This window comes from Parasphingomonas halimpatiens, from assembly GCF_036663795.1.
Classification (GTDB): domain Bacteria; phylum Pseudomonadota; class Alphaproteobacteria; order Sphingomonadales; family Sphingomonadaceae; genus Sphingomonas.
The window spans coordinates 448,950-493,087 of sequence record NZ_JAXOJP010000001.1; the positions used below are offsets into that span (position 1 = coordinate 448,950).

The 44,138-nt window shown below is 65.9% G+C and carries 36 protein-coding genes, 1 tRNA gene and 2 pseudogenes (1 of these 39 only partly in view); 16 read left to right on the forward strand and 23 right to left on the reverse strand.

Annotated features, from left to right (window positions below; genetic code table 11):
• On the reverse strand, nt 1–345 hold the beginning of the coding sequence (locus U1839_RS02260) for an energy transducer TonB (RefSeq protein ID WP_332802047.1). The gene continues 420 nt to the left of window position 1, outside the view; 345 of the gene's 765 nt are visible here — the first part of the coding sequence; its start codon is at nt 343–345; the stop codon falls past the left edge of the window.
• A gap of 120 nt (nt 346–465) precedes the next feature.
• Here U1839_RS02260 and U1839_RS02265 point away from each other — a divergent pair, with 120 nt between their 5' ends.
• Nucleotides 466–1,128, forward strand: a complete 663-nt coding sequence (locus tag U1839_RS02265) for a class I SAM-dependent methyltransferase (protein ID WP_332802048.1) — start codon at nt 466–468, stop codon at nt 1,126–1,128.
• Between the two features lie 7 nt (nt 1,129–1,135).
• On the opposite strand, the gene U1839_RS02270 is transcribed toward U1839_RS02265, so the two are convergent.
• From U1839_RS02270 to U1839_RS02295, 6 genes are all read right to left on the reverse strand, one after another.
• A complete protein-coding gene (locus U1839_RS02270) occupies nt 1,136–2,179 on the reverse strand; it encodes a DUF2332 domain-containing protein (RefSeq protein WP_332802049.1) in 1,044 nt (347 codons plus the stop codon).
• A gap of 93 nt (nt 2,180–2,272) precedes the next feature.
• Nucleotides 2,273–4,129 carry a methyl-accepting chemotaxis protein gene (locus U1839_RS02275; protein ID WP_332802050.1) on the reverse strand — a complete coding sequence of 619 codons (1,857 nt, stop codon included), beginning with the start codon at nt 4,127–4,129 and terminating at the stop codon, nt 2,273–2,275.
• 70 nt (nt 4,130–4,199) lie between these two features.
• On the reverse strand, nt 4,200–6,650 hold the full coding sequence (locus tag U1839_RS02280) for a TonB-dependent receptor domain-containing protein (RefSeq protein ID WP_332802051.1): 2,451 nt from the start codon (nt 6,648–6,650) through the stop codon (nt 4,200–4,202).
• A 334-nt stretch (nt 6,651–6,984) separates the two neighbouring features.
• Nucleotides 6,985–8,418: a TonB-dependent receptor domain-containing protein gene (locus U1839_RS02285; protein WP_332802090.1), complete on the reverse strand. Its 1,434-nt coding sequence runs from the start codon at nt 8,416–8,418 to the stop codon at nt 6,985–6,987.
• 15 nt (nt 8,419–8,433) lie between these two features.
• A complete protein-coding gene (locus U1839_RS02290; protein ID WP_332802052.1) occupies nt 8,434–9,483 on the reverse strand; it encodes a TonB-dependent receptor plug domain-containing protein in 1,050 nt (349 codons plus the stop codon).
• Nucleotides 9,484–9,742: 259 nt separating this feature from the next.
• Nucleotides 9,743–12,202 (reverse strand): TonB-dependent receptor domain-containing protein, encoded by a 2,460-nt coding sequence (locus tag U1839_RS02295; protein WP_332802053.1) that lies wholly within the window; start codon nt 12,200–12,202, stop codon nt 9,743–9,745.
• 726 nt (nt 12,203–12,928) lie between these two features.
• Between U1839_RS02295 and U1839_RS02300 the strand changes: the two genes are divergently transcribed.
• The 3 genes from U1839_RS02300 to U1839_RS02310 are packed head-to-tail and all read left to right on the forward strand — an operon-like array spanning nt 12,929 to nt 18,437.
• Complete coding sequence (locus U1839_RS02300; protein WP_332802054.1) at nt 12,929–14,818, forward strand: putative bifunctional diguanylate cyclase/phosphodiesterase; 1,890 nt, start codon at nt 12,929–12,931, stop codon at nt 14,816–14,818.
• A complete protein-coding gene (locus U1839_RS02305; RefSeq protein ID WP_332802055.1) occupies nt 14,800–15,210 on the forward strand; it encodes a response regulator transcription factor in 411 nt (136 codons plus the stop codon). The genes U1839_RS02300 and U1839_RS02305 overlap by 19 nt, the downstream gene beginning before the upstream one ends.
• Before the next feature lie 8 nt (nt 15,211–15,218).
• A complete protein-coding gene (locus tag U1839_RS02310; RefSeq protein ID WP_332802056.1) occupies nt 15,219–18,437 on the forward strand; it encodes a PAS domain S-box protein in 3,219 nt (1,072 codons plus the stop codon).
• A gap of 25 nt (nt 18,438–18,462) precedes the next feature.
• Here the strand turns inward: U1839_RS02310 and U1839_RS02315 are convergent, their stop codons facing one another.
• The 4 genes from U1839_RS02315 to U1839_RS02330 all read right to left on the reverse strand — a co-directional run bounded on the left by U1839_RS02315 (nt 18,463) and on the right by U1839_RS02330 (nt 23,328).
• Entirely contained in the window at nt 18,463–19,413 is a 951-nt protein-coding gene (locus U1839_RS02315; RefSeq protein WP_332802057.1) for a response regulator, read from the reverse strand.
• 144 nt (nt 19,414–19,557) lie between these two features.
• The gene (locus U1839_RS02320; RefSeq protein ID WP_332802058.1) at nt 19,558–22,536 is read right to left on the reverse strand and encodes a bifunctional diguanylate cyclase/phosphodiesterase; all 2,979 of its coding nucleotides are present in this window, start codon (nt 22,534–22,536) and stop codon (nt 19,558–19,560) included.
• Between the two features lie 210 nt (nt 22,537–22,746).
• Nucleotides 22,747–23,040 (reverse strand): hypothetical protein, encoded by a 294-nt coding sequence (locus tag U1839_RS02325; protein ID WP_332802059.1) that lies wholly within the window; start codon nt 23,038–23,040, stop codon nt 22,747–22,749.
• A gap of 120 nt (nt 23,041–23,160) precedes the next feature.
• On the reverse strand, nt 23,161–23,328 hold the full coding sequence (locus tag U1839_RS02330; RefSeq protein WP_281128451.1) for a hypothetical protein: 168 nt from the start codon (nt 23,326–23,328) through the stop codon (nt 23,161–23,163).
• 164 nt (nt 23,329–23,492) lie between these two features.
• Between U1839_RS02330 and U1839_RS02335 the strand changes: the two genes are divergently transcribed.
• From U1839_RS02335 to U1839_RS02345, 3 genes are all read left to right on the forward strand, one after another.
• Nucleotides 23,493–24,020 carry a hypothetical protein gene (locus tag U1839_RS02335; RefSeq protein WP_332802060.1) on the forward strand — a complete coding sequence of 176 codons (528 nt, stop codon included), beginning with the start codon at nt 23,493–23,495 and terminating at the stop codon, nt 24,018–24,020.
• A 65-nt stretch (nt 24,021–24,085) separates the two neighbouring features.
• Complete coding sequence (locus U1839_RS02340; RefSeq protein ID WP_332802061.1) at nt 24,086–24,838, forward strand: class I SAM-dependent methyltransferase; 753 nt, start codon at nt 24,086–24,088, stop codon at nt 24,836–24,838.
• Nucleotides 24,839–24,874: 36 nt separating this feature from the next.
• Nucleotides 24,875–25,330, forward strand: coding sequence for a hypothetical protein (locus U1839_RS02345; protein ID WP_332802062.1), 456 nt, complete (start codon nt 24,875–24,877; stop codon nt 25,328–25,330).
• Between the two features lie 135 nt (nt 25,331–25,465).
• Here U1839_RS02345 and U1839_RS02350 read toward each other — a convergent pair whose 3' ends face one another.
• The 4 genes from U1839_RS02350 to U1839_RS02365 all read right to left on the reverse strand — a co-directional run bounded on the left by U1839_RS02350 (nt 25,466) and on the right by U1839_RS02365 (nt 29,754).
• On the reverse strand, nt 25,466–26,062 hold the full coding sequence (locus U1839_RS02350; RefSeq protein ID WP_332802063.1) for an Isoquinoline 1-oxidoreductase subunit: 597 nt from the start codon (nt 26,060–26,062) through the stop codon (nt 25,466–25,468).
• Nucleotides 26,059–28,209 carry a xanthine dehydrogenase family protein molybdopterin-binding subunit gene (locus U1839_RS02355; RefSeq protein WP_332802064.1) on the reverse strand — a complete coding sequence of 717 codons (2,151 nt, stop codon included), beginning with the start codon at nt 28,207–28,209 and terminating at the stop codon, nt 26,059–26,061. Before U1839_RS02355 ends, U1839_RS02350 begins: the two co-directional genes overlap by 4 nt.
• Complete coding sequence (locus U1839_RS02360; RefSeq protein WP_332802065.1) at nt 28,206–28,673, reverse strand: (2Fe-2S)-binding protein; 468 nt, start codon at nt 28,671–28,673, stop codon at nt 28,206–28,208. The genes U1839_RS02355 and U1839_RS02360 overlap by 4 nt, the downstream gene beginning before the upstream one ends.
• A 127-nt stretch (nt 28,674–28,800) precedes the next feature.
• On the reverse strand, nt 28,801–29,754 hold the full coding sequence (locus U1839_RS02365) for an XdhC family protein (protein WP_332802066.1): 954 nt from the start codon (nt 29,752–29,754) through the stop codon (nt 28,801–28,803).
• Between the two features lie 68 nt (nt 29,755–29,822).
• On the opposite strand from U1839_RS02365, the pseudogene U1839_RS02370 reads away from it, so the two are divergent.
• Nucleotides 29,823–30,248: pseudogene (locus U1839_RS02370) on the forward strand (NTP transferase domain-containing protein); the annotation flags it as partial.
• A 29-nt stretch (nt 30,249–30,277) separates the two neighbouring features.
• Here the strand turns inward: U1839_RS02370 and U1839_RS02375 are convergent.
• Entirely contained in the window at nt 30,278–31,612 is a 1,335-nt protein-coding gene (locus U1839_RS02375) for a chymotrypsin family serine protease (protein WP_332802067.1), read from the reverse strand.
• Nucleotides 31,613–31,827: 215 nt separating this feature from the next.
• On the opposite strand from U1839_RS02375, the gene U1839_RS02380 reads away from it, so the two are divergent.
• On the forward strand, nt 31,828–32,049 hold the full coding sequence (locus tag U1839_RS02380; protein WP_332802068.1) for a hypothetical protein: 222 nt from the start codon (nt 31,828–31,830) through the stop codon (nt 32,047–32,049).
• Nucleotides 32,050–32,205: 156 nt separating this feature from the next.
• Nucleotides 32,206–32,709: a GNAT family N-acetyltransferase gene (locus U1839_RS02385; protein ID WP_332802069.1), complete on the forward strand. Its 504-nt coding sequence runs from the start codon at nt 32,206–32,208 to the stop codon at nt 32,707–32,709.
• 31 nt (nt 32,710–32,740) lie between these two features.
• Here the strand turns inward: U1839_RS02385 and rtcA are convergent, their stop codons facing one another.
• The 5 genes from rtcA to U1839_RS02410 form a co-directional block, all read right to left on the reverse strand.
• Entirely contained in the window at nt 32,741–33,754 is a 1,014-nt protein-coding gene (gene rtcA, locus U1839_RS02390; protein ID WP_332802070.1) for an RNA 3'-terminal phosphate cyclase, read from the reverse strand.
• Nucleotides 33,751–34,176, reverse strand: coding sequence for a hypothetical protein (locus U1839_RS02395; protein WP_332802071.1), 426 nt, complete (start codon nt 34,174–34,176; stop codon nt 33,751–33,753). Before U1839_RS02395 ends, rtcA begins: the two co-directional genes overlap by 4 nt.
• 154 nt (nt 34,177–34,330) lie before the next feature.
• Entirely contained in the window at nt 34,331–35,557 is a 1,227-nt protein-coding gene (locus tag U1839_RS02400) for an RtcB family protein (protein WP_332802072.1), read from the reverse strand.
• A 628-nt stretch (nt 35,558–36,185) separates the two neighbouring features.
• Nucleotides 36,186–37,733, reverse strand: a complete 1,548-nt coding sequence (locus U1839_RS02405; protein WP_332802073.1) for an RNA-binding protein — start codon at nt 37,731–37,733, stop codon at nt 36,186–36,188.
• Between the two features lie 20 nt (nt 37,734–37,753).
• A tRNA-Pro gene (locus U1839_RS02410) sits at nt 37,754–37,831 on the reverse strand.
• A 623-nt stretch (nt 37,832–38,454) separates the two neighbouring features.
• Here U1839_RS02410 and U1839_RS02415 point away from each other — a divergent pair.
• The 4 genes from U1839_RS02415 to U1839_RS02430 all read left to right on the forward strand — a co-directional run bounded on the left by U1839_RS02415 (nt 38,455) and on the right by U1839_RS02430 (nt 42,036).
• Nucleotides 38,455–38,742 (forward strand): hypothetical protein, encoded by a 288-nt coding sequence (locus tag U1839_RS02415; protein ID WP_332802074.1) that lies wholly within the window; start codon nt 38,455–38,457, stop codon nt 38,740–38,742.
• Nucleotides 38,739–40,328: an RNA repair transcriptional activator RtcR gene (gene rtcR / locus U1839_RS02420; RefSeq protein WP_332802075.1), complete on the forward strand. Its 1,590-nt coding sequence runs from the start codon at nt 38,739–38,741 to the stop codon at nt 40,326–40,328. The genes U1839_RS02415 and rtcR overlap by 4 nt, the downstream gene beginning before the upstream one ends.
• Nucleotides 40,329–41,368: 1,040 nt before the next feature.
• On the forward strand, nt 41,369–41,494 hold the full coding sequence (locus tag U1839_RS02425; protein WP_332802076.1) for a hypothetical protein: 126 nt from the start codon (nt 41,369–41,371) through the stop codon (nt 41,492–41,494).
• Nucleotides 41,491–42,036: a hypothetical protein gene (locus tag U1839_RS02430; RefSeq protein ID WP_332802077.1), complete on the forward strand. Its 546-nt coding sequence runs from the start codon at nt 41,491–41,493 to the stop codon at nt 42,034–42,036. The genes U1839_RS02425 and U1839_RS02430 overlap by 4 nt, the downstream gene beginning before the upstream one ends.
• 75 nt (nt 42,037–42,111) lie before the next feature.
• Here the strand turns inward: U1839_RS02430 and U1839_RS02435 are convergent, their stop codons facing one another.
• Nucleotides 42,112–42,492, reverse strand: coding sequence for a VOC family protein (locus U1839_RS02435; RefSeq protein WP_332802078.1), 381 nt, complete (start codon nt 42,490–42,492; stop codon nt 42,112–42,114).
• A 112-nt stretch (nt 42,493–42,604) separates the two neighbouring features.
• Between U1839_RS02435 and soxR the strand changes: the two genes are divergently transcribed.
• On the forward strand, nt 42,605–43,042 hold the full coding sequence (gene soxR / locus U1839_RS02440) for a redox-sensitive transcriptional activator SoxR (protein ID WP_332802091.1): 438 nt from the start codon (nt 42,605–42,607) through the stop codon (nt 43,040–43,042).
• Between the two features lie 360 nt (nt 43,043–43,402).
• Nucleotides 43,403–43,990: a hypothetical protein gene (locus U1839_RS02445; RefSeq protein ID WP_332802079.1), complete on the forward strand. Its 588-nt coding sequence runs from the start codon at nt 43,403–43,405 to the stop codon at nt 43,988–43,990.
• 12 nt (nt 43,991–44,002) lie between these two features.
• On the opposite strand, the pseudogene U1839_RS02450 reads toward U1839_RS02445, so the two are convergent.
• Nucleotides 44,003–44,138 (reverse strand): annotated as a pseudogene (locus tag U1839_RS02450) (IS5/IS1182 family transposase); the annotation flags it as partial.

Genomic DNA, 44,138 nt, shown 5'->3' on the forward strand with positions numbered 1-44,138 from the left:
CGGTCCGGCCTTGGGCGCGGCGGCGAGCGGCGGCGGGGGCAGGGGAACGACGGGTTTAGGCGCGACGATCTCGGTCGGCTTGGCGCGCAGGTTGGCGGGGGAGGCCTTGCCCTTCTGCTTGTGCGAGGTCGCCCTGGGCTTCTCGGGCGCGGTGCGCGGCGGGGGCGGGGGCGGCGTGACCGCGAACAGCTTGAGCTCGTCGGCGATCTGCTTCGGCATGCCGACCGCCAGCCCGGCGATCAGCACCCAGGCGAGCAGCGCCTGCACGACCGCGGCGCCGGCCGCGCTGGCGATTCGCCCGCCCGTCCAGCGTCCTTGTCCTGCGCGGTAGCCATCATGGGTCATGCCTATTGTCGCCGCGCTCCCTTTCGCGATGGCGCGCCTGCACCACGGCGGATGAACCCGCGCTTGATGATACCTGTTCCGTTACCCCGCACGCCTTGCCGATATCGCGGCGGCGGTCCTATGATCACCACCGTGCCGCCTGCCGATCCCACCGCGTTCATCCGGGCGAGGCTGCCGGTCCTGCCGGTGCCCGCCATCCCCGAGATCCGCCTGCACAAGGCGATCCCGACGACGCGGCTGGCGTCGCTGGCGGCCGAAGACGAAGCCGGTTTCGGCACGCCTTACTGGGCCTATTACTGGGCCGGCGGGCTCGCGCTGGCGCGTCATGTGCTCGACCGGCCGGCGCTCGTCGCCGGGCGGCGCGTGCTCGATCTCGGCGCGGGCTCGGGGCTGGTGGCGATCGCCGCGGCGAGGGCCGGGGCCGCGTCGGTGATCGCCGCCGAGATCGATCGTTACGCCATTGCCGCGCTGCGCCTCAACATCGCGCACAACGATGCGGCGGTCGTCGTCGCGGATGCGGACCTGACGCCCGGCCCGCCGCCGCCGGTCGATGTCGTGCTGGTCGGCGACCTGTTCTACGATCAGGCGCTGGCCGAGCGCGTGACGGCATTCCTCGAACGCTGCCGCGCGGTCGGAATCGACGTGCTGATCGGCGATCCGTGGCGCGCCTCGCTGCCGGCAGCGCGGCTGCGGATGCTTGCCAGCTACGACGTGGCGGAGACCGACAGTGAGGTCACCAGGCCCAGCGCGGTGTTCGCCTTCGATGACGCCGCGCTGCCGTAGCGCCGTGTCAGCCGCGCCAGCCGCGCCAGTCGATCCAGTCGCCATAGGCATGGCAGGTCGCGAGCATGCGCTTCTCGCCGGTCGGCCAGAGGGTCAGCCACAGCTGCACCTCGTCGCGCGGCGGCGTCCATTCGAAGCTGATCCGCGCCAGCGGGCGCTCGCGCGTGGCGCGCGTGCCGGCGTGCGCGATGGTCTCCTCGACAACCTGGCGTTCGTCGTCGGTCAGATATTGCAGCACCATCGAGTGGAAGATCACCCGGCACAGCCCGGCCTGTTGCGGCGCCGCAAGGCGATCGCCGAGCCAGGCGACCGCGTCGGCCTGGTCGATGTGTGGCGGATAGCGCCGCGCCAGCGCCAGCGCCTGTTCGAGCCGCGCCGCGCGCCTGGGCTGGTCGGCCCAGACAAAGGCGAGCAGTCGGTCGCGCGTCGCCGCGTCGTCGGCATAGAGCGGGTTGAGGTCGCTGCCGCGTGCCCCGACCACCGCGATCGGGGCGAGGATCGGCGGGGGGCCGAGCCATTGCGGCGCGATCTGCACCGGCGAATCCGTCGCACCCGCCGCGACGCCGCCAAGGGTGTAGCCGTAGCGCGCGAGGTTGAGGTTGAGCCCGCAACTCGAGCCGAGCTCGAGCAGTTCGAACGGCAGGCCGAAATCGGCCCGCGCGACCATCAGCGCGGCGGCGATCGCGGCGGCGCGGCCGACCTCGTTGGTTTGCGGCGTGCCGCGCATGAACGCCGCGACGAAGCCGTCCTGCGCCGCCAGTGCCGCGCCGATCGCGCCATCATAGTCGTCATGTTGGCGAAGATAGAGCGCGCGCAGCGCTGGCAGCGTGCCCTGCCGGGCGAGCGCGTGGAGCGCGGCATTGAAACGCATCGCCAGCGCCGAGCTGGACGGGTCGCGTGGCCATTGCTCGATCAGCGCGGCAGTGTGCGGCGCGCGGTGGAGCTGGCGTTGCCCGGCCTCGAGCACCGCCGCGACGAACGGCGACCCGAGACCTTGGGCGACCCGCGCCTGACGCGAAAGCTCGCCGCGGTTCAGGATGGGCGAGACCATATTCATGCAAGGTTCCCCTGCCTCGATTGGCGGCCATAGTCGGCACGATAACGTCGCATGTGCGCGCGACCCGGCGTCGCGCGGGCAGGCTGGCTAGAAGGCCTGCCAGTCGTCGCTGGCGGAGCTCTGGCGTACCAGCGCGGACACCGCGGCGGCGGGCAACTGCCTGGTCGGCCCGGAGAAGCGCGACGATGGCTTGCGCCGGCCGCCGCCAGCCGATGCCCCGGCATTGCCGACGTTGAACTGACCGGCCTTGTCGGACAGGCCATTGACCTCGCTGGCGAGATTGCGGGCGGCGGCGGAGGTCTCCTCGACCATCGCCGCATTCTGCTGGGTGGCATGATCCATCGTGCTGATTGCGGCGCTGATCTGGCTGATCGCGGTCGATTGCGTCTGGTTGTCGGTGGCGATGTTGCCGAGCAGCGTGTTGACCTCGCCGACGCCGCTCATGATGTCGGCCAGCGCGACATCGACCTTCTGCACCGCGCCGACGGCAGTGACGATGTCGGTCTGCGTCGCGCTGAGCTGGTCGCGGGCGCGGCCGGCTTCCTCTTCGGCGCGCATCGCCAGGGCCGAGACGAGATCGGCGACGACCGCGAAGCCGCGGCCCGCCTCGCCGGCACGGCCGGCCTCGACGGCGGCGTTCATCGCCAGCACGCGGGTCTGGAAGGCGATCTTGTCGAGGCCTTCGATCACGCTGTCGATCCCCTTGGCGCTGTCGGCGACACGGCTCATCGCGCGCACCGCTTCGTCGGCCGTGGCGCGGCCGTCGGTGACGGTCGCCATGGTGCCGTTGGCGCGGACGGCGGTGCTGTTGGCGGCCTCGGCGGTCGCCTTGAGGCGGCCGTCCATCTGCAGCACCGCGGCCGAGGTTTCCTCGAGATTGGCGGCATTGGCCTCGGTACGGCGCGCCAGATCCTCCGACGCCTGGGCAATCTCGCCCGAGCCGGTGCCGATCGCGACGGTCGATTCCATCACCGAGGAAATCAGCTCGCGCAGTGCGATGACGGCGGCGTTGAAGTTGGTCTTGACGGCGCCATATTGGCCGGGGAAGTCGCGGTCGATCTCGGCAGTGAGATTACCGTCGGCCAATTCCGACAGATGTGCCGACACCGTGTCGACGACCATCTTCTGTTCGGCCTCGGCGCGGGCCGCGGTCTCGTCGGCGGCCTGCTTGGCGATCGCGGAGTCGCGGAACACCAGCACCGCGCGTGCCATGTCGCCCAGTTCGTCGGTGCGGTCGAGATCGGGAACGGTGATGTCGTTTCTGCCCGCGGCGAGGCTGGCCATGGTCGCGGTGAGTCGCGAGATCGGCTGGGCGATCAGCTGGCTCAGCACCACGGCGAGGGTGATCGCGATGCCGATCAGTGCGATCCCGCCGATCAGCAGCGCCATCATCGCAGTGCTGATCGCGGTTTCCTGAAGCGCCGAATTTTTCTTGACGAGCTCTTCCTGCGCGTCGCGCACGTCGCGCAGCGGGAGCACGGCGGCGCTGGTCAGCACGGCCTTGCCGGCGGCCCGCACTTCGGCCTGCGCGGCCTCGCGCTGGCCGGCCTGGACCTGCTTGATCAGGCGGTCGCCCCATTTCTCGCGCCACGCCAGCGTGGCCTCGCGCGACTTGACGACGGCGGCGCGCTGCGCCGGGTCGGTCAGCAGTTTCTCGAGCGACGCCGAGGTGCTGTCATATTCGTCGCGCGCCTCGCCATAGGATTTGAGATAGGTCGGGTCGGCGGTGACCAGGAAACCGCGAAACTGGCTGTTCTGGCGCAGCAGCGCGGTTTCCAGCGTCAATGCGTTGGCGTGGATCGTCTGGCTGAGATTGTTGCCGGCGGTCGAACTCTTGATCATCGTGACGGTCGTGAAGAAGACCAGCATCATGACCGCGGCCGAGATGCAGATGGTCAGGAAGGAGAGCGCCAGCTTCCTCGGGATCTTCAGGGATTTCAACATCGTCACAACTTTCAATGGGGAGTCCGATGGGATGGTCCGGGCAACCGGGACGTCCCGGTTGCCCGGTGTCTCAGAAGGAGAGACGAAGCGAGGTCGAGATGGTCCTGCCGGTCATGGCGCGCCCGAGGACGATGCCGTTGGCCGGGATGGTTCCCTGCGAGGTCTCGGCAATCGCGACCGTGTCGAACAGGTTGTTGACGTTCAGCATCAGCTGCACCCGCTCGACCGGGCGGACCTGGAGGAACGCGTTGACCAGGGTGTAGCCGGGCAGCTTGAGCTGGTTGGTATCCTGCGCGAAGCTGCTCGTGGTGCCGATGACGTTGACGCCGACGGTGCCGTATTTGACCTCGATCTGCGGGGTCGCTTCGAAGATGAAGCTCGCCTGGTGACGCGGACGGTTGCCGACGACCGCAGGATTGCTCAGGTCGCTGGCGATCTTCGCGCTGGTATATGTCCCGCCGGCCGAGAGACTGAACACGCCCCGGCGAACCGCACCCTCGACCTCGACACCGCGGGCGCTGTAGCTGCGGATGATGTGCTCGACCTGTACCGTACCGTCGGCCTTGCTGTTGACCTGCAGATTGCGGTCGCCGCTGGTCGCCGAGAAGCCCGTCACGTTGACCGTCACACCCGACTTGCGGAACTTCAGGCCGAGCTCGGTCTGCTTGACGATGTCGAAGCCGTCGCCCGGATCGATCAGATTGCCGTTGGCCGAGCTGATGGCAGGCGTGAACAGGATCCGATCGGCGGCCGCGCGGCCACCGCGGCTATAGCGGGCGAACACCGCCAGCGGCTCGGACACACGGAAATTGACGCCTGCCGAATAGCTGAGATAGTGATATTTATAGTCGACAGGCCCTGGGCTGGCCAACGGCAGCACCGCGGTCTGGGTCTCAGGAATGGAAATCTTGCCGTCGCCATTGATGTCATAGGCGATAAGGCCGACGCGGCCGCCGCCCAGTTCGGCCCCATATAGCGCGCCCTTCACGCTGCCCATATCGTAGCGGACGCTACCGCCGATCGCCAGTTTGCCGATGTGGTAGTTGAGCGAACCATAGGGCGCGTTGACATTGTACTTGACGTCATACTTGCGATGATAGGCACCGCCTGCCAGGCCGAAGGCTGTGTAGCCCTCCTGCGTCGTCGGAACGCCGGCGGCACTCGTGACATTGACCAGCGCCGCATTGCCGCCGCCGCGCACGTCGGCCAGGACGGTGACGAACGACCAGTCAGAGTCATATGCCTGCGAGGATTTATAGAAGCCCAGCGTTGTCGTCAGTGCGCCACCGCCAATGTTCCACACGCGGCTCGTGCGCAGGTCGTTGGTGATGTTGTCGAGGCTGTTGAGCTTCGTGTCGAGGAACAGCGACGTCGAGAGCAAGCCGTTGCCGTTTACCGTCGCGGGATTGATTGCCTGACCCGCGAGCGGGCCCGTCGCATAGCTCAACGTCGCGCCCGGTCCGCCATAGGCATAAGCGAGCGCCGCTGCCGGCGCGACGGCCAGCGAAAGGCTCTCCGTGACGTGTCCGGAGATGCTGGCGAAGCGGAACTTCTCGCTGAACGACCAGCCGCCGAGGTCGAACTGCGACTCCAGGCCGATCGACTTGACGATCGGGTGCATCCCGTCGCGCGCATCGTCGTGCGTCGGCTTGTTGCTGCCGTCCAGCGTCACGATGTCGGTGATGTTGCGCGACATCAGAGAGTCGGTGCGGAAGTTCAGGCCGGTGACGTTTCCGTATGTGGGATTGGCGTTGGTACCCGTTACCATTATCGGAACGGGCTGGTAGGAAGGCGTGCGGTCGTTGAGATACTTGGCGTAGAGGCGCACATAGCCATCGGCGAACTGCCTGGTGATGTTGAACTTCACCTGGCCGCCCTTGTAGGCGTCGTAGCCGAGGTGACGGGGGCCTTCGCCCTGGCGATAGAAGCCGCCGATGTTGAAGCGCAGGTTTTCCGACAGCTTGTGGCCATAGTCGAAATCGAGGCGATGCTCGCCATAGTTGACGCCCAACGTCGCCTGAACGGCGCCGCCCTCGACGTCGCCGGTCTTGGAGATCAGGTTGATCACGCCGCCGGGCGAATTCGACGCGAAGGTCGAGGCCGATCCGCCGCGAATGGCCTCGACCTGACCGAGGGTAAGGTCGGCGCGCAGGAAGAGGTCGGATGCAAAGAGCTGGATATCGCCGAACTCGATCACCGGCAGGCCGTCTTCCTGCAACTGCATGAACTTGGAGCCGCTCGAGGCGAGCGGCAGACCGCGGATCGAATAGCTCGCATTGCCTTCGCCACCCTCGCTTTCGGCGCGAATGCCGGGGATGTTGCGCAGCACTTCACCGAGTGAGCGGGCACCGAACTGCTGAATGTCGTCGTCCTTGAGAACGCTCGTCGAGGTCGCGCTGTCGAGACGATCGCGGCCCTTGGCCACACCAGTCGAGAAGACCTCCTCGGTGGGTTCCTTCTCGGCGGAAGGAGCTACGGCCGGGGTCGCCTGGACGGGCGTCGCTGGCGCCACCTGGGCCATGGCGGGGGCGGCCAGCGCGAAAGGCGCGACAGTGAGAAGGAGAAGGTGCTTTTTCACGATGGCTGTCTCACTCAATATAGGACACGGAGGGATGTGCAGGTTCAAATATAGATGATTATTCCGGCCGACGTCGTGCTCGTGCCATAAAATTATTGGTCAAAAACAATGGCAGGCACGCGCAAAAATTTAAGAAAGTGTTGCATCGGGGATCGGGGTTTATACGAAAATATACTGGCGATCCTTGTGTCGGACCGTTGAAAAATCGTTGATTGTTAGTGTGACACGGCGGCCCGGGCTGCTTGGGCGTAACGGCGCCCAAACAGCCCGGCTGGGTTCAGAAGTCGTAGCGCAGCGAGGCAGTGACGGTGCGGCCATTGGCGGCACGGCCCCAGCCGACGCCGTTTGCGGGCACCGTGGTCTGGGTGATCTCGATCAGGCCGAGCGTGTTGAACACGTTGTTGGCGTTCAACATGAGCTGGACCCGGTCGACCGGGCGGAACTGCACGAACGGATTGACCAGGGTATAGCCGGGCATTTTGAGCAGGTTGATATCCTGCGCGTAGCTGGCGGTGTTGCCGACCACATTGGCGCCGACCGAGAAGGTGCGGGTGACATATTGCGGCGTCACCTCGAAGATCAACTTCGGTTGGTGGCGCGGCACCATGCCGGCGACCGCGGCATTCAACCGGTCGTTGACGATCTCGGCATGGGTGTAGGTCAAGCCGGCGGCGATGGCGAACGGACCATGCTGATAACCGGCCTCCACCTCCACGCCATAAGCGCGGTAGTTGCGGTCCGTGGTCACCGCCCCGGCCTGGACATTGGTATCCTCGGTATTGGCAAGGAACGCCGTCAGATTGAACGTGAACCCCGACTTGCGAAACTTCACCCCGCCTTCGGTCTGGGTCACGATGTCATAGCCATCGCCCGAATCCGGCAAGCTGCCGTCGTTGTTGTTGATCTTGGATGAGAAGAGGATCTTGTCCGCGTTCGCCCTGGCACCCCGGCTGTAGCGCGCGAACAGCGCGAGTGGCTCCGAAACGCGGAAGTTTACCCCGGCCGAATAGCTCAGATAGTGATAGTCGTAGTGAACCTGCCCCGGGGCGGTTATCGGAATGAAGGCGGTCTTGGTTTCGGGCACCGAGATCTTGCCGTCGCCGTTGAAATCATAGGACACGGTGCCGCTGCGCCCGCCGCCCAGATCGACCCCGTACACCTGGCCGCGTACCTTGCCGATATCATAGCGGACACTGCCACCGATGGCGATTTTGCCGATGTGGAAGTTGGCCGACCCGTAAGGGGCCGTCACGTCATATTGGAGGTCGTAGGTCCGCCGGAAGAAGCCCGTCGAGCCCGAACGCGTGAACCCCAGAAAGCCGTCCTGGCTCTGCGCCACGCCGGCCGCGTTGGTGTAGTTGATGAGCGACGCATTGCCGCCACCGAGCAGATCCTGGGTGATGTTCGAATAGAGCCAGTCGGTATGCAGATTCTGCAGCGACTTATAGGCGCCGCCGGTGACGGTCAGGTCACCCCGGCCAAGCTTGAACACGCGGGTGGCCCGGACGTCGTTGGTAAAGTTGTCGAGCGAATGGATATCGATCTTGGACAGCGAGGTGGCGCCGATCAGGCCATTGCCGTTGATGTTGCTGGCGGCCGTAATGACCTGGCCCGCGTTCGGGCCGTTGGCATAGGTCAGCGTCCCGGTGCCCGCGCCGAGCGAAGCCGGAAGGGCATTGCCGGGATAGATGTTAGCGACGAGATCGCGGATGGTGTTGCCCGAGACCTACGAATAGCGGGCCCGTTCGGTGACGCTCCAGCCGGCGACCTCGAACTGCGATTCAAGCCCGATCGCCTTGACCACCCCGCGCAGGCCGTCGCTCATGGAAACCCTGATCGGTTGATTGTTGCCGTCGAGAGTGGGGAAGCTGGCGATGTTGCGAGACTGCACTGAGTCCTTCTTCGCGTCGAAATTCGCGAAGCTCGCATAATGCGGGTTGGCGTCGCTGCCGGTGATCTGGATCGGCCCCGGCAAATATTGCGGCGTGCGATCGTCGAGATATTTGCCGGAAAGGCGAAGGTAACCACCCGCGAACTCTTTCGTGACGTTGAACTTCAGCTGGCCGCCCTGATAGGCGTTGAAGCCGACATGGCGCTGGCCCTCGCCGCTGCGGTAGAAGCCGCCGAAGTGGAAGCGCAGCGAATCGCTGATCTTGCCGCCATAATCGAAGTCGAGGCGCTTGGTGTCGTAATCGAGCCCGGTGGTCAGCTGGATCGCCCCGCCCTCGACGTCGCCGGTCCTGGAGATCAGGTTGATGACGCCGCCGGGCGAGTTGGAGGCGAAGGTCGAGGCCGAGCCGCCGCGAATGGCCTCGACTGCCGACAGGTTGAAATCGGCACGGATGAAGATGTCGGACGCGACGTTGAAGAAATCGCCGAACTCGAGAACCGGCAGGCCGTCTTCCTCGATCTGCATGAATTTGGAGCCGCCTGACGCGAGTGGCAGTCCACGGATGGTGTAATTGGAATTGGCGTCGCCGGTCGATGACTCGGTGCGGATGCCGGGGATGTTGCGCAGGATGTCGGCGAGCGAACGTGCGCCGAGCTTCTCGATCTCACTTTGCCGCAGGGCACTGGTCGAGGTGGCGCTGTCGAGGCGGTCGCGGCCCTTGGCGACGCCGGTCGAGAAGAGTTCCTCGGCCGGGGCTGCCGGGACGGTTTTCGGCGCCGCCGTTGCGGGAGGCTGCGCGGCAAGGGAGTGTGACCCTTGCTGGGCTATGGCGGGCGCGGCGAGCGCAAGCTGCGCGACGGTAATAAGGAGAAGATACTTCTTCATATGATGTCTCGCTTCCTATACGTTAAATCCTTTGGATTCACTATAGAGTGATGCGAGAGCTAATCTGACTTTATAACCTAAATTAGTCCGAGTTTTTTTGATTTTTATGATTATGTTATGAGCTGAAACAGACCATATCACGGTAGTGTTATATTAGATACTATTCTGATTAAGAGAAATTTTGAGAGATTCGCATTGGAGCGGCGGCTGACCGACCCGCACTACCGGGGCCCGTGGCGCCCCGGTAGTGCGGTTGGGTTCAGAAGTCGTAGCGCAGCGAGGCGGTGACGGTGCGGCCGTTGGCGACACGTGCCTGGCCGTTGCCGGTGGCGGGGACCGCCGCCTGGGTGACCTCGAACAGCGCCAGCGTGTTGAACACGTTGTTGGCGTTGACCATCAACTGCACATGGTCGGCCGGACGGAACTGCACGAACGGATTGACGATCGTGTAGCCCGGCATTTTCAGCAGGTTGGTGTCCTGCGAATAGCTGCTGGTGTTGCCGAAGACATTGGCGCCGACGGTGAAGGTCCGCGTTTCATATTGCGGCGTCGCCTCGAAGATGAACTTCGGCTGGTGCCGCGGCACCTGACCGGCGACCGCCGCGTTGAGCGTGTCGTTGACGATCTCGGCATGGGTATAGGTCAGGCCACCGGTGAGGTTGAACGGGCCGTGGTGGAAGCCGGCTTCGAACTCGGCGCCATAGGCACGGTAGTTGCGATGCGTCTGCGTGCCCGTGCCGGCCTGCAGGTTGGTATCCTGCGTGTTGGCAAGGAACGCCGTGGCATTGAAGGTGAAGCCGGCCTTGCGGAATTTCACGCCGCCCTCGGTCTGGGTGACGATGTCATAGCCGTTCGACGGATCCGCCATGCTGCCGTCGGTCGTGCTGACCGAAGTCGCGAAGAGGATCTTGTCGGCATTGGCACGGGCGCCGCGGCTGTAGCGCGCGAAGACCGCCAGCGGCTCGGCAACGCGAAAGTTCACGCCGACCGAGTAGCTCAGATAGTGATAGTCGTAGTGCACCGGTGCCGGCGCGGTAATCGGGATGAACGCGGTCTTCGCTTCGGGGACCGAGATCTTGCCGTCGCCGTTGAAATCGTAGGAGGTGACGCCGTTGCGGCCGCCGCCCAGCTCGGACCCATAAAGGAGGCCGCGCACCTTGCCGATATCGTAGCGGATGCTGCCGCCGAGCGCGACCTTGCCGAGGCGATAATTGACCGAGCCATAGGGGGCGGTGACGTCATACTGGGCGTCGTAGGTCCGCCGGTACGTCCCGACGCCTGTCGCTGTAAGCGAGTAGCTCAGAACGCCGTCCTGCGACTGCGGCACGCCGGCGCTGTTGGTGTAGTTGATCAGCGCCGAATTGCCGTCGCCGACCACATCCTGGGCGATGCTGGTGTAGAGCCAGTCGTTGTTGATCTTCTGCAGTGCCTTGTAGACGCCACCGGTGACGGTCAGTTCGCCCTTGCCGACCTTGAAGGCGCGATTCAGGCGCACGTCGTTGGTGAAGTTGTCGAGCGAATTGGCATTGACCCGCATCAGATAGTTGACGCCGATCAGGCCGTTGCCGTTGATCGTGTTGGGGCTCGTGATGACCTGGCCGGCATGGGGGCCAGTGGCATAGCTCAGCGTTCCCGTGCCGGCGCCGAGCGACGCAGGCAGCGCATTGCCCTTGTACAGGATCGTGAACAGATCGCGGGTCACGCTGCCCGAAATCTTCGAGAAACGGGCGCGCTCGGTGACGCTCCAGCCGGCGACGTCGAACTGCGCCTCGAGGCCGATCGATTTTACCACGGCGTGCATGCCGTCGCTGACCGGGGTGTGGATCGGCTGATTATTGCCATCGAGCGTGACGACGCTCGGGATGTAGGGCGACAGGATGGAGTCCTTCTTGATGTCGAAATTGGCGACATTGCTGTACACCGGGGCATCATTGGTACCGCCGATCGCGATCGGACCCGACATGTACTGCGGCGAGCGATCGTCGAGATATTTGCCCGAGAGGCGGATATAACCGGCGTCGAACTGCTTGGTGACGTTGAACTTGAGCTGGCCGCCCTGATAGGCATTGAAACCGACGTGACGCGGACCCTCGCCGGTGCGGTAGAAGCCGCCGAAATGGAAGCGCAGCGAGTCGCTGATCCTGGCGCCATAATCGAAATCGAGGCGCTTGATGTCGTAATCGAGGCCGCCGGTCAGCTGGATCGCGCCGCCCTCGACGTCACCGGTCCTGGAAATGAGGTTGATCACGCCGCCGGGCGAATTCGATGCGAAGGTCGAGGCCGAGCCGCCGCGAATGGCCTCGACCGCCGACAGGTTGAAGTCGGCGCGGATGAAGATGTCCGACGAGACGTTGAAGAAATCGCCGAACTCGAGCACGGGCAGGCCGTCTTCCTCGATCTGCATGAACTTGGAGCCGCCGGCGGCGAGCGGCAGGCCGCGAATGGTGTAGTTGGAGTTGCCGTCGCCGGTCGAGGACTCGGTGCGGATGCCGGGAATGTTGCGAAGGATGTCGCCGAGCGAACGCGCGCCGATCTTCTCGATCTCGCTTTCCTTCATCGCGCTGGTCGAGGTGGCGCTGTCGAGACGATCGCGACCCTTGGCGACGCCGGTCGAGAAGAGCTCCTCGGTGGGGGCTGCGGCGGCGGCCTTCGGCGCGGGCTTCTGCCCGGTGCTGCTCGCGGTTGCCGCGGTCGGGGTGTTCGGCGCCAACTGGGCCATGGCAGGCGTCGCGAGAGCCAGTGGCGCAGCGGTCAGCAGCAGACAGTATTTTTTCACGAAAAGTACCCCGTTCGGTGAGAGCGACCCTGTTGGATCCGGTGGTAGAATTATAGAAAGGCGTTCACCGACGCCGTGGCACGCCGCAGAATTTTATTCTCACTGTTGCCGATACTATTGGTACGAAACGAATTTTAGCGGGCGAGTTATGCAAGTGGCACGACAAGGGCTGTGGATATTCTGCCGTGCGTCCAAGGGCGGTGGCCGATGCGAGCACGCGACGCCGCTCCGCCTGCGCCCCCTTTTCGGGCGGCTCCGCGCGCGACGCGCCCGATCGCCATCGATGGAAGCGCGTCCCAGGCATGGCCTCCTGGTGACGGCGGCCGACGAAAGGTCGTCGGCAGGCAAGGGACGGGTCAGCCGCGGGGCGGGCGCGCGCCGCGAAAATTCGCCATCGATCTGCGGCCGGCATGGTCCCGGCCGACCCTCGTGACGTTCGCCCCGCGCGCGATCAAGGCGCGGTGAAAATCCGGATCGCGGATCTAAACTATTGGGTGCAGGTTACGCGCTATCAACGCTCTATCCCCAGCATAAGATGACTAACTTTTGGTAAGTGGCGGTGCCGCTGCCGCATAGAACGATGCCGGGCATCCGCCGCAGCCAGTCCGAACCCTCTATAGTGTCGTCATTCCCTGCGTACCCAGGGCCATGAGTCAGGATAAGAGAGCAATGTGCTCGGAGGACGCCCGCCTGGCAGCGTTGCATCAGCTCGACGTGCTGGAAAAACCGATAGGTGCCGCCTGTCGCAATCTTGCGATCGAGGCCGCGCGGCTGTTCGATCTGCCGTTCGCCGCGATCTCGTTTACCGGTCGCGACCGGCAATATTACAAGGCGCGCGTCGGCATCGAGCTGTCGTGTAGCCCGCGTGCCGACGCGCCGTCGGCGCTGGTGGCCGAGACATCGGGCGCGCTCGTCGTCGAGGATCTTTCGGCGGACGACAGGTTTGCGCGGGGTGCGTTGGCGCGCGCCGGTTTCCGATTCTACGCCGGTGTCCCGTTGGTCTCGCACGGCTATGCGCTGGGCGCAGTTTGCGTGCTGGGCCGGGAACCGCGAACGGCGGTTGCCGCTGACATGGTGGCGCTCGGCAAGCTCGCCGAGCGGATGATGACGCAGATCGAGCAGCAGCATGGCGCCGGACGGATCGATCCGTTGAGCGGATTACCGAACCGTGCCGAGTTCATCCGGGCGCTGAAGGCGCTTGAGGACGAGCAGCGCGGCGCACATCAGGTGGCGGTGCTGATCGACCTCGCCCGGTGCGACCAGATCGACCAGGGCGTCCGCGTGATGGGCCCCGACTTCATCGACGCGCTGGTCCGCGATGCCGCGCGAACCGTCGGCGCTGCGCTGGCGACGGGGCGGCCGCTATATCATGTCGCGACCACACAATTTGCCTTCCTGGCGCCGGCGAACGTCGGCACCGCCGCCTATGCGGCGTTTATCGAGACGGCACTACCCGAGCTGCACCGCCGCTCATTCAGCCGTTTCACGATGTCAGCGGCGATCGGTGTCACCGGCTTTCTGGCTGGCGAGACGAGTCCGGCCGACGTGCTGCGGCGCGGCTATTGCGCCGCGCAGGACGCGCGGGCGCATCTCCCGGCGGTCGGCATCTATTCGGCGGCAAGCGAAGCAGCGGTCGCGCGCAGTTTCATGCTGCTCAATGATTTCGGCGAGGCGCTCGAACAGGGCGATCAGTTCCGCCTGGAATATCAGCCGCGCATGGACCTCGGCACCGGCCGATGCGTCGGCGCCGAAGCGCTGCTGCGCTGGCGCCACCCGCTCCTGGGGGATGTATCGCCGGCGGAATTCATTCCGATCGTCGAACAGTCGCCGATGATCCATGCAACCACCGATTGGGTGATCAAGGCGGCGCTCGCCCAGCTTTCCGCCTGGGAAGAGGCTGGCCTGGGGCTGTTGTTGTCGGTCAATGTGTCGGCGGCCAACCTAGAGGATCCGGGTTTCGCGGATCGCCTGCGCGGCCTGGTCCACGCGCGCGCGCTGCGTATCGGCAGCCTCGAGCTGGAGCTGACGGAAAGCGCGGTGATGGGCAACGCGGCGCGGGCGCTGACGCAGCTCGCGGCGCTGAGCGCCGCAGGGATGTCGATTGCGATCGACGATTTCGGCACGGGATATTCGAGCCTCGCCTATCTCCAGAAGATGCCGGCGAATGTCGTCAAGATCGATCGCAGCTTCGTGCGGGACATGGCCAATGGCGACGCCGCTGCCGGGACGCTGGTCCGGTCGATGATCCTGCTCGCCCGCGAGCTTGGTTACCGCGTCGTCGCCGAGGGCATCGAGACCGCCAGCGTCGCCGCCGAGCTGAGCCGCGACGGTTGTCATGAGGGCCAGGGGTATCTCTATTCCCGTCCGCTTGGCGCGACGGAATTCGACGTCTGGTTCGGCGATCGTGCGAAGCTGTCCGCGACGGCGGGCCGATCCAGGCCAGCGGCGAAACGGCATATCTCACGCCCGATCGCCCGCAATATCAAGCGGGTGCGGCCGCTGGTGATCGATGCATCGGACAAGTGCGAAGGGGATGAGCGATGGCCCTCATTTTCATAGCGGACGACGATGAGATCGTTCGGGACCTCGTCCAGGATGCGCTGCGGACGTCGGGCCATCGCGCCGGCGCCGTCACCAATGGCAAGGACATGTTGGCGGCGGTCTGGACCAGGAACCCGGACCTCGTGATCCTCGACTGCAACATGCCGGAATATTCCGGCCTTCTCGTGCTGAAGGAGCTGCGGAACTCGATGAGATTCTTCGACCTGCCGGTCATCATGCTGACGGGCAGAACGGGGAGCACGGACATGGGGATCGCGCTGTCGGCGGGGGCGGACGACTATATCGGGAAGCCGTTCGCTGCCGAGTTGGTCGCATGCCGGGTCGACGCGCTGCTGGACAGGAAGCGCCGCGCTGCGAGCACGTCGCCGCAGGTACAGACGTGCGGCTGACAAGGCCGATGCGCGGCTTCGTCGCGGCGGTCCGCCGGGTGCGCATGACGGCGGTATCGGGCCATGAGCGGGATGCACGCGGATGCATGCCGCCGCCGGCAGCCATCGCGCGGCGCGCTGTCGGCGTGCCTGCCATCCTTGCGACGATCGCCGCGCTGGTGGGTGTCGGCTGGGCCGGTGTCGCGCTGTCCGAGGGGGCGGGCGGCAACTCGGCGATCTGGCTCCCGAATGCGGTACTGCTTGCCGTGCTGCTGCGGCATCCCGGGCGCGCGAATTACCTGCTCCAGTTCGCCGGCTTTTGCGCCGCCACCACGACCAGTCTGCTCGTCGGCGAAAGCATGCCGGGCGCCGTCGGACTGGGCATCGCCAACAGCGTCGAAACCTATATCGCGCTGCACCTGATTCGCCGCTTGCGCGGCGCGCGCTTCGACGTTTCGGACCTCGACGATCTCGGCGCCTTCTGGGTGGCCGCCGGCCTCATCGCGCCCGCTGCCATCGGGTTGCTGGTTGCCGCGTTTTCGGGCGTGCCCGGCGCGTTGTTTGGCGTGACCTGGGTCAAATGGGCGCTGCCCCACGCGCTGGGAATGGTGATCGCGACGCCGGCGATCCTCATCGCGAATGACGCCTGGCAGAAGCGCGTCTTGCCCGATCACACGCGCGTGATCGAGTGGTTCCTCGTCCAGGCGAGTTGCGGCGTGCTGGCGTTTCTCATCTTCCATCAAACCTCCTACCCGATGCTCTTCCTGCTCGCGCCGGCGGTACTCGTTCACGCCTTTCGTCTGGGAATGCTCGGCGTGCTGGTGGTGGCCGCAGAGATCGTCGTTGTTCTCTGGGTTGCGACGATCAATGGATCGGGCCCGATCAGGTTCGTCGAGGGTGCGATGTTCGGCAAGCTGGTGGTGGGGCAGGTCGTTCTGGCGGTGGAACTCGGGCTGGGAATGCTCGTGGCCGGCGCCATGGAAGGGAATGCGCGCGTCCATGCGCAGTTGCGCGAACATCGCGAGCTGCACCAGTCGATGCTCGAAAACATGCGCGAGGTGATCTTTCGCGCGGACGGTCGGGGGCGCTGGGAATTCCTCAATCCGGCGTGGGAAATGCTGACCGGCTATACGACCGACGAAAGTCTCGGCACGACGATGACCGCGTTGCTGGATCCGCGCGACAGGGCATCGGCGGCCGGGCTGGCCGCCGGCATGATGGCAGGCGACGCCGACGCGGGGCTGGTGTTGCTGCGCATGATCGCCAGGGATGGCGTGCCGCGCCAGGTCGAAGTCAGCATTCACGCCCTGCGTGCACCCGACGGGGCGCTGATCGGAACGATCGGCAATATCCGCGACGTTACCGAGCAACAGGCCACCGTCGCCGCGCTGGCCGAGAATCGCCGTCGGTTCCAGACGCTTGCCAACCTCTCTCCGGCGGGAATCTTCCGTACCGACGTCAAGGGGCGGTGCACCTATGTGAACCCCGCCTGGACCAGGCTGAGCGGACTTGAGCTCGCGGACGCGATCGACCTCGGCTGGTATCGCGCGCTTCATGCCGACGACCGCGAAACCGTGCTGACCGAGCGCGCCGAGGCGTACCACCGTGGCGCAACGTATCGTGGGCAATATCGCCTCGTCCGGCCCGACGGCGCGACCTCATGGGTGGAATGCGCCAGCGCCCCCGATATCGACGACAACGGGCTCATCACCGGCTATATCGGCGTCGTCATCGACATCACCGAACTCAAGAGTCTCGAATTCGCGCTGGAAGCAGCGTGCGAACGGTCGATGGAGGCGGTGCGCGCCAAATCGAGCTTCCTCGCCAATATGAGCCATGAGATCCGCACGCCGATGAACGCGGTGGTCGGCTTCACCGAATTGCTGCTGCGCAGCGACTTGAACGACGAGCAGAAGCGACACGCACGTCTGATCGCCGAGTCCGGCACGGCGATGATGCGGCTGCTCAACGACATTCTCGATCTCTCCAAGATCGAAGCCGGACATGTGCGCGTGCATCCCGAGGTCGTGGACCCCGGCCACCTGCTGAAGAGCTGCATCAAGCTGATGAACCCGATGGCGATCCAGAAGAAGCTCGCACTGCGTTGCGCGATCGACGACGACGTGCCCGAGCATGTGATGGTGGACGGGCTGCGCCTCCGGCAGATCATCCTCAACCTGCTCGGCAATGCCCTGAAGTTTACCGACAGGGGCAGCGTTACGCTGCGCGCATGCTGCGACCCCGAGCGGCCGGGCGTGATTGCGATTACGGTCGAGGATACCGGACCCGGGATCAGCCCCGACCGCCAGCCCGCCATCTTCGACGAGTTCGTCCAGGCCGACATCAACACGGCGCGGCGTTATGGCGGTTCCGGTTTGGGCCTCGCGATCAGCAACAAGCTGGCGCACATGATGGGCGGCGACATCACGCTTGATAGCGTACTCGGCAGCGGCGCGCGCTTCACGGTCCGCATCATGGCTCCGGCGGTGTCGGCGCGTGCAACCACGGCCATCTCCGCCGCCCAGCCCATGGCGGCACGGGGCACCGAGCGCGTCGGCCGAATCCTGTTGGTCGAGGATCACGACATCAACCAGGCATTGATGGTCGACATGCTCCACCAAATCGGACTCACGGCCGAGATCGCCGAGAATGGCCAGGAGGCTATCGATCTTGTGCAAGCCGCGCACGTGGCGGGGAAACCGTACGCGCTCGTGCTGATGGACATGCAAATGCCGGTCATGGGCGGCGTCGAGGCTGCGCGGGCGATCAGGCGTGCCGGGTTAGCGCCGCACGAATTGCCGATCGTCGCGCTGACCGCCAATGCCTATGCGGAGGATATTGCCGCCTGCCTGGAGGCGGGCATGCAGGCGCATCTTTCCAAGCCGATCGGCATCGACGCGCTGGACGCGGCGCTGCGGCAATGGTGCCGGGCCGAAGAAGTCCCGACCATGGCGATCGCACAGGCACCGCCGGTCCAAGGCCGCTCGCTTCAGGATCGCTATCGCGGGCGCAAGGCGGATGTGTTGGCAGCGCTCGACGCCTTGCTGCGCGACGGCCGGTTCACCGACAGCGAGCTTGGAGAGGTCGCTGCGATGCTCCACAAGCTCGCCGGGACGGCGGCCTATTTCGGAGACGCGGCGCTGGGCGAGCGCGCGGGCGATATGGAGCGTGGGCTCGAGATATGGCCTGTGGAAGAGCGCGCGGCGAACATCGCCGAAGCAGTGGCCGCGATCCGGCGCGCCGCCTGAGCGCGCGCCCGCTCCGGCGCTCGGATCAGTGGTGCCGGGCGCTTCCGCCCGCTTCGCTGCTTCGCGCCGCACCGCGGTCAGCGGAGCCGGACGATGCTTGCAGCATCGCGACGATCTGCTCACCCAGTGCGACCGAATCGAGCGGCTTGGACAGATACGCGTTCGCGCCGGCGAATAGCGCGCGTTCCCGATCACGCTCGTGCGTGTGCGCGGTGAGCATGATGATCGGCAACGTGGCCCATTCGGGCGACATGCGGAGCAGCCGCAGCAGCATCATGCCGGAAAGCTTCGGCATGTCGCAATCGAGGATCAGGACATCGGGACGCCTGCGCCGGATCGCCGCCAGCGCTTCGACGCCGTTCGATACCCAGTCCGCGCCGTGACCGAGGTCGATCAGCGCCGAACATGCCCCTTCGGCAAAGATGTCGTCATCGTCCGCCAGATAGATCAGTGCGGATGCCGGGTCCGTTTCGCGGCGCGCAGTGGGGTAATCGCCACCCGATCTCGTCGTCTCCGGCGACGTCGGCGGTGCCTGGAGCCGTGTGCGCGCCGATCGCGATCGCAGCTGCGGAGGCGAGCGTTCGATGACCTGCCGCAGGGCGTCCGCAGAACAGGGTTTCTCGATAACCGCCGATGCGCCCGCCGCCTTCGCCACGTCGATCAGCGCGGCATCGACGCAGCCCGACATCAGGATCATGCTCAGGCGGGTTCCGGCGCGGTGCACCAGCGTGCGGATGACCTCGACCCCGGTGCATTCCGGCATCTGGTGGTCGACCAGCAGCAGCCCAGGGGCGAGGCCGTCGATCTGCGCATACAGATCTTCGACCCGGGAAAAGACCGTGATCTCGACATCGAACAAATGTCCGACGAGCACTTCGAGCGATGTCAGGATCGAATGGTCGTCATCGAGGATATATACGGCCGTCATCGCAAGAACTCCCCCCGGCGCGTCGAGCCACCGGTCCCGCTGCCACACGAAATGTTAACCATAATGTGCTGTGCTTGCCGCCTACGTGCCTCCACCGACATCACGAATGCCGGGGTTTTACGTAAGGGATTCCTCCATGCCGGCGGCGACGGCAAGCTGGTGTAGCAAGGCCCGTTCGCGCATCGCTGGCGATCAGCACTGGCGCCACATGTCGCGCGCCGGGCCCTCGATCCCTTTCAGCAACAGGCCCGGTATGCGCGCGGCCGCCAGCGCCGGAGCGAAGAGATAGCCTTGCGCGAAGGTGCAGCCGTGCAGGCGCACGAAATCGGCCTGCGCGCGGGTTTCGATACCCTCGGCGACGGTGGTCATGCCCAGCGCGTCGCCGAGCCGGAAAACGGCCTCGACGATCGCCTGGTCGCTGGCATTGCGGCCGATGCCGGCGACGAACGACCGGTCGATCTTGATCGTATCGACCGCGAAATGCCGCAGATGGGAGAGCGACGAAAAGCCGGTACCGAAATCGTCGAGTGCGACGGTAATGCCGGCCGCGCGCACCTGATCCAGCGCGAAGAGCACGGTGCCAGCGCTCTCGTCGAGCAAGGCGGTCTCGGTGATTTCGAGTTCGACCATCGCCGGCGGGACGCCGAAGCGGGCAAGGCGGGCGAGCAACCTTCCGGCATAATCGGGGCGACGAAACTCGGCCGGGGAGGCGTTGAGGGCGATCTTGCCGAAGGCGACGCCGCGCTGGAGCCAGTCGCGCATGTCGGTGAAGATCAGTTCGGAAATCGCGTCGCCGAGATGCCCGGCGAGCTCGGTATCGTCGAAGGCATGGGCGATCGAGGCCGGCGCGTGCAGCCCGGCGCGTGCGTCGCGCCACCGCAGCAACGCCTCGAACCCGGCGATATGCCCCGAAGCCAGCGCGATCTTGGGCTGATAGAGCGGCTGCAGCCAGTGATTGTCGATTGCCGTCCTGGCGTGGTTGAGCATCGCGATTTCGCTTTCGCGGTGCGCGCGCAGCGAACGTTTGAAGACATGAGCGACGCCGCGACCGGCGTCCTTGGCCGAATAGAGCGCGAGATCGGCGCTCTGGACAAGCGTCGCGGCGGTCGCACCGTTGGCGGGAAAGGTGGCGATGCCAATGCTCGCGCGCAGATCGACATTGGTGGTGGTAATCGGCAAGGGCGGGTCGAGACGGCGCAGGAGGTCGGTCGCAACGGCAAGCGCCGTCGTCGCGTCATGCCCGGGGAGGATCGCGGCGAATTCGTCGCCGCCGATTCGCGCGAAGCGCGCGGCGGGGGGCATCGCTTCCACCATCCGCCGGGCGAAGCCGACCAGCGTCTCGTCACCGGCCGGGTGGCCGAGCCGATTGTTGATCTGCTTGAAATTGTCGAGGTCGATCAGCAACAGGCTGACGGCGGTCTTGTCGATGCGCGCCCGTTCCAGTGCGACCTCGAGATCGGCATTATATTGCAGACGATTGGCGAGCCCGGTCAGGGCGTCGTGACTCGCCGCCCAGGCAATCCGGTCCTGCGCAGTCTTCTCGGCGGTGATGTCTCTGTAGGTGATGATGAGGCGGACGACGGCGCCCGCGTCGTTCCGCATCGTGTGGCGCTCGCTGATCAGCCAGCGCACGCCGGCGTCGTTCGGCCGGATGATGCGAAACTTCTTCACCAGCCGGTCATCCGCGCCGTCGATCGCGGCGAGGCTGCGCTGCGGATCCGCCGACGCCCGATCATCGGGATGGATGAGCGAGGCAAAGAGCTCGAACGAACCGGGGGCATCGGCCGCCACGCCCAGGATGCATCGCAACTCGGCGGACCAATGGCCGCGCTGATCGACCAGGTCGATATCGGCAATGCCGAGCCCGGCGGCGGTCGCGGCGAGCCGAAAGCGTTGCTCGCTCAATCGCAGCATTTCCTCGGATCGCTTGCGCTCGCTGACATCGACCATCGCGCCGATCGCACGCACGACCCGGCCTTCTTCGTTGCGGATCAACGAGGCGCGATCGGCGACATGCGCATAGGATCCGTCGCCGCGCCGAAAGCGGTATTCTGCGGTGTGGTGCGTTCCGGAGCCCCGGATCGATACGGCGACGGACGCGACGACGCGCGCGCGATCGTCGGGGTGGATTCGTTCGAGCCACCATGATCGCGGACTCTGCGCACCTTGCAGGGTGAGCGCGAAGCGCTGCTCCAGCGCGTCGCTCCACATCACCACGTCGTTCGGCACGTCGAAATCCCACACCACATCGGCGGCCGCGTGCGCGACGAGCCGGTAGCGTTCCTCGGCATCATGCCTTGCCCGCTCGGCCAGCACCGTTTCGTTGATGTCCTCGAACGAGCCGTTCCAGCGCAGGATCTTGCCCGCCTGATCGCGGCGAATGCGACCCCGCGCGCGGAACCAATGCTCTCCTCCGCTGGTGATGCGCACGCGGAAGCGCACGTCGAAGCCAATACCCTCCACTGCCGATTTCAGCATCGCCGCGTTGATCGCGCGCACGTCATGCGCGTTGACGACCTTCTTCCAGCCATGACCCAGTGCCTCGCGCCGGGTCTGGCCGGTCAAGACGAACCAGCGCGCGCTGGAATTCAGCATGCGGCCGCGCGGGTCGGCGGTCCAGTCCATCCGCGGACTGAGTTCGAGCGCGTCGCGGTGATCTTCCTCGGTTTCGTGTAGCTTGCTCTCGACGCGCCGGATCGCGGTGAGATCGAGCAGCAGGCAGAGTGCGCCGGTCACCTGCCCGGTGGCGTCGCGGAACAGCATCGGGTGGGATGCGACCGGCGTGCGGGTGCCGTCGGGGCGCTCGAAGATCGTCTCGCTGGCGGCCATCGCCGCGCTGGTGCGCAGCGCAAGCGCTAGCGCGCTCGTTTCGGGCTCGGCTTCGGTTCCGTCGGGGTGGAAACGCTTCCACGCGCCGCACCACGAGGTTTCGCCCAGCGCGGGGCTGCGGCCCCATAATGTCGTCGCCGCCGCGTTGCAGAAGGTGATCCCGCCGGCGGCGTCGGTGGCATAGACGGCAACGGGGAGCGCCTCGAGCAAGGTCGATGCCGAGGCCGGCAGAAACGCTGCATCGCTCGCGCCGCCCGAGAGGGGCACGATCTCGGCGAGCAGGCGCGCGTGCAGCGCTGCGATGTCCGCCGATCGCGGCAATGGCGCTTTCAGCGAAGGCATTCGGCAATCCTCACGGTGCCACGACGGGCGACCACCACATTTCCTATCCCCATTGTAGGCGATGAGGGCGGTGGCGGGTCGCGGGCGAAGCCATTTGCCGCGTCAGCGATGCGCGGGAGCGAGATGGCGCGATGGCGGGAGCCATGCCGCGTGCATCGGCCGGGCGGTCGTCAGCGGGCTATTTGTAAACGGTCCCGCGCGCCGTCCGTGCTATTTCTGTGCCAGCCGCCGCCGGTTGGCGCGTACCTTGCCGCGATAAAAGCCGATCGCCTTGCGCGTCGCGCGCGCGGGGGCGGCGCCGAGCCTGCCGGACATCGCCGCTGCGTGCAGCTCGAGCGACGCCGCCATCTTCTCGGTAAACATCAGCTGGAATTCGTCGAGCGCAGCCGACCCGCCCATGGCGATCCGCGCGGTGCGCAGCGCCATCACGGTCGAGGCCTCGGTGCCGAGCGCCCAGGCATCGACGCCTGCGCCGAACCATTCGGCAAAGGGCCATCTGTTCATCGTGAAACTCCTGGCCACCCGATCGCGCCGGACTTCCCAACGGATGAGTGCAGGTATCGGACCCGTGCCGCGATTCGTCCAGCAGCGATGCGGCGCGCGGTCGACGCGCGCCCCGGTCGGTCAGGAAAGCCTGACCCATTTGATGAGCTCGAAGGCGGTAACGAGAATCATTAACCACAAGGCCAATGCGATCGGCAGCGTGGCGAGAATGCCGAGCGACTGGCTCGATGTCACAGGCTCGCCGTGGCGAAGCGTGCTGTTCGAAAGTCCGTCCTTGACGCGCTGCATGTCATGCTCCCTCGGAGGCTTAGTGGCCCGAGCGGCGCGGGGCAGAAAGCGGGGAATTCTACCTTGGGAATTCTACGTAAAGCGGATTGCCTTCGGGCGCACCGCAAGATGGACCCGTTCGTCATGCCGGCGCGTTGGCGTGGAAACAGGCCGGGAGCGAAACAATGCCGAACCACCCATGGGCGCGCCGCGCGCTCCTTTTCGTGACGTTATCGGCGTCGCTTTCCGCCTGCGGCCATGAGGGTGACAAGGCGGCGGCGGAGGGCAATGCGCACGGGTTCGTGCCGCCGGCGCCGGTTGCGGTGAAGGCGTTGCCGGGACAGGCGTCGCTCACGCCGCTCGACGCCTATATTGGCCGGCTGCCGCGCGACGCGGTCGACGGCGTGATGTTCTACGATCGCACCGATGTCGCGACCGCGCTGGTCGCCGCGGTCAAGGACGAGAAGGTGCGCCATGAATTTCGCGAGGGCAGCGGCCCGCCGCGGCCGATCTTCGAGCGCGGCAACAGCGTCGCGATCTGGGCGTGCGCGGCGCAGGATTGTGACGGCCGGCAATGGACGTTCCTGCTCGACCGCGACACCGGCAAGGGCGAGGCATGTTATCATGACGCCACCACGATGGGCGCGACCAGCCACTGGTATGTCGGCCGCTACAAGCCCGATGTGCGGCCCGGCGCCTGCCCCTCGGCCTGAGACAAGCGAGCCATTGCCGCTACCCCGCGCGGGGACTATTCTCGCCGCAAATCGCAGGAGGGAAGATGATGAAGCGCATCGTGACGGGATTCGCCCTGGGGCTCGTGCTGGCGGGGAGCGCCGTCGCGGCGCGACAGGACAGCGGCAAGGCGCTCGCCGCCGCGCTCGCCGATCCGGGGCGGCCGAGCGAGGACAGCAGCCGCGACGCGGCGCGCCACCCGGCCGAACTGCTCGCCTTTGCCGGCGTTAAGCCGGGCGACCGCGCGCTCGATTTCATCATGGGCGGGGGATATTTCACCCGTATCCTCGCCAAGGCGGTCGGGCCCAAGGGCCATGTCTGGGCCTATACGCCCGACGAGTTCATCAAGTTCAAGGCGGCCTATGGCGAGGACCAGAAGAAGGTCGCCGGCGCCTATACCAACGTTACGGCGCTCAATGGCGGGCTGGGCTCGGTCAAGCTGCCGGGGTCGCTCGACGTCGCGATCACGGTGCAGAATTATCATGACATGCATCTGGGCGGATTCCCGGCCGACACCGCGAGCAAGGCCAATGCCGCGCTGTTCAAGGCGTTGAAGCATGGCGGCACGCTGCTGGTCGTCGATCATGTCGCGGCGGCGGGATCGGGCCTGGCGGCCGCCGACAAGCTCCACCGGATCGACCCCGAAATCATCAAGGACGAGCTCGTCGCGGCGGGCTTCCGCTTTGACGGCGAACTCGCGGTGCTGCGCAATAGCGGCGACGACCACAGCAAGCTGGTGTTCGATCCGGCGATCCGCGGGCATACCGATCAGGTGGTGTACCGCTTCCGCAAGCCCTGACGTTCAGGGTTTCGTCGCCGCGCGCGGGGAGGGAGCATGGGCTGGAACAAGGGGCGCGGGCTGCTCGGGCCGCTCAAGCCGTTGATCGGCGACTGGGCAACGCTCCACGGCGCGGGCGACGGCCCGGCGGCAGCGATGCGCTGCGCCCGCCGCTTTACGCCATTTGGCAAGGACTGGATCGAGCTCGACGCGCGTTGGCAGGTCGGCCCGGACCGCGAATATCGCGAGATCGCGTTGTTCGGGAAGGGTGACGATGGCGCGCTCGGCTGCTTCTCCTTCACCAATGACGGCAAACGCTCGGTCGGGCGGCTCAGCGACGGCAGTGACGTCGATTCGGCAGCGATCGCGTTCGAGGCGCAGATGCCGGCCGGGCTGGCGCGGATGATCTATTGGCCGCGCGCGGACGATGCGCCGGGGTTTCGCTTCGCGGTCGAGAGCCGGACCAAGAAAGGCTGGAATCGCTTTCTGCTGCAGGAATTCGGCCCGGCCTAGACTAGCGCGGTGCGACTTACCTTAACCCGTTCGTTTCGAGCGCAGTCGAGAAACCTGGCGAAGCGCCTGTTGCCGTTTCTCGACTTCGCTCGAAACGAACGGACAGGGGATAATTCCGACCGATGTCATGCCGCTCTAGCTGGGACACTTCGCGCCGCTGTCGACCCATGCCTGGGTGAGCTTGCCGAACGCGGCCTGCGTGCCCGGCGCGGGGGTACGGCCGGCGCCCGGGTTCCAGCCCCAGCCGACCAGCGGGTCGGTGCCGTTATGTTTGACGAGCTGGGCGAGCGTCATACCGCCATTGCGCGCCGGATCGCGGATCTGTTCGCAGATCTCGCGCAGCGACTTGCCCTGCCACGCCAGCGCAAGCGGCGCGAGCGCCCATTTGGGGTTGCCCGGCATGGTGCCCGGGCCGCCGGCAAAAGTGGCGTTGCGCGGGCCGTGACAGGTGGCGCATTCCATGCCGGCCGCGCCGTGCCCGTCGGGGCCGCGCGTGACGGGCGGATTGTGCAGCGCCATCGCGTCGCCTTGGGTCGGGCTGTCGGTGCGCGGATGGCAATTGAGGCAGCGCGGGCTCTGGATCACCTTGCCCATCTCGACGAACAAGGCGGCCGAGCGCGCATCGGCGGTCGCCGGTGCCGCCTCGGGCCTGGCGCCGGCCAGCACCGCGACCGGGACGATCGCCAGCGCCGCGACGGCCAGCAGGGCGAAGGTAGGGGTGCGCGCGTTCATGCCTTGGCTCCCATATTCTCGGCGTGCGCGAAGGGCAGGCGGTACACCGCCTTGCCGGTCAGCTTGCGCCACGCATTGGCGACCGCCGGGGCGAGCGGCGGCAGGCCGGGTTCGCCGATGCCGGTCGGATTGGCGCCCGACTTGATGATCGCGACCTCGACCGCCGGCATCTCGGCGATGCGCAGCGAGCGGTAGCGGTCGAAATTGCTCTGCTCGACCATGCCGCCATCGGCGAGCGTGATCTCGCTGTAGAGCGCATGGCCGAGGCCGAAGCCGATCCCGCCCTCGATCTGCGCGCGGATGATATTGGGGTTGATCGCGACGCCGACATCGGCCGCGGCCCACACCTTGTGGACCTTCGGAATGCCGTCCGGCCCGGCCGAGACCTCGGCGACCTGCGCGACGTACGAACCGAAGCTCTTGTGGAAGGCGACGCCGCGCGCACGGCCGGCCGGCGCGTCGAGCCCGCCGGCGATTTCGGCGACGCGCTTGAGCACGGCCTTGGCGCGGTCGTCCTTCATCAGCGCGAGGCGACCGGCGACATGGTCCTGCCCGCCCAGTTCGAGCAGCTGGTCGAGGAATGTCTCCATCGCATAGGCGGTGTGGGTGTTGCCGACCGAGCGCCACCACAAGGTCGGCACGCCGTTGGTCATGACATGCACGCCGACATGGATATTGGGGAAGCCATAGGCGCTTTCGGTGATGCCCTCGGTCATGGCATCGTCGAAACCCTTGGCCGGGTTGTAGAACATCGTGCCGATCATGAAGGACTGGCCGGCGATGACCGAATCGAGCGCGACGATCTTGCCCGCCGCATCGACGCCGCCGCGCATGCGGTTGACCATCAGCGGGCGATAGCGACCGCCAAGGATATCGGTCTCGCGCGTCCACATATGCTTGACCGGGGTCTTGCCGCCGAGCGCCTTGACCGCCGATGCCGCCTCGATCGGGAAGGCCATGTCGGGGGTCGCGCGGCGGCCGAAACTGCCGCCGGCATATTGCTCGTGCAGCGTCATGCCGGTGAAGGGCACGCCGAGGACCTTGGCCACCGCCGCCGTTTCGCCGACCTGGAACTGGCTGCCCATATAGAGATCGGCGCCACCGTCCTTGGGCACGATCACCGCGTCGAGCGGCTCCATCGGGGCATGCGCGAGATAGGGGAAAACGAAGGTCGCCTCGACCGTTTTCGCCGCGCCGGCCAGCGCTGCGGCGGCATCGCCCTCGCTTTCGGCCTTCGTGCCCGGCATATCGGTGGCGGCCTTGTAATCGGCGATCATCGCTTCGCTGGAGCGCGTCTCGGCCTTGGACAGATCCCAGTTTACCTTGAGCGCCTTGCGACCCTGCAGCGCGGCATAGGTGTCCTTGCCATAGACGACCACGCCCTGCGGGATCGTCTTGACCGCGACGACGCCGGGGACCGCCAGCGCCGCCGCATCGTCGACCGCAGCGACGGTGCCGCCGAATGCCGGGGGATGCTGGATGACGCTGACCACCATGCCCGGCGGCGCGATGTCGAGGGTGAACTGCGCGGTGCCGTTCGACTTGATCAGGCTATCGACGCGCGGCACGTCGGTGCCGATCAGTGTCCATTGCTCAGGCGTCTTGAGCACGGGTTTCTCGGGGACGGGCAGGCGGGCGGCGTCGGCAGCGAGATCGCCGAAGCTGGCGCGGTGCGCGCCGTGGCTGACCACGCCCTTCGCCACCTTGACCTCGGCGACGGGGACCTTCCAGCGATCGGCAGCGGCCTGCGCCAGCATCGCGCGCGCGGCGGCGCCGGCGTTGCGCAGCTGCATCCAGCTATTGGCCATCGCGGTCGAGCCGCCGGTGCCCATCGTGCCGAAATTGAGATTCTTGTAGAGCGGGTCGTTGGCGGGCGCGAAAGCGATGCGCATCTGGCCCCAGTCGGCGTCGAGCTCATCGGCGACGATCGTCGTCAGGCCGGTGGCCGGGCCCTGGCCGAATTCGACATGCTTGATGATGACGGTGACGGTGTCGTCGGGCGCGATGCGCACAAAGGCGTTGGGCGCGAAGGGTGCGGCGGGCGCCGCGCCGGCGGCTTTCGCGGCGGCCTTGCCGGCGGGCAGCGCGAGCCCGATCATCAGCCCCGAGGTGGCGAGGAAGTCGCGGCGCGAGGGGATGTGGTTCATGCGCTTTTCTCCGCCATCGCCGCGGCGTCGTGGATCGCCTGGCGGATGCGGACATAGGAGGCGCAGCGACAGATATTGCCGGCCATGCCGTGGTCGATATCCTCGTCGCTCGGCTTGGGCTTTTTGGCGAGCAGGCCGATCGCGCTCATTACCTGGCCCGACTGGCAGAAGCCGCATTGCGGCACGTCGATCGCGACCCAGGCGGCCTTGACCGCTTCCGCCGTCTTGCCGGTGGCGCCCTCGATCGTGGTGACGTGGCGTCCGGCGACGGTGCCGACCGGCGTGACGCACGACCGGCGATTGTGGCCGTCGAGATGGACGGTGCAGGCGCCGCACTGCGCGATGCCGCAGCCATATTTCGTGCCGGTCAGCTTGAGATGATCGCGCAGCACCCACAGCAAGGGCGTGTCGGGGTCGCCCTCGAACCGCGTCGGCTTGCCGTTGAGCTGGAAGATGGTCGCCATGGCGCGCCCTTTCGGTGAAATGCCCGTGATATGCAGATAGAATGAGGCAGCGGGACGAGCAACGGCGGATCGCCGCTTCCCGCGATTCACTTAGGTGAAATTCGTTACCGTTGAGAGGATTGCCGCCTCAGCGCGCAGGTCGCGCCACCGGCGAACCGGTAGAGCCGACATCCTCGCGTGCGGTCGTCCGTTCGAAATCGCGGACGATTTCTGCGAGGGTCGAGAGCGCGAGGACCTGCGGGTCGCGCGATGAGGGGATGAGGCCGATCGGGGCGCGGAGGCGGGCGATATCCTCCGGCGATACGCCCGCAGCGACGAGCGACGCCGCGCGATGGGCCTGCGCGGCGCGGCTGCCCATCGCGCCGACATAAAAGGCGTGGCCGGCGAGCGCGCGGGCGATCAACGCGGTCTCCCAGTCATGGTCGTGGAACAGGAAGGCGATCGCGGTCCATGGATCGGCGGTGAGATTGACCGCTTCGCGCGGTGTGTTGAGCAGATGGACCTGGATGCCGGCTGTCGTCAGCCGTTCGGCGATGGCGCGGTCGGGGGTCATCGTCGAGACGCGGGCGTCGGCGGTGACCGCCAGTGCGGCGAGCACCTCGACGCCGGCGCCATGGCCGATCACCGTCAGCGCCAAAGGTGGCAAATGCGCGACGGTGAAATGCGTTGTATCGCGGCATGTGCGCCACGGCGCGTCGCCGGCCATTACCGCAATGGGCCCGTAGCCGAGCGGTAGCGCGAGCAGGGCAGGGGTGCGCTCCGCGAGCATCGTCGCGACCCGGGCGATCGGCGCGGGATCGGTAACCGGATTGATCAACACGTCGACCCAGCCGCCGCAGGGCAGGCGGATGTCGAGATAGGGCGAGCCGGTGCCGAAGCGGATCGCGCGCGATGTGCCGGTGGCGATCGCATCGATCGCGTCGGTGACGACCGCTGCCTCGATACAGCCGCCCGACAGTGAGCCACGCCAACTGCCATCGGCCGCGACGGCGAGATGCGCGCCGGGGTTGCGCACCGAACTGCCCGAGACGCCGGTGATGGTGACCAGCGCAGTGCGCACGCCGACAGCGGCTTTTTGCATAAGGAAGGGGAAAATGCCGCTATCGTCCATCGCACGAGCTTAACGCGCGAAAGGGCGGGACTGGCAAGATGGCGATTGCGGCGGAGCGCGTGACATTGGTGTTGCTGGCGGCGGGGCGCAGCACGCGTTTCGGCGGCGACAAGCTTGCAGCGCCGTTTCGTGGCCGGCCGCTCGGGACGCATGCCGCCGCGATGCTGGCCGCGATCCCGTTCGCGGCGCATATCGCGGTGACGGGGCCGAGCGGAGTCGATCTTGCCGCGCTGGGGTTCGACTGCCGTCGCGCGCCACCGGATGCGCCGATGAGCCTGTCCTTGAAGATCGGCATCGCGGCGGCGGAAGCGACCGGGTGCGATGCCTGCCTGATAGCCTTGGCCGATATGCCGCTGGTGCCCGCCGCGCATATCCTCGCGCTACTGGCGACGCATGAGGGGGCGCTGACCGCGACATTGTCGGACGGCGTGCGGATGGTGCCGGCGGTGATGGCACGCGGCGCCTTCCCGCTGGTCGCGACGCTCAGCGGCGATCAGGGCGCGCGGGCGCTGCTGCGCGAGGCGCCGGGTGTTGCCGTGCCGCCCGAATGGCTGGTCGATATCGACACACCCGGCGACGCCGCGCGCAACAATGTCCAGCCCGGCGGAAGATAGTCGAGCGACATGTAGAAATAGAAGGCGCAGCTGCCATCGGGCCGGTAGCTGCCGCCCTTGACCATGCCGAAGGCGGTGCCGCCGAGAAACACCGGCGCGCCGCTGTCGCCGCCCTGGCATTTCGGCCCGGCGACGGCGACCCAGGTCGGCAGGCACGCCCCGCCGCACAGATCGCCGGCCGGGGCGAAATCGGTCAGCTGGACGAGCGAGCAGCTATAGCCGGTGCGCTCGCCGCGATGGCAGACGAAATCGCCGGCGCGCGTCGCCGCGCGGCTGCGCTGCGCGAGGACCGGGCGCTCGAAGGTCTTGGCGGTGTCGTCGTACAGCGTCGGCGTGGCCGGCGCGGCGCTGAGGCCGATCTGCACGTCCTGATAACCCCAGCCCCATTGGCCGAGAAAGGTGAGCGGCACGGTGCCGCCGCGCGGATCCATATAGGTCATCGCGTCGGCGCAGTGCGCGGCGGTGGTCAGGCCCTGGCGCGTGCCGTCGCTGACCGCGAAGCCGGTGGTGCAGCGATAACGCTTGCCGTCGCCCGGCTCGACGCCTTCGATGCGCGCGCCGCCGGCGAGATCCAGATCACGGTCGATACGCTCGATCACGCTGATCCGCACCGGGACATGGGCGATGGCGACGATCCGGTCGCGCAGCGCGTCGGCGCCGCCGGCTGCGGCGGCATCGGCCGCGCCGAGCGTGACGACCAGTTCGCCGGTGCGGGGGTCGAGGCCCATGCCGGGCGGTCGCGGCAGCAGCGCGCGGATCGCGGCCTGGTGCCAGGTCATCGCCCAGACCACCTGTTCACGGGTTGCGCCGGCGCCCGTGCGGAAGATCACCGGCACGGTCAGCCCGCCTGCGACGATGGTGCGGTCGGCGACCGGAGCGCTGCCGGCGAGGACGACGACGATGCGCCATGCCGGACGATGCTCGATGACGATGCCGGTCAGCCGGTCGCGAAACTCCTCGGCCAGTGCGTCGGTTGCCAAGACGCTGTCCTCCTGCGCGACAAGACGGCGCTGCGCTTCGTCGCGCGGGACGGCGAACTGGCGGGCATATTCGTCGGCGTCGCGGGTCAGCGCGTCGGCAGGTGCTTCGAGCGTGACGAGCGGTGGTGCCGGTGCCGGGGACGTCGCTATGACGGGGGGTGGGGCAAGTTGCGCCGTGGCCGGCGCGGCGAACGCTGTGCCGAGCAGCGCGATCGGGAGAAGCAGGTAACGCATCGCGGCGCCCTTACCATTGCCGACCAGGGCGCGAGATCCTTTCGTAAGGCGGGGCATCGCTTCGTTCATCCCTGCTGAGCGTCCTGACAGCGTCGATGATTTTTCCCCTATCAATTTAATAGGAATTGAGCCAGAGGGGAGTTTGGTTACGGGTAGGGGAAGAGTAGCGATCGGGCTGCTCTTGGGGTCTGCCCGGTCGACCAAGGAGAATGTACATGAAGAAGATCGTTATCGCCTCGATGATCGCCGCCGCCTCGCTCGGCCTCGCCGCTTGCAAGAAGGACGCGCCGATCGACAATGCGACCGCCAATGAACTGACCGTCGCCAACGAGGCGGACACCGTCACCAATCTGGGCGACGCCCCGGTCGATGCCAATGCGACTGCGAATGTCGCGGCACCCGAGGCCGCCGGCAACGTGACCGGCAACACCATGTAATTGCCTGGCGCGGGTTTCCCCGCGCCGCGCGACTGCAGACGAACAGGGCCGCGCAATCCGTGAACGGGTTGCGCGGCCTTTTCGTGTCCGGCGGATATTGCATGGCGACGGATCGGCGATAGTCTTGTCGACATGGTGGCAGACGATCGACCCCGGATGAGTGCACTGGCGGTTCGGGCCGTCGCCGCGAGCGACGCGACGGCGATCGCGGCGATCTACGGGCATCATGTGCTGCATGGCACCGCGACCTTCGACACCGACCCGCCCGATGCCGCCTTCTGGCGCGACAAGATCGCGGCGCTGGCCGGGCGCGGCTGGCCGTTCGTGGTAGCCGAGGCCGAGGGCACGGTGATCGGCTATGCCTATGCCACGCAATTCCGCGACCGCCCGGCCTATCGCGAGGCGTGCGAGGACAGCATCTACGTCGCGCCCGACGCGATCGGCCGCGGGGTGGGGCGGGCCTTGCTGGCGGTGCTGCTCGAGCGCGCGGCCGCTTCGGGCTTTCGCGAGGTGCTGGCAGTGATCGGCGGCGCCGAAACCGCCTCGGTCGCGCTGCACGCCAGGCTCGGCTTTGTCGAGACAGGGCGGATGCGCAATGTCGGGATCAAGTTCGGGCGGCGGCTCGATACGCTGTATATGCAGCGGTCGCTGGCGGGGTGAGTGGCACCGTGCGCGGCGGCACGCAGCCGCGTCAGCAGGTGACGCGGTGCGTGCCGTCGGGCTGTTCCGCGATCACCGGCTTGCGATCGAGGAACAACGTTATGATGTCGCTCGCCGTGCGCAGATGGTCGCTCGGCTTGACCGTGGTGAACACGCCGCCGTCGGCCAGCGCGAACGGCAGGACGAGCTGGTCGGCGAGATATGGCCCGGCAAAGGCGCTGCTCGCGAGATAGCCGTTCATCCGCCCCGCCGCGCGCTTGGCGAGTTGTTCGGCGGGCACGCCGAGCCGGCCGAAACCGCTGACGATTTCGGTGACATGTTCGAACGCCGCCTCGACCAGCAGGATGTTGCCGGGGCCGCGATCCTCGGGCAGCTGGCGCACGACAAAGGCGTCTTCGGGCCAGCCGTCGAGCAGCTTGCGCGTGGTCTTCAACTCACGCTCGGCAATGTCGAACGGCAGGCCGGCGAACAGCGCGGTCACCGAACGGCCGGTGAGCGCGCCGCGCACGACGCAGTCGATCGGCCGCAGCGGCGCCGGGGTCACGTCGATCTCGATCCGGCCGCCGCCGCTGGGGTAGAAACCGTGGCGGACGAGGCGCGCGGTGACGACCGGCCCGAGCCGGTTGACGATCGGCAGGAAGCACTTGTCGATGAACTCGAACGGCGGCGCGCGCATGTTGTGCGTGCCGCCCTCAAGCACGAGCCGGGACGGCCCGCCGGCGAGCAGGAGCGGCATCAGGATCGTCTGGAGCACCAGCCCCGTGCTCCCCGCCGTGCCGATCGCGAATGTATAGTCGCCGGGCACGACGGTGCCGGGGGTGAAGCGCATCTCGCGCGCGCCGACCGCGACGCCCTCGCAGGTGCCGTTGCCGATCGCGCAGGCGGCCTCGATCGCCGTGACGTGCTGGCGCATCAATCCGGGCTTTTCGCGCCCGCCGCGGATGTCGGTGATGCGGAACGGCTGGCCGGTGACGAGCGACAGCGCGCACGCATTGCGCACGATCTGTCCGCCGCCTTCGCCGTGTGAGCCGTTGATGGTGATCATTGTTCTAATCCATTGGTGGTCCACTCCGTCGCTTCCTGCAGAGGGACAAAGACGTTCATCGTCCAGCAGTCGCTTAGCCGCGTGCCGATCTCGGCACCGCAAACGCAAAGTTGGTTCGGCCCGTCACAGCCGTCCAGGCCGCAACAACCGTTGAGCCTCGACGCCAAATTGGAGTTCCGGACCGTTTTAAGCAGGTCGTTCGGGTTCATCCACGCCTGGGGCGTTACCGAAAGCGGATGAGGATCTCCGACGATGACAGTCCTGATCGGCTCTTCTCTGACGATCAGGGCGATGCCTTCCGCAAAGGGTGGCACCTGATCCTCGATCGTCGGCGTCGGCGCTTTTGGATCGTCCTCTTCGAGGAGATTTACCGGGCGAGACAATTGCCGTCCGCAGGATCGGCATATCAGCATTTGCAGCATGTCCTTATCCTTTCGAAATGCAGGCAGTTGTTCAACCTATCGGCCTGCCCTCACCCTTCCGGCGCTTCGCGCCTCCCTCCCTCTCCCAATGGGAGAGGGAAAGAGCGGCGAAGCCGCGAAAGGGTGAGGGCCGGGCGCGGTGCACGTTGGGGCGCTAGCCTTTGACGCACACCACCTGCTTCAGCGTGTGGACGATCTCGACCAGGTCGGCCTGCGCCGCCATGACGGCCTCGATCGGCTTGTACGCGCGTGGGCTTTCGTCGATCACACCTTCGTCCTTGCGGCAGGCGACGCCCGCCGTGTCGGCGATGTGATCGGCGAGGCTGACCTGCTTCTTCGCCTCGGTGCGCGACATCACGCGCCCCGCGCCGTGGCTGCAGCTGTCGAACGATTCCGGGTTGCCGAGGCCGCGGACGATGAACGACTTGGCGCCCATCGACCCCGGGATGATCCCCAGCACACCCTTCGCCGCGCGCATCGCTCCCTTGCGGGTGATCAGCACATTCTCGCCAAAGTGATTTTCCCGCGTCACATAATTGTGATGGCAGTTGATCGCTTCGAGCTCGGCATCGAACGGCTTGGCGATCTGCGTGCGGAGCGCGCGGATCACGTTGGCCACCATCATGCGGCGGTTGAGCGCCGCAAAATCCTGCGCCCAGCCGACCGCCTCGACATAGTCGTCGAAATGGTCGGTCCCTTCCGGGAAATAGGCGAGGTCCTGGTCGGGCAGGTTGATGTGCCATTTGCGCATGTCCTGCTTGGCCAATTCGATGAAGAAGCTGCCGATCGCATTGCCCACCCCGCGCGAGCCCGAGTGCAGCATGAGCCACACGCGGTTCTCGGTATCGAGGCACACTTCGATGAAGTGGTTGCCGTTGCCGAGCGTGCCGAGATGGACGAGGTTGTTGGTCTTCGCCAGCCGCGGATATTTCGCCACGATACGATCGAAGCGCTCGGCCAGCGTCGCCCAGGCGGCGACGATCTCGGCCGGCGGGTCGCCCCACGAGCCGGTGTCGCGGTTGCCGCGACCGACCGAGCGGCCGACCGGCACCGCGCGCTCGATCGCCGCGCGCACGCCCTCGAGATTGTCGGGCAGGTCGCTGGCGTCGAGCGAGGTGCGCGCCGCCATCATGCCGCATCCGATATCGACCCCGACGGCCGCCGGGATGACCGCGCCGCGCGTCGGGATGACCGAGCCGACCGTCGCGCCGATGCCGACATGGACGTCGGGCATCGCCGCCACGTGCTTGAACACGAACGGCATGCGCGCCGCGCGCGACAGCTGGTCGCGCGCCTTGTCGTCGACGGGCACGCCGCGCGTCCACATCTTGATCGGCACGCCGCCCTCGACATGCCGGTAATCGAAATTCGCTTCGGTCATGACGACCTCCTGTTGCTTCTTTCCATATTATCGTCGTGTCGGCGACGAGGTTATGACGAGACAGAAGCCTGTGTCCTACTCGCTAGACGACGGTCCATCCGCTCGCGCGAAGCAGACCGGCCGGAGTCGAACCGACGTTTCAGGCGTGATGTAGTCCCGCCGGCATTCGCCGGTGTGTTCGGTGCTGGCGACGAGGGATGGTGAGACGTATTTACTGAGCTACCCGGTTGCCCGGAGGTGGAATCGAACCACCGACTGACCGCCCGAGGGCGGCTGCTCTACCTGTAGTCCCACCAGCATTCGCCAGCTTGAATTGGTTCACGGCGACGAGGTTTTGACCAGACATGTTCCCGCTCTAACCAACTGAGCTACGAGCCGATAAAGACGGCCCGGCGGGACTCGAACCCGCGACCTGGGGTTGTGAAGACCATGTAGTCCGGTCGGCATTCGCCGTGATGACAAGGTCGACCGTGGCGACGAGGATCGGTGAGACGCGGTCCTTAAGCTACCTCTGACAGGCGGGATTCGAACCCGCATCTCCCGTCCTCCGTTGCCGGCCTCGGGGCGCTTTACTCGTCGGACCATCGTGGCAGGATGTAGTCCCACCGGCATTCGCCACGGTCTATTCTTATACCTCCGTCTGGTTGACGATGCCGACCCAGTCGCTTGCCTCACCATTGGCGAAGCGTGCGATCGTATCGAACACCGCGTCGGAGAAACCCCCGACATTGAGAATGTCCGGCCGGCCCTGTGCCTGGGTCGTGCCGTAAGGCTGGATGTCGATGCAGACGAGCTTGGCACCCGGGTTGCGCTTCTTGAGCTTCACCCATTCCTGCATCGTCGTCGTCGCGCCGCGCCGGCCGGCATCGACCCAGGACTCATTGTCCGAGACGATCACGACCAGATCGACCGCCGCGCCTTCCGCGTTGAGCTGGGCGAGCGGTGCCGAGACGCAGGTTCCCCCGCCCCCGACCGCCGCCAGCTTCGCCGCGTTGACCGCGAGCCGCGCCCGGGCGTCGAGCGCCAGGGGAACGACCCGCTGCTCGAACGGCAGCACGCGTGCGTCGCGGTTGGTACGCAACATCGCCGCCGCGACCAGGGCCGCGACATCGATGCACCGCACCTTGGACGAGGCGCCCTTGCGGTAGCCCGTCGCCGGCGAACCCATCGACCCCGACACGTCGGGGCAGACGACCACCCGACCCGCGACCTTCGGCACGTTCGAGACCGCGATCTCGAGCGCTTCCTCCAGCGCGGCCTGCACCGCGAGCGGCACGCCATCCCCGGCCGAGCCCAATGCCACCATCAACTGATAGGGCAGGACCCGCGCCTTCGCGACGGCCGCCGGATCCGACAAGCGGGCGACGACCTTTGCCGTGACCCCCGCCACGTCGAACGCACCGGAGCGCGCCAACGTGTTGAGGTTCATCCGCAACGCCTGCCAGCCGATCGTTCCGGCGAGCGACGCCCACTGCTCCGCCGACAGCGGATAGGCGGTGAGCCACTCGAATGGCACTGGCGGCAGGGCGCCCTTGGGCGCCCGCTTCCATGCCTCGAACGCGGCAATCTCCACCGGCAGCGCGGCGACGTCGTACGGCTTGCCGATCAACCAGCCATAAAAGGCGCGCCGTGCGGCATCGGCTGGCTTGGGGTGAACCATGCGGACGATGTCGGCGAGCGACGGATCGTTACCCGTCGCGGCCGCCATCAGATCGCGCATGCTCGCCCGCTCCAGCCACTCGCGCACCAGCCGCTTCGGCCGCGTGCCGAGCGACGTGCGCCCGACCTGGCCCGACCGCATGATCTGCACGAAGTTGCGCAACATCCGGCCATTGTCGATCGCGCGGCCGAAGACGCGCACCGCGAGATCCGGATTGGCCACCGTGAGGTAGGCCGTGAGCAACGCGGGCATGTCCTTCATCTTGCCTGCCTGCCGCGCATAGACGGCAGCCCTGGCAACGAAGAGCGGATCGACGGCGCGCGCCGCCTCCAGCGCCTCGGCGAGATGATCGCCGGCGACGCCGTAGAAGCTGTCCGACAAGGTGCCGGTCGCGGCGAGCTGCGCGAGCTTCGCCTCGGGGCCATAGCCATAGGCCGGCGCACCTTCGCGGTTCACGCTGTCCGCTGCCGGAAGCAGCCGGGCGATCGCCGAGGCGAAGAGTCCCTTGTTTGCCATCGTCCTTCCTCCTTCTTCCCTGGTCAGGGCGGCAGGACTCGAACCTGCGACCCCCGGTTCCCAAGACCGGTGCTCTGCGCAGACTGAGCTACGCCCTGTGAAACTCATCCGCGGGTGTCGGGGGCGGCCGGCCGATTCCGACCGCCCCGCGTTCCGCGCCGTCCCGCTGGCTGTTCGACTTGCCGTCGGGACGTGATGGGCATTGCAGCGGGCGTGCCAGTTGCGCACAAGGCAAGGCGGAAAAATCATAAGTACATGATATAGAAGTATAAACAGCGAATTCTCGAAAATAGTCATAAATGATGAGCTTCGTGTTGGTCAGGGAAAATCTATCGACACAGCTCGTATCTTATCCTACAGGATAAGAATGCCTTCGACCCACCAATCTCGCTGTGCCGATCCCGGCTTCCATCTGCAGGCCCTGTCAGGTGTGATCTGGGTGCAATGTCCCAAATGCGATGGTCTCGCGAAGGTGACAGCGCGCGGCGCCTTGGGGTCACGCCTCGTTTGTACGCGATGCAGTCATGCGATCGAGAGCTCGCCGACGCGTGCGGCGAGATTGCGAGAGGTTCATCTCGCAAGCTGGAATCCGCGCTGCGAGCGCTGCGGTTCGCCGTTGCCGCGTCAGATTCGATTGGCTGCCTTTGCTCGACATGGCCAACTCATGGCGCGGGTACGCTGTGCGCTGTGCGGCCACAGCGGGGCATATCCGGCTTCCGTCATGCCGCTGACGCCGGCGCAGCACGAGGGCATCGATCCATATTTCGGCCTGCCCCTGTTTCTGACGGAGGTCGTCGGGAGCGAGCAGTTGTGGGCATATAATCCGGTGCATCTCGTGTTTCTGGAAGCTTATCTCAACGCGTCGTTGCGCGAACGCGCGGCCGGCCAGAGAAGCATGACGATGATGGCGAGATTGCCGCGATGGATGAAGACGGCTGGCGCGCGACCCAAATTGCGGAGGGCGTTTGCCCATTTGCATGACAAGGCCAAGCGGGCGGGGCTCTCGTGAAGCCGCTCGTCGTCATCGGTTTCCTCGGTTCCACGCTCGACGCGAGCAAGTTCGGGCCGACGCGCTGGGGCAAGTGGCGGCCGAGCGTAGCACTCGCGATGCATGAGGACCTGCGGGTCGATCGCTTCGTGATGATCCATGCCGATATGCACACGCGGCTGGCCGATTTCGTGGCGGCGGACATCGCCAGCGTCTCGCCCGAGACGACGGTCGACAAGCGCATCATCAACTTTGCCGATCCGTGGGATTTCGAGGAGGTGTACGGCAAGCTGCTCGACTTTGCGCGCGATTATCCGTTCGATCCCGAGGCCGAGGATTATCTCGTCCACATCACCACCGGCACGCACGTCGCGCAGATCTGCCTGTTTCTGCTGACCGAGGCGCATTATTTGCCCGGGCGGCTGCTGCAGAGCCAGCCGGCGCGGATGGTCAATGGCAATGCGCCGGGCACCTGGAACATCATCGATCTCGACCTGTCGCGCTATGACAGCATCGCGACGCGCTTTGCTGCGGCGAGCGCGGAGAGCACTTCGTTCCTCAAATCGGGCATCGACACGAAGAATGCCGCGTTCAACCGGCTGATCGACGAGATCGAGCAGGTCGCGGTGCGATCGACCGCGCCGGTGCTGCTGATCGGGCCGACCGGCGCCGGCAAGAGCCAGCTGGCGCGCCGGATCTACGAGCTGAAGCGGCTGAAGCACCAGCTGGGCGGGCCGTTCGTCGAGGTCAATTGCGCGACGCTGAGGGGCGATGGCGCGATGTCGGCGCTGTTCGGGCACAAAAAGGGATCGTTCACCGGCGCGGCGGCGGACCGGCCGGGGCTGTTGCGCGCCGCCGACAAGGGCATGCTGTTCCTCGACGAGATCGGCGAGCTCGGTCTCGACGAGCAGGCGATGATCCTGCGCGCGATAGAGGACAAGCGTTTCCTGCCGGTCGGCGCCGACAGCGAGACATCGTCGGCATTTCAGTTGATCGCCGGGACCAATCGCGATCTCGGTCGCGCGGTGGCGGAGGGGCGGTTTCGCGACGATCTGTTCGCGCGGCTCAACCTGTGGACCTTCGCGCTGCCCGGGTTGGCCGAGCGGCGCGAGGATATCGAGCCCAACCTCGATTACGAGCTCGACCGCTTTGCCGAGCGCGAGGGCCAGCGCGTGACCTTCAACCGCGAGGCGCGCGCGCGTTACCTCGCCTTCGCGACCGCACCGGGCGCGGCGTGGCAGGGCAATTTCCGCGACCTGGCGGCGAGCGTGACGCGGATGGCGACGCTGTCGCCCAAGGGCCGCATCGACGGCGAAGCGGTCGCCGCCGAGATAGCGCGCCTCGCCTCGCTATGGTCGCCGGGCGACGGCGGCGACGATGGCCTGATACGGCTGCTGAGCGATGCCGCGCTCGCCGAGATCGACCCGTTCGACCGTGTGCAACTCGCGGCGGTGGTGGCGACCTGCCGCCGCAGCCGCTCGCTGTCGGAAGCGGGACGCGCGCTGTTCAGCGCGTCGCGGGGCCGGCGCAGCTCGGCCAATGATGCCGACCGGCTGCGCAAATATCTCGCGCGCTTTGGGTTGGAGTGGGGTAATCTTCAGGCGTAGCGGACGATCTCGAATTCGCTGCCGTCTGCGGCGCGGCGTAGCGAACTATGGCGATGCCATCCCGAAGAACGCATTGCCGACATGTAGGGAGGCGCCTGTAGCTCTTGCGACCGGACATCGTACGAGATCGCGCGGCTTCGCCTGTTTTTGTTTTGATCCGTATTTGATCAAATTTCGTTTTACAACATGATGAGAATTGCGTTAAAATTAATGCGCTAGTTGAGTGTGGCCCTTCAAATGCTTGCCCAGTCTCAAGGAGGCGGATGATGTGTTCGAACACGCGGCTGCGTTGGCAACAGACGCTCCCCGCGCACGCCCTCTCCAAATCCGGCCGATACAACCGCACATCGCGATTCAACGTCACGGCGACTCGGCATAAAACTTCATCCATGTGCTCGCCTCAACTCAAATCGCCGCTCGCTGCTCGGGAGAGCGCGCTGACGCTCGAACCGACCAGCCCAGTTGGCAACGCCACCGCCACGGGACCGGGTGATTTCTTGCGTCGCCGGGCCATGGCCGTTACTCCATTGGCCGAGTTCTCGCAGCGATCCGGAACAACGACACCGGGTCGAGCTATATCCCCCCTCACACCGCCCACCTCCCCAACGAGCGTCGGGCTGCCTTCGTCAAAGTTTGCGGCTGATGTGGGCAAAGGCAGTGGTTCACCGCAGGGTAGTCCCGCCACCGAGGATGAGTTGTCGCGCGCGCAATCGATCTATGGTGAGACCGCGAGCTTATATCCTCAGCTCAAGTCACCTACCCAGACTCTTTATGATCGAGCGAATTGGCAGGACGCATCATGGTCCGCGTTGTGGGACGCTCGTGCATTGATCGGTGTCATATCACGTAGAAACAGCAGCACCCGACGCGATGATCAGAGCAGAAACACGAACCCATTGGTCCAGCGTCAATGGAACCAGGCCGTTTGGCCCGCGCAATCATCATCGAATCTACGGGTGCCGGCGAATGTGCAGTTCTTCTACCTCCGAGATGCTAATGTCGCGCCGAGGCCCTCAACCAGTTTTCCCGGGAAGCTCTATGTGCGGACCAGCGTTTACAAATCCTATGGGCCATTCGTGAACAATGGCGGCGACAGTTTTGGCCATTCGGACAAGGTTTATATCGACTTCTACCAGAATGACGGTCCAGCCAAGGGGCCGCGATGAAAGCCATCGCAGCCTTGGCGGTGATCTTGCCGAGCTGCCTCGTGCCGTCGGCAGCGATCGCCAGCCAAGGTAACCTCGCGGCAGTCGTGCGCGCGCTTGGCGCGGGCAGCACGCGCGCGGATTACGCGCTGTTGGAACGGCATCGCTGCAGCGCCCCTGCGCAATTGGTCGATCAACTCGAGGAGGTCCCGCCACAGACCATCATGTCCGCCGACCAGGCTCGCCAGCCTCGCACGATGCATGTCATCGAAGTTCTGGCGGCACTTAGATTTCTCACCGGGAACGATTTTTTCGGCCCGATCGATCCCGAATATGTCAGTGACGGCGGGCAATTCCTGACGGCCGATCTGCCGCCGCAAAGATCGCGATTTTATGCGATCTGGATGTCGCGGCAGACGATCTACGTTGCTCCTGTGCGCACGCAGCGATCAATCATCAAACAGTGGCGGATCTTCGTCGCGAAGCAGTGGAATTGTCGGAAGCCTGCTAGTTTATGGCGCAAGGACGATCGCTTCTTTCGCTACGGCGACAAACTGCGATGAATTCGACGATGTGGCACTTGGCTGATCCGACCGGCCGCGCAAATATCTCGCGCGCTTCGTTCGAATGGGGCGATCTCAGGCGTAGCTGACGATCTCGAATTCGGTGCCGTCGGGGTCGAGGAAATAGAAGCGACGGCCGGGTTCGTAATCGGCATGGTTGAACGGCACGAGGCCCGCCGCCACGACGCGACGCTCGATCGCGTCGAGATCGTCGACGACGATGCCGACATGGTTGAGCGGATTTCCCTTGGCAAAGGTGCTGGCCGGCGTGGCGGTGCCGGCATGCGTATATAGCGCAAGGTAGAAGCGATCGTCGCCGACATGGATGGTGCGCCCGCCCAGCAGCGAGGGGCCGCGCCAGCGCTCGTGCCAGTCGAACAGGCGGGCGAACAATGCGGCGCTGGCATCGGGATCGCGGACGGTGATGTTGACGTGTTCGATGAACGGTGCGGCCATGAAAATGCTCCTTCGGCGCGACGATCGCGCGGCATTTGCGAGTCGTACAACCTCAGCCTAAGTTGAGGTCAAGCGGGTTGCGACGGAGGACGAAGTGACGGGCAAGGGCGATATGCTGCTGACGATCGGCGAGCTGGCGGGGCGCACCGGGCTGTCGGTGTCGGCGATCCGTTTCTGGGAGGAGAAGGGGCTGGTCGAGGCGCTGCGCACGCGCGGTGGGCAACGTCGTTTCCTGCGTTCCGACATTCGCCGCCTGTCCTTTGCGCTGATCGCGCAAGAACTCGGCTTTTCGCTGGAGGCGATTCGCGTCGAACTGGCCGGCTTGCCGCAGGGCCGCACCCCGACCCAGGCCGACTGGAACCGGATCAGCCGCGGTTTCCGCCGCCAGCTCGATACTCGGATCGCTGCAATGGAGCGGATGCGCGATCGGCTCGACAAGTGTATCGGCTGCGGCTGCCTGTCGCTGCGCAAATGCGCGTTGTACAATCCCGAAGACCGGCTCGGCGCGGAAGGGCCGGGGCCGCGCTATCTGGTGGTGGGCGGGACGTAGCAGCGACGCGTTTGCGTTGCGGGAGCGGGCGAGACACGCGTCGTACTTTGATCGCTCGGCGATCCCGCTCTGACGTGGCGGTAGCGCTGGCGGTGAAAGTAATGCGGGTCCGGTTCGTCACCGATAGCTGGCGAGGCGCCCGTCGGCAGGCACGGACGCTATCGAACGGCGCAAAATCGCAAAGACGCCTAATGCGCAGGGCTCGATCCAGGAGCGAAGCATGAGGCGATCCGGTGATTCAACTCGTCTATAGATCGCGGCAGAAGGCCGCGCATGTGTACACCGCAACTCAAAGCGCAGACCGCCACCCTCCAAGGGGCGGCCAGTTCCAACTCCTCCGCCGCAGGTGGCGCGCCGCCTGTGATCGACCCTATGCGACGACGGATATTGGCCCTGGCGCCAATCGTCGGGCCGCAAGGCCTCGCGGCGGCGGCGGCTCCTGCGATCGGAATCGGCGCCAACCCGCCTCAGGCTGCCGGACCAGCGATGGGTTCGATTGGCGAAACGCCGAGCGCTATCGACGTCGCTGATCATGGGGTGACGAATGTCGCGTCAGCGCAAGAAAACGTCACGAAAAATCCATTCGCACTTTCCGACGGAGGCCGGCACGCTGAGGGCGGATACACCAAGATTACACAGGATTGGGGTACGCCCAGGGGGATAACAGATCCGCTGACCCGTCTGCCCGTCCGGGATGCGAGAGGTGAAATTCTGCGATGGCCGAGCGGCATCAATCCGATAGAAGTGTATAATTCCGGGTTGAACAGCAAATCATCCGAAGCGTTGGCAGCAGGACCTGTTTTGTTTTCTCAAAACGCATATTGGGATTTTCAACGCGGCGGCAGTCAAGATGGAAAGATAAATCACCCGGAATTCGTTGACGCATCAACGGTTGTGATCGGTCTATATAATGCTGCTGCCGGCGTACCGCTCAGTGTAAGAGCCTGATTCAAAAGTTTCTCAACTGATTGAGACTCTTGCGATTCTGCGGGTGATCATGCGGATGCTGGCGATGGTTGCCCATGCGGTCGAGCTTTCGATGGATCGTTCCCAGTCCTTGGCAAGGCGTCGGCATCGCCCGAGCCAGGCGAAAGTG

Coding starts and splice junctions, on each gene's coding strand:
- U1839_RS02385 (WP_332802069.1), top strand. CDS start 32,206: ATGAGTGCACTGGCGGTTCGGGCCGTCGCCGCGAGCGACGCGACGGCG.
- U1839_RS02365 (WP_332802066.1), bottom strand. CDS start 29,754: ATGCAAAAAGCCGCTGTCGGCGTGCGCACTGCGCTGGTCACCATCACC.
- U1839_RS02430 (WP_332802077.1), top strand. CDS start 41,491: ATGAAAGCCATCGCAGCCTTGGCGGTGATCTTGCCGAGCTGCCTCGTG.
- U1839_RS02300 (WP_332802054.1), top strand. CDS start 12,929: ATGTGCTCGGAGGACGCCCGCCTGGCAGCGTTGCATCAGCTCGACGTG.
- U1839_RS02265 (WP_332802048.1), top strand. CDS start 466: ATGATCACCACCGTGCCGCCTGCCGATCCCACCGCGTTCATCCGGGCG.
- U1839_RS02350 (WP_332802063.1), bottom strand. CDS start 26,062: ATGAACGCGCGCACCCCTACCTTCGCCCTGCTGGCCGTCGCGGCGCTG.
- U1839_RS02345 (WP_332802062.1), top strand. CDS start 24,875: ATGGGCTGGAACAAGGGGCGCGGGCTGCTCGGGCCGCTCAAGCCGTTG.
- soxR (WP_332802091.1), top strand. CDS start 42,605: ATGCTGCTGACGATCGGCGAGCTGGCGGGGCGCACCGGGCTGTCGGTG.
- U1839_RS02355 (WP_332802064.1), bottom strand. CDS start 28,209: ATGAACCACATCCCCTCGCGCCGCGACTTCCTCGCCACCTCGGGGCTG.
- U1839_RS02335 (WP_332802060.1), top strand. CDS start 23,493: ATGCCGAACCACCCATGGGCGCGCCGCGCGCTCCTTTTCGTGACGTTA.
- U1839_RS02280 (WP_332802051.1), bottom strand. CDS start 6,650: ATGGCCCAGGTGGCGCCAGCGACGCCCGTCCAGGCGACCCCGGCCGTA.
- U1839_RS02275 (WP_332802050.1), bottom strand. CDS start 4,129: ATGTTGAAATCCCTGAAGATCCCGAGGAAGCTGGCGCTCTCCTTCCTG.
- U1839_RS02290 (WP_332802052.1), bottom strand. CDS start 9,483: ATGAAGAAGTATCTTCTCCTTATTACCGTCGCGCAGCTTGCGCTCGCC.
- U1839_RS02270 (WP_332802049.1), bottom strand. CDS start 2,179: ATGGTCTCGCCCATCCTGAACCGCGGCGAGCTTTCGCGTCAGGCGCGG.
- U1839_RS02395 (WP_332802071.1), bottom strand. CDS start 34,176: ATGCTGCAAATGCTGATATGCCGATCCTGCGGACGGCAATTGTCTCGC.
- U1839_RS02305 (WP_332802055.1), top strand. CDS start 14,800: ATGGCCCTCATTTTCATAGCGGACGACGATGAGATCGTTCGGGACCTC.
- rtcA (WP_332802070.1), bottom strand. CDS start 33,754: ATGATCACCATCAACGGCTCACACGGCGAAGGCGGCGGACAGATCGTG.
- U1839_RS02360 (WP_332802065.1), bottom strand. CDS start 28,673: ATGGCGACCATCTTCCAGCTCAACGGCAAGCCGACGCGGTTCGAGGGC.
- U1839_RS02320 (WP_332802058.1), bottom strand. CDS start 22,536: ATGCCTTCGCTGAAAGCGCCATTGCCGCGATCGGCGGACATCGCAGCG.
- U1839_RS02310 (WP_332802056.1), top strand. CDS start 15,219: ATGCGCGGCTTCGTCGCGGCGGTCCGCCGGGTGCGCATGACGGCGGTA.
- U1839_RS02400 (WP_332802072.1), bottom strand. CDS start 35,557: ATGACCGAAGCGAATTTCGATTACCGGCATGTCGAGGGCGGCGTGCCG.
- U1839_RS02415 (WP_332802074.1), top strand. CDS start 38,455: ATGCCGCTGACGCCGGCGCAGCACGAGGGCATCGATCCATATTTCGGC.
- U1839_RS02435 (WP_332802078.1), bottom strand. CDS start 42,492: ATGGCCGCACCGTTCATCGAACACGTCAACATCACCGTCCGCGATCCC.
- U1839_RS02375 (WP_332802067.1), bottom strand. CDS start 31,612: ATGCGTTACCTGCTTCTCCCGATCGCGCTGCTCGGCACAGCGTTCGCC.
- U1839_RS02325 (WP_332802059.1), bottom strand. CDS start 23,040: ATGAACAGATGGCCCTTTGCCGAATGGTTCGGCGCAGGCGTCGATGCC.
- U1839_RS02330 (WP_281128451.1), bottom strand. CDS start 23,328: ATGCAGCGCGTCAAGGACGGACTTTCGAACAGCACGCTTCGCCACGGC.
- U1839_RS02405 (WP_332802073.1), bottom strand. CDS start 37,733: ATGGCAAACAAGGGACTCTTCGCCTCGGCGATCGCCCGGCTGCTTCCG.
- U1839_RS02295 (WP_332802053.1), bottom strand. CDS start 12,202: ATGGCCCAGTTGGCGCCGAACACCCCGACCGCGGCAACCGCGAGCAGC.
- U1839_RS02380 (WP_332802068.1), top strand. CDS start 31,828: ATGAAGAAGATCGTTATCGCCTCGATGATCGCCGCCGCCTCGCTCGGC.
- U1839_RS02340 (WP_332802061.1), top strand. CDS start 24,086: ATGATGAAGCGCATCGTGACGGGATTCGCCCTGGGGCTCGTGCTGGCG.